The sequence below is a fragment of the Kitasatospora sp. NPDC048540 genome (assembly GCF_040651175.1).
Classification (GTDB): domain Bacteria; phylum Actinomycetota; class Actinomycetes; order Streptomycetales; family Streptomycetaceae; genus Kitasatospora.
The window spans coordinates 1-49,436 of sequence record NZ_JBEZIR010000059.1; the positions used below are offsets into that span (position 1 = coordinate 1).

At 74.7% G+C, this 49,436-nt stretch carries 48 protein-coding genes; 23 read left to right on the forward strand and 25 right to left on the reverse strand.

Annotated elements, in window-relative coordinates:
* Positions 1 to 77 precede the first annotated feature (77 nt).
* The 3 genes from AB0D08_RS22540 to AB0D08_RS22550 all read right to left on the reverse strand — a co-directional run bounded on the left by AB0D08_RS22540 (position 78) and on the right by AB0D08_RS22550 (position 2,055).
* Positions 78 to 752 (reverse strand): zf-HC2 domain-containing protein, encoded by a 675-nt coding sequence (locus tag AB0D08_RS22540; RefSeq protein WP_359891047.1) that lies wholly within the window; start codon positions 750 to 752, stop codon positions 78 to 80.
* On the reverse strand, positions 749 to 1,285 hold the full coding sequence (locus AB0D08_RS22545; protein ID WP_051814129.1) for a sigma-70 family RNA polymerase sigma factor: 537 nt from the start codon (positions 1,283 to 1,285) through the stop codon (positions 749 to 751). Before AB0D08_RS22545 ends, AB0D08_RS22540 begins: the two co-directional genes overlap by 4 nt.
* A 191-nt stretch (positions 1,286 to 1,476) precedes the next feature.
* Positions 1,477 to 2,055: a hypothetical protein gene (locus AB0D08_RS22550; protein ID WP_359891049.1), complete on the reverse strand. Its 579-nt coding sequence runs from the start codon at positions 2,053 to 2,055 to the stop codon at positions 1,477 to 1,479.
* A 202-nt stretch (positions 2,056 to 2,257) separates the two neighbouring features.
* Here AB0D08_RS22550 and trxA point away from each other — a divergent pair, with 202 nt between their 5' ends.
* A complete protein-coding gene (gene trxA / locus AB0D08_RS22555) occupies positions 2,258 to 2,647 on the forward strand; it encodes a thioredoxin (RefSeq protein WP_033825023.1) in 390 nt (129 codons plus the stop codon).
* Between the two features lie 98 nt (positions 2,648 to 2,745).
* Here the strand turns inward: trxA and AB0D08_RS22560 are convergent, their stop codons facing one another.
* Entirely contained in the window at positions 2,746 to 3,378 is a 633-nt protein-coding gene (locus AB0D08_RS22560; RefSeq protein ID WP_033825034.1) for a TetR/AcrR family transcriptional regulator C-terminal domain-containing protein, read from the reverse strand.
* Between the two features lie 137 nt (positions 3,379 to 3,515).
* On the opposite strand from AB0D08_RS22560, the gene AB0D08_RS22565 reads away from it, so the two are divergent.
* Positions 3,516 to 5,036 (forward strand): APC family permease, encoded by a 1,521-nt coding sequence (locus AB0D08_RS22565; RefSeq protein WP_359891053.1) that lies wholly within the window; start codon positions 3,516 to 3,518, stop codon positions 5,034 to 5,036.
* 74 nt (positions 5,037 to 5,110) lie between these two features.
* Positions 5,111 to 6,547, forward strand: coding sequence for an NAD(P)/FAD-dependent oxidoreductase (locus AB0D08_RS22570; RefSeq protein ID WP_359891056.1), 1,437 nt, complete (start codon positions 5,111 to 5,113; stop codon positions 6,545 to 6,547).
* 28 nt (positions 6,548 to 6,575) lie between these two features.
* On the opposite strand, the gene AB0D08_RS22575 is transcribed toward AB0D08_RS22570, so the two are convergent.
* Positions 6,576 to 7,337 carry a pirin family protein gene (locus AB0D08_RS22575; RefSeq protein ID WP_359891058.1) on the reverse strand — a complete coding sequence of 254 codons (762 nt, stop codon included), beginning with the start codon at positions 7,335 to 7,337 and terminating at the stop codon, positions 6,576 to 6,578.
* A gap of 237 nt (positions 7,338 to 7,574) precedes the next feature.
* Between AB0D08_RS22575 and AB0D08_RS22580 the strand changes: the two genes are divergently transcribed.
* Positions 7,575 to 7,994 (forward strand): TOBE domain-containing protein, encoded by a 420-nt coding sequence (locus AB0D08_RS22580; protein ID WP_033825027.1) that lies wholly within the window; start codon positions 7,575 to 7,577, stop codon positions 7,992 to 7,994.
* 62 nt (positions 7,995 to 8,056) lie between these two features.
* Here AB0D08_RS22580 and AB0D08_RS22585 read toward each other — a convergent pair whose 3' ends face one another.
* Together AB0D08_RS22585 and AB0D08_RS22590 are read right to left on the reverse strand one after the other, a co-directional pair.
* Complete coding sequence (locus tag AB0D08_RS22585) at positions 8,057 to 8,581, reverse strand: GNAT family protein (protein ID WP_359891060.1); 525 nt, start codon at positions 8,579 to 8,581, stop codon at positions 8,057 to 8,059.
* Between the two features lie 139 nt (positions 8,582 to 8,720).
* Positions 8,721 to 9,179 carry a molybdopterin-dependent oxidoreductase gene (locus AB0D08_RS22590; protein WP_359891063.1) on the reverse strand — a complete coding sequence of 153 codons (459 nt, stop codon included), beginning with the start codon at positions 9,177 to 9,179 and terminating at the stop codon, positions 8,721 to 8,723.
* Between the two features lie 393 nt (positions 9,180 to 9,572).
* Between AB0D08_RS22590 and AB0D08_RS22595 the strand changes: the two genes are divergently transcribed.
* Positions 9,573 to 11,114, forward strand: a complete 1,542-nt coding sequence (locus AB0D08_RS22595) for a PucR family transcriptional regulator (RefSeq protein WP_359891066.1) — start codon at positions 9,573 to 9,575, stop codon at positions 11,112 to 11,114.
* A 25-nt stretch (positions 11,115 to 11,139) separates the two neighbouring features.
* Here the strand turns inward: AB0D08_RS22595 and AB0D08_RS22600 are convergent, their stop codons facing one another.
* Positions 11,140 to 11,652: a protein phosphatase gene (locus AB0D08_RS22600; RefSeq protein ID WP_033823813.1), complete on the reverse strand. Its 513-nt coding sequence runs from the start codon at positions 11,650 to 11,652 to the stop codon at positions 11,140 to 11,142.
* A gap of 134 nt (positions 11,653 to 11,786) precedes the next feature.
* Entirely contained in the window at positions 11,787 to 12,251 is a 465-nt protein-coding gene (locus tag AB0D08_RS22605) for a MarR family transcriptional regulator (RefSeq protein ID WP_033823814.1), read from the reverse strand.
* A gap of 120 nt (positions 12,252 to 12,371) precedes the next feature.
* Between AB0D08_RS22605 and AB0D08_RS22610 the strand changes: the two genes are divergently transcribed.
* Together AB0D08_RS22610 and AB0D08_RS22615 are read left to right on the forward strand one after the other, a co-directional pair.
* Complete coding sequence (locus AB0D08_RS22610) at positions 12,372 to 13,157, forward strand: class III extradiol ring-cleavage dioxygenase (protein ID WP_359891070.1); 786 nt, start codon at positions 12,372 to 12,374, stop codon at positions 13,155 to 13,157.
* A gap of 113 nt (positions 13,158 to 13,270) precedes the next feature.
* On the forward strand, positions 13,271 to 14,803 hold the full coding sequence (locus AB0D08_RS22615; RefSeq protein WP_033823816.1) for an AMP-binding protein: 1,533 nt from the start codon (positions 13,271 to 13,273) through the stop codon (positions 14,801 to 14,803).
* 14 nt (positions 14,804 to 14,817) lie between these two features.
* Here AB0D08_RS22615 and AB0D08_RS22620 read toward each other — a convergent pair whose 3' ends face one another.
* Positions 14,818 to 15,552 (reverse strand): LuxR C-terminal-related transcriptional regulator, encoded by a 735-nt coding sequence (locus AB0D08_RS22620; RefSeq protein WP_149038497.1) that lies wholly within the window; start codon positions 15,550 to 15,552, stop codon positions 14,818 to 14,820.
* Positions 15,553 to 15,624: 72 nt separating this feature from the next.
* On the opposite strand from AB0D08_RS22620, the gene AB0D08_RS22625 reads away from it, so the two are divergent.
* The 4 genes from AB0D08_RS22625 (at position 15,625) to AB0D08_RS22640 (ending at position 19,183) form a co-directional block, all read left to right on the forward strand.
* Positions 15,625 to 16,407: a TIGR03084 family metal-binding protein gene (locus tag AB0D08_RS22625; RefSeq protein WP_033823817.1), complete on the forward strand. Its 783-nt coding sequence runs from the start codon at positions 15,625 to 15,627 to the stop codon at positions 16,405 to 16,407.
* A 116-nt stretch (positions 16,408 to 16,523) separates the two neighbouring features.
* Positions 16,524 to 17,789, forward strand: a complete 1,266-nt coding sequence (locus tag AB0D08_RS22630; RefSeq protein WP_359891075.1) for a 2-isopropylmalate synthase — start codon at positions 16,524 to 16,526, stop codon at positions 17,787 to 17,789.
* Complete coding sequence (locus AB0D08_RS22635) at positions 17,776 to 18,486, forward strand: hypothetical protein (protein WP_359891077.1); 711 nt, start codon at positions 17,776 to 17,778, stop codon at positions 18,484 to 18,486. Before AB0D08_RS22630 ends, AB0D08_RS22635 begins: the two co-directional genes overlap by 14 nt.
* 4 nt (positions 18,487 to 18,490) lie before the next feature.
* Positions 18,491 to 19,183, forward strand: a complete 693-nt coding sequence (locus tag AB0D08_RS22640; protein ID WP_359891080.1) for an aspartate/glutamate racemase family protein — start codon at positions 18,491 to 18,493, stop codon at positions 19,181 to 19,183.
* On the opposite strand, the gene AB0D08_RS22645 is transcribed toward AB0D08_RS22640, so the two are convergent.
* Positions 19,173 to 20,087, reverse strand: a complete 915-nt coding sequence (locus tag AB0D08_RS22645; RefSeq protein WP_359891082.1) for a LysR family transcriptional regulator — start codon at positions 20,085 to 20,087, stop codon at positions 19,173 to 19,175. The genes AB0D08_RS22640 and AB0D08_RS22645 overlap by 11 nt on opposite strands.
* Before the next feature lie 105 nt (positions 20,088 to 20,192).
* Here AB0D08_RS22645 and AB0D08_RS22650 point away from each other — a divergent pair, with 105 nt between their 5' ends.
* Complete coding sequence (locus tag AB0D08_RS22650; RefSeq protein WP_359891085.1) at positions 20,193 to 20,969, forward strand: SDR family oxidoreductase; 777 nt, start codon at positions 20,193 to 20,195, stop codon at positions 20,967 to 20,969.
* Between the two features lie 177 nt (positions 20,970 to 21,146).
* Positions 21,147 to 21,341 (forward strand): hypothetical protein, encoded by a 195-nt coding sequence (locus tag AB0D08_RS22655; RefSeq protein WP_033825683.1) that lies wholly within the window; start codon positions 21,147 to 21,149, stop codon positions 21,339 to 21,341.
* Here the strand turns inward: AB0D08_RS22655 and AB0D08_RS22660 are convergent.
* From AB0D08_RS22660 to AB0D08_RS22675, 4 genes are all read right to left on the reverse strand, one after another.
* Positions 21,304 to 21,669, reverse strand: a complete 366-nt coding sequence (locus AB0D08_RS22660; RefSeq protein ID WP_359891088.1) for a hypothetical protein — start codon at positions 21,667 to 21,669, stop codon at positions 21,304 to 21,306. The genes AB0D08_RS22655 and AB0D08_RS22660 overlap by 38 nt on opposite strands.
* A 63-nt stretch (positions 21,670 to 21,732) precedes the next feature.
* Positions 21,733 to 24,975 carry an error-prone DNA polymerase gene (locus tag AB0D08_RS22665; RefSeq protein ID WP_359891090.1) on the reverse strand — a complete coding sequence of 1,081 codons (3,243 nt, stop codon included), beginning with the start codon at positions 24,973 to 24,975 and terminating at the stop codon, positions 21,733 to 21,735.
* A gap of 68 nt (positions 24,976 to 25,043) precedes the next feature.
* Positions 25,044 to 26,843, reverse strand: coding sequence for a DNA polymerase Y family protein (locus tag AB0D08_RS22670; protein WP_359891093.1), 1,800 nt, complete (start codon positions 26,841 to 26,843; stop codon positions 25,044 to 25,046).
* Between the two features lies 1 nt (position 26,844).
* Complete coding sequence (locus AB0D08_RS22675; protein WP_359891096.1) at positions 26,845 to 27,600, reverse strand: hypothetical protein; 756 nt, start codon at positions 27,598 to 27,600, stop codon at positions 26,845 to 26,847.
* Positions 27,601 to 27,967: 367 nt separating this feature from the next.
* On the opposite strand from AB0D08_RS22675, the gene AB0D08_RS22680 reads away from it, so the two are divergent.
* Both AB0D08_RS22680 and AB0D08_RS22685 read left to right on the forward strand, forming a co-directional pair.
* Positions 27,968 to 28,537 (forward strand): precorrin-3B C(17)-methyltransferase, encoded by a 570-nt coding sequence (locus AB0D08_RS22680; protein ID WP_359891098.1) that lies wholly within the window; start codon positions 27,968 to 27,970, stop codon positions 28,535 to 28,537.
* A gap of 72 nt (positions 28,538 to 28,609) precedes the next feature.
* Positions 28,610 to 29,188, forward strand: coding sequence for a DinB family protein (locus AB0D08_RS22685; RefSeq protein WP_051814323.1), 579 nt, complete (start codon positions 28,610 to 28,612; stop codon positions 29,186 to 29,188).
* Positions 29,189 to 29,236: 48 nt separating this feature from the next.
* On the opposite strand, the gene AB0D08_RS22690 is transcribed toward AB0D08_RS22685, so the two are convergent.
* Positions 29,237 to 29,977: a helix-turn-helix domain-containing protein gene (locus AB0D08_RS22690; RefSeq protein ID WP_359891101.1), complete on the reverse strand. Its 741-nt coding sequence runs from the start codon at positions 29,975 to 29,977 to the stop codon at positions 29,237 to 29,239.
* A gap of 88 nt (positions 29,978 to 30,065) precedes the next feature.
* On the opposite strand from AB0D08_RS22690, the gene AB0D08_RS22695 reads away from it, so the two are divergent.
* The 4 genes from AB0D08_RS22695 (at position 30,066) to AB0D08_RS22710 (ending at position 35,374) form a co-directional block, all read left to right on the forward strand.
* The gene (locus AB0D08_RS22695; protein WP_033825687.1) at positions 30,066 to 31,565 is read left to right on the forward strand and encodes an MFS transporter; all 1,500 of its coding nucleotides are present in this window, start codon (positions 30,066 to 30,068) and stop codon (positions 31,563 to 31,565) included.
* Between the two features lie 188 nt (positions 31,566 to 31,753).
* Entirely contained in the window at positions 31,754 to 33,373 is a 1,620-nt protein-coding gene (locus AB0D08_RS22700; RefSeq protein ID WP_359891104.1) for an AMP-binding protein, read from the forward strand.
* Between the two features lie 279 nt (positions 33,374 to 33,652).
* Positions 33,653 to 34,678 carry a 2-oxoglutarate and iron-dependent oxygenase domain-containing protein gene (locus AB0D08_RS22705; RefSeq protein ID WP_033825689.1) on the forward strand — a complete coding sequence of 342 codons (1,026 nt, stop codon included), beginning with the start codon at positions 33,653 to 33,655 and terminating at the stop codon, positions 34,676 to 34,678.
* A gap of 276 nt (positions 34,679 to 34,954) precedes the next feature.
* Positions 34,955 to 35,374, forward strand: coding sequence for an SHOCT domain-containing protein (locus tag AB0D08_RS22710; protein ID WP_033825690.1), 420 nt, complete (start codon positions 34,955 to 34,957; stop codon positions 35,372 to 35,374).
* Positions 35,375 to 35,472: 98 nt separating this feature from the next.
* Here the strand turns inward: AB0D08_RS22710 and AB0D08_RS22715 are convergent, their stop codons facing one another.
* Entirely contained in the window at positions 35,473 to 35,874 is a 402-nt protein-coding gene (locus AB0D08_RS22715; RefSeq protein ID WP_359891108.1) for a hypothetical protein, read from the reverse strand.
* A 120-nt stretch (positions 35,875 to 35,994) separates the two neighbouring features.
* Between AB0D08_RS22715 and AB0D08_RS22720 the strand changes: the two genes are divergently transcribed.
* Entirely contained in the window at positions 35,995 to 36,750 is a 756-nt protein-coding gene (locus tag AB0D08_RS22720; protein WP_051814327.1) for a MerR family transcriptional regulator, read from the forward strand.
* Between the two features lie 170 nt (positions 36,751 to 36,920).
* On the opposite strand, the gene AB0D08_RS22725 is transcribed toward AB0D08_RS22720, so the two are convergent.
* The 4 genes from AB0D08_RS22725 to AB0D08_RS22740 form a co-directional block, all read right to left on the reverse strand.
* Positions 36,921 to 39,086 (reverse strand): 3-hydroxyacyl-CoA dehydrogenase NAD-binding domain-containing protein, encoded by a 2,166-nt coding sequence (locus tag AB0D08_RS22725; protein ID WP_359891111.1) that lies wholly within the window; start codon positions 39,084 to 39,086, stop codon positions 36,921 to 36,923.
* Positions 39,087 to 39,106: 20 nt separating this feature from the next.
* On the reverse strand, positions 39,107 to 40,321 hold the full coding sequence (locus tag AB0D08_RS22730; RefSeq protein WP_359891113.1) for an acetyl-CoA C-acetyltransferase: 1,215 nt from the start codon (positions 40,319 to 40,321) through the stop codon (positions 39,107 to 39,109).
* A 63-nt stretch (positions 40,322 to 40,384) separates the two neighbouring features.
* Positions 40,385 to 41,527, reverse strand: a complete 1,143-nt coding sequence (locus AB0D08_RS22735; RefSeq protein WP_033825694.1) for an acyl-CoA dehydrogenase family protein — start codon at positions 41,525 to 41,527, stop codon at positions 40,385 to 40,387.
* Positions 41,528 to 41,575: 48 nt separating this feature from the next.
* The gene (locus AB0D08_RS22740; RefSeq protein ID WP_359891115.1) at positions 41,576 to 42,727 is read right to left on the reverse strand and encodes a CaiB/BaiF CoA-transferase family protein; all 1,152 of its coding nucleotides are present in this window, start codon (positions 42,725 to 42,727) and stop codon (positions 41,576 to 41,578) included.
* 225 nt (positions 42,728 to 42,952) lie between these two features.
* On the opposite strand from AB0D08_RS22740, the gene AB0D08_RS22745 reads away from it, so the two are divergent.
* Positions 42,953 to 43,216 carry a dsRBD fold-containing protein gene (locus tag AB0D08_RS22745; RefSeq protein WP_359891118.1) on the forward strand — a complete coding sequence of 88 codons (264 nt, stop codon included), beginning with the start codon at positions 42,953 to 42,955 and terminating at the stop codon, positions 43,214 to 43,216.
* Positions 43,217 to 43,382: 166 nt separating this feature from the next.
* A complete protein-coding gene (locus AB0D08_RS22750) occupies positions 43,383 to 44,093 on the forward strand; it encodes a Pr6Pr family membrane protein (protein WP_199520440.1) in 711 nt (236 codons plus the stop codon).
* A gap of 126 nt (positions 44,094 to 44,219) precedes the next feature.
* Here AB0D08_RS22750 and aroA read toward each other — a convergent pair whose 3' ends face one another.
* Both aroA and AB0D08_RS22760 read right to left on the reverse strand, forming a co-directional pair.
* The gene (gene aroA / locus AB0D08_RS22755; protein ID WP_359891121.1) at positions 44,220 to 45,455 is read right to left on the reverse strand and encodes a 3-phosphoshikimate 1-carboxyvinyltransferase; all 1,236 of its coding nucleotides are present in this window, start codon (positions 45,453 to 45,455) and stop codon (positions 44,220 to 44,222) included.
* A gap of 193 nt (positions 45,456 to 45,648) precedes the next feature.
* Positions 45,649 to 46,173 (reverse strand): N-acetyltransferase, encoded by a 525-nt coding sequence (locus AB0D08_RS22760; protein WP_359891123.1) that lies wholly within the window; start codon positions 46,171 to 46,173, stop codon positions 45,649 to 45,651.
* 164 nt (positions 46,174 to 46,337) lie between these two features.
* On the opposite strand from AB0D08_RS22760, the gene AB0D08_RS22765 reads away from it, so the two are divergent.
* Positions 46,338 to 46,736 (forward strand): nuclear transport factor 2 family protein, encoded by a 399-nt coding sequence (locus tag AB0D08_RS22765; RefSeq protein ID WP_033823417.1) that lies wholly within the window; start codon positions 46,338 to 46,340, stop codon positions 46,734 to 46,736.
* Positions 46,737 to 46,744: 8 nt separating this feature from the next.
* Here the strand turns inward: AB0D08_RS22765 and AB0D08_RS22770 are convergent, their stop codons facing one another.
* Both AB0D08_RS22770 and AB0D08_RS22775 read right to left on the reverse strand, forming a co-directional pair.
* The gene (locus AB0D08_RS22770; protein WP_033823416.1) at positions 46,745 to 47,161 is read right to left on the reverse strand and encodes a hypothetical protein; all 417 of its coding nucleotides are present in this window, start codon (positions 47,159 to 47,161) and stop codon (positions 46,745 to 46,747) included.
* Positions 47,162 to 47,453: 292 nt separating this feature from the next.
* A complete protein-coding gene (locus AB0D08_RS22775; protein WP_359891126.1) occupies positions 47,454 to 49,061 on the reverse strand; it encodes an ATP-binding cassette domain-containing protein in 1,608 nt (535 codons plus the stop codon).
* Positions 49,062 to 49,436 lie beyond the last annotated feature (375 nt).

A 49,436-nucleotide genomic window follows, 5' to 3' on the forward strand; every position in this document is an offset into this window, starting at 1 on the left:
GCACCGAGGCGTCGACGCCGCCCGCCGACAGCAGCGGGGTGCGGTCGCCGGGGCCGGGGGCCGCGCCGTCCACGGCGTCACGCCCGGTGCAGCGGCACCGAGACCAGCAGTTGCTGCCCGTCCAGCGTCCGCACCTCGAAGTGGTCGATCTCGGAGGGCTGCAGCGCCGCGCCGCCCGAGGTCTGCAGCGCACTGTCGGCGCCGTAGCCGGTCGGCGGGACGGACCAGCTGGTGACGGTCTGCCGCTCGCCGCCGCGCGAGACCGCGATCAGGTCGCACTGCTTGGGCCCGGGCACGTTGGACAGTGCGAGGCTGACCTGGCTGCCCCACTTCTTCTGGCTGACGCCGACCGTGGCGGACACCCCCGTGGTGGGGTCGGTCGCGCTGAACTGCTGGACCGCGACGGCCGCAGGCTTGTCCTGCTGGGTCACCGCGAAGGTCACGGCCGGGCCGCCGACCACCAGCACGGCCGCCGCGGCGACCAGGACCAGGCGCCGGGTACGGCTGCGCCGCCGGGCCGCCGAGACCTCGTCCACCAGCCGGCCGAGCAGTTGGTCGCCCGGGCCTTCCAGGACCGGGCCGGCGTCCACCAGCTCGGCCAGCAGCGGCTCCAGGCCGCCGAGTTCGTCGATCTCCGCCGCGCAGCGCGGGCAGCCGGCCAGGTGCGCCTCGAACCGCAGCCGGTCGGCGGGGTCGAGGACGCCGAGGACGTACGCGCCGACGTCGAGGTGCTCATCCTGATGCGACGTCACGGTGTCACTCCTCGCTCCTCCAGCGCGATCTTCAGCGCACGCAGGGCGTAGAAGATCCGGGACCGCACTGTGCCTGCCGGGATGCCGAGTTCGGCGGCCGCCTCATTGACCGTACAGCCCTTCAGATAGGTGGCGACGATGACCTCGCGGTGCGCGTGGCTGAGGTCGTCGAGCGCGTCGGAGATGGTCATCAGTCGCAGCGCCTTTTCGAGTTCGTCCTCGGCGGGCAGCAGTTCGAGCGGTGACGGGTCGACCTCGCGCGGCCGGGCCAGACTGCTGCGATGACCGTCGATCACGATCCGGCGGGCCACCGTCACCAGCCAGGGCCGCACCGAGCCGTGGTCGACGTCCAGGCGGTGGATGTTGCGCCAGGCCCTGACCAGGGTCTCCTGCACCACGTCCTCCGCCCGCTGCCGATCGCCCGCGACCAGCCGCAGCACGAAGCCGAACAGCGGGCCGGCGTGGTCGCGGTAGAGCGTCCGCATCAGCTCCTCGTCCGGCCCCGGGCCAGTCGGCGGTCCGCCGCCGGACAGGGGTCCGGCGGCGCGGGGAAGGTCGGTCACGGTGCCATCCTTGCGCACCCGTTGCCTCCAGGTCGAGACGGGTCGGCCTTTATCGGCTTTTTCCCGTCGGTCGGTGCGGGCCACGGCCTCAAGTCACGGGCCGTTCCTGTCGATACCAGGAGTGGGTGCGGCGCGGGCGCCCGCGCCGCACCCGCCCCCGGTCAGTAGCCGTAGCCGGAGTCGCTCGCGCTGGGGCTGGGGGCGGCCGCGGCGGCCTTCCCGCCGGTCGCGGTGGAGGCGAACCAGGTGCCGCCGACGCCCTGGCCCTTGGTGTCGCCGGGCTTGGTGTCGGGCGCGTAGCGGTACAGCGGCCAGCCGTTCAGGGTCAGCTGCTTGCTGCCGTCGGCCCGGGTGACGGTGCCGACCAGCTTGGCGTCGATGCCCTTGAGCTGCGGGGTGTCGGTGGCGACGGCGGGCGGCCAGGTGGTCGCGCAGGCGCCGTTGCAGTTGGACATCGGCGGCTTGGCGGTGTCCTTGTCGAAGCGGTACAGGGTGAAGCCGGCGCCGTCGGTGACGATCGTGCCGAGGGTGGCCGAGGTGGCGGTCTGCAGCGCGCTCTTGCCGCCGTCCGCCGGGGCGGGGTTCTGCGCGCCGCCCGACGAGGCGGCGGGGGCGGGGGCCGAGGCGGACGAACCGTACGAGCTGCCCGACCCGGAGGTCTCCGGGTCGCAGGCGGTGACGAGCCCGACGACGGCGACCGAGGCGACGGCGAGAGCGGCGGTGCGGCTGAACTTGGGCATGGCAATTCCCCCACGTGGCGTTTCGGATTGAGGATTCGGGCGGCTGTGGTGCCCCCGGGGGCACCTGTCCCGGTGCCCGCTCATCCAGGGATACGAGCGATTCGGGGTCCGTGTTCAACGGGTCGGAAAGTTTTTTCGGAATAGACCGGGCAGGCTCTCCGTTGACGCCACCGAGTCACTACCGAAGGGCAGGGAGAAACCGATGAGCACGGTCGAACTGACCAAGGACAACTTCGACGAGCTGGTCCAAGGGCCCGAGGGCAAGGAGTTCGTCCTCATCGACTTCTGGGCGGGCTGGTGCGGCCCCTGCCGGATGTTCGCGCCGGTGTACGAGCGCGCGGCGGAGCGGCACAGCGACCTGACCTTCGCCAAGGTGGACACCGAGGCGCAGCAGGAGCTGGCGGCGGCCTTCGACATCCAGTCGATCCCGACCCTGGCGATCATCCGGGAGGGCGTGCTGGTCTTCGCCCAGGCCGGGGCGCTGCCGGAGCCCGCGCTGGAGGACCTGATCGCGCAGGCCCGCAAGCTGGACATGGCCGAGGTGCACGCCAACGTGGCGGAGCAGAAGGCGAAGGCCGAGGCCCAGGGCTGACCGGGCCCGGTACCCGGGGGTAGGACGGAGCGGCGGAGGCCGGGGCGAGAGCCGGCCTCCGCCGCTCGGCCGTTCGCGGGCCGAGAGCGGGGGAGGGTTCAGGGGCGGGAGGCGGCGGCGCGGGCCGCGAGGCCGTCCAGCAGCAGCCGCAGGGCCAGCTCGAACCCGCGGTCGTCGAGGCCGGGGCCGCGTTCGGCGGCGGCCTCGAGGGCGCCGGCCAGTGCCGGGTAGCGCGGGCGGTAGGCGGCGCCGTCGCGGGTGAAGCCCGCGCTGAAGGTCTCCAGCGCCGAGCCGAGCACCAGGTAGTCGAGGGCGGCGGCGGCCTCGGCCGCGTCGGCGGGGGTGAGGCCGGCCCGGGTGAGCGCGGCGAGCAGGGTGTCGTAGGTGAGCAGCTGGCGGCCGGCCTCGACCCGGCGGCGGGCGAGCAGCGCGATGGTGTTGGGGTGGCGCAGGAAGACCGCGCGGTAGCCGCGGGCGTACTCGGCCAGGCCCGCCGGCCAGTCGGCGCGGGCCAGCGGGGTGAGGTCGATCTCCTCGTTGACGAGTTCGGCGAGGGCGTCCAGGAGCTCGTCCTTGCCGGTGACGTGGTTGTAGAGCGAGGCCGCCTTCACGCCGAGGCGGTCGGCGAGGGCCCGCATGGTGAGGCCGTCGGCGCCGTGCTCGTCGGTCACCTCCAGGGCGGCCCTGGCGATGATCTCCCTGCTCAGCAGTGTCCTGCTCGGTCGCCCCACGCCCCGCCCGTCCTTCCGCCGTTCCGTCGACGCGGTCACGTTACATCCTGGTGTCGGCCTCTTCCCTCCCCCGCGTCGAGCCGCTACCGTCCCCGACTAACAAAGTTAGTTTTAGTCGACGGCAAGGTGGCCCGGACATGACCGAGAACCCTCCCAGCGCGCACGCCCCGGACCCGGCGGCCGACCGCGACCAGTTGGCCGCCCTCGGTTACCGGCAGGAGCTGCGCCGCAGCCTCGGTGTGCTCGGCAACATCTCGATGGGCTTCGCCGTCGTCTCCCCCGTGGTCGGCCTCTACGCGGTCGCCCAGGTCGGCATGGGCGTGTTCGGCGGCGCCTGGGTGTGGGCCCTGCCGATCTGCCTGCTCGGACAGCTGCTGGTGGTCTGCGTCTACTCCGAGCTGGCGTCCCAGTGGCCGCTGGCCGGCGGCGCGTACCAGTGGAGCCGCCGGCTGGCCCCGCCGTCGTTCGCCTGGATGACCGGCTGGATGTGGCAGTTCGCGGTGATGTTCGCCAACACCACGGTGGCGTACCTGGCCGCGCCCTGGTTCTTCGCGCTGTTCGGCGCCACCCCGACACCCGCCCGGCTGGTGCTGGTGTCCGCGGCCTTCCTGCTGGTCTGCACGCTGGTCAACGCGTACGGGATCAACCTGCTGCGGCGGATCGTCTCGCTCGGCATCGCCGCCGAGGCCGTCGCCTCGGTGCTGGTCGGCCTCGCGCTGGTGCTGTTCCACCGGGAGCACGGCCTCGGGCTGCTGACCGACACCCTGGACGCGCCCGCCGCCACCGGCACCGGCGGCCTGATGTCCTTCCTCGCCGTGGTCGCGGTCGGTGGCTGGGCCTTCATCGGCTTCGACGCCTGCGTGTCCACCGCCGAGGAGACCAAGGACGCCGCCCGCCAGGTGCCGCGCGCGATGCGCTGGGCCCTGCTGAGCGTCGGCGCGGCCGTGATCCTGAACGCCGTCTCGGTGGTGCTCGCCCACCCCGACCCCGCCGCCGTCGTCGCCGGGAGCGACCTCGACCCGGTGACCACCGCCGTCACCTCCGGCTTCGGCTCCTGGGCCGACAAGCCCTTCGTGGTGGTGGTGCTGGTCAGCTTCACCGCCTGTCTGATGGCCTCGCAGGGCGGCGCGGCCCGCGGCCTCTACTCGCTCGCCCGCGACGGCGTCTTCCCGTTCGCGTCCCGGGTCCGCAAGGTCAACCGGCACAAGGCGCCGATCGGCGGCCTGGTCGCCGCCACCCTGATCAGCGCCGCCGCCCTGCCGCTGGGCCTGGAGTCCACCGCGATCGGCAGCCTGATCACCTTCGGCACCGCCGCCACCTTCCTGCCGTTCTTCCTGCTCAGCCTGGCCGCCCTGATCGTCCGGCTGCGCGGCACCTGGCGCCCGGCCGGCGCCGTCTCGTACGGCCGCTGGGGCACCCCGCTGAACGCGCTCGCGGTGCTGTGGACCGGCCTCGAGGTGGTGAACATCTGCTGGCCGCGCGCCATCCTGGCGCCGCCCGGCGCCCCCTGGTACCAGATCTGGGCCGCGCTGCTGGGCACCGGCGTGGTGACCCTGATCGGGACCGGCTACCTGCTGGTGCGCCGCCCGCAGCGGCTGATGCGGGACGCCGCCCCGGAGCGTCCCGGCACCGACGAGTCCGCGCCCGCCGTGCTCTGACGCCCGCTCGCCCGCGGCGGCGCCCCGACGCAGGATGAAGGCGCAGGCCGAGGTCCGACGTCGAGGGAGTACACATGTCCGCACAGGCCGGGTCGGCGGTGGCACGGGCCGACGAGTACGACGTGGTGGTCCTCGGCGGCGGACCGGCCGGTGAGAACCTCGCCGACCGGACCGCCGCCGCCGGGCTGCGGACGGTCCTGGTGGAGAGCGAACTGGTCGGCGGCGAGTGCTCGTACTGGGCGTGCATGCCCAGCAAGGCGCTGCTGCGCCCGGGCAGCGCGCTGGCCCACGCCCGCGCGGTGGCCGGTGTCCCCGACCCGGGCCCGCTGGACGCGGCGGCCGTGCTCACCCGGCGGGACGACGCCGCCGACGAGTGGAAGGACGACGACCAGGTCGCCTGGCTCCGCTCGGCCGGGATCGAACTGGTCCGCGGCCACGGCCGGCTGGCCGGCGAGCGGGCGGTGCGGGTCGGCGACCGGCTGCTGACCGCCCGGCACGCCGTCGCGGTCTGCACCGGCACCCGCGCCGCCCTGCCCGAGGTCCCCGGCCTCGCCGACGCCCGGCCCTGGACCAGCCGGGACGCGACCAGCGCCGAGCGGGTACCCGGACGGCTCGCGGTGATCGGCGGCGGCGTGGTCGCGGTGGAGATGGCCACCGCCTGGAACTCGCTGGGCGCCCACGTCACCCTGCTGGTGCGCGGCGACGGGCTGCTGGGCCGGATGGAGCCGTTCGCCGGGGAACTGGTCGCGGACGGGCTGCGCGCCGCGGGGGTGGACGTCCGCACCGGGACCGAGGTCACCGGGGTCCGCCGGGTCGACGGGGCTGCCGAACTGCGGCTCGGCGACGGCGGATCGCTCACCGCCGACGAGGTGCTGTACGCCGTCGGGCGGACCCCCGGCACCGGCGACCTCGGACTGGAGACGGTCGGCCTCGAGCCCGGCGGCTGGCTGGCCGTGGACGACGGCTGCCTGGTCCGGGGGGTGCCCGGCGGCTGGCTGTACGCCGCCGGTGACGTCAACCGGCGGGCGCTGATGACCCACCAGGGCAAGTACCAGGCCCGGATCTGCGGCGCGGCGATCGTCGCCCGCGCCCGCGGCGAACGGACCGACACCGGGCGCTGGGGCGCGCACACCGCGACGGCCGACACGGCCGGCCCGCCGCAGGTGGTGTTCACCGAGCCGGAGGCCGCCGCGGTCGGGCTGACCGCGGCCGAGGCGGCCCGGCGCGGGATGGACGTCCGCACCGTCGACCACGACCTCGGCGCGGTGGCGGGCGCCTCGCTGTACGCGGACGGGTACACCGGCCGGGCCCGGATGGTGGTCGACCGGGCGCGCGGCGTGGTGGTCGGCATGACCTTCGTCGGCCCCGCGGTGGCCGAACTGCTGCACTCGGCGACCATCGCCGTGGTCGGCGAGGTGCCGCTCGAACGGCTCTGGCACGCGGTGCCGTCGTTCCCCACCGTCAGCGAGGTGTGGCTGCGCCTGCTGGAAGGCTACCGGGACCAGGGCTGAGGAGCAGCTCCGGTCCCGGTGCGCCGGGTCAGCCCATCTGCACCGCGGCGTCCATCTCCCACTGGAGCACCTCGGCGCCCTCGGGACCGGCGGTCACCCGCTGGCCCTCGGCGCCGGCGATCCGGACCGCGTCGCCCTCCCCCAGCAGGCCCGCGCCCTCGACGGACAGCTCCCCGCGCGCCACGTACAGGTGGACGAACGGCGCGGTGGCCAGTTCCAGCGTCTCGCCGGCCCGGACCCGGGCGACGTGCAGCGCGGCGTGCTTCTGCCGGATGCCGATCGCGCGCTGGGCGGAGTGCTTGGGCATACCGGACGCCAGCGTGGTCCAACCGCCCTGGTCCAGCTGGTCGTTGATGTCCAGCTGTTCGTAGCCGGGCACCGTGCCGGCCGCGTCCGGGATGGTCCACATCTGGACGAAGCGCACCGGGTTGCGGTGCTCGGGCGAGCCGTCGAGGGTCCAGGAGTCGTTCTTCTCGCTGTGCAGGATGCCGGTGCCGGCGCTCATCCGCTGGGCCAGGCCCGGGTAGACGATGCCGTTGTGGCCCTCGGAGTCCTGGTGCACCAGGGCGCCGTCCAGCACCCAGGTGACGATCTCCATGTCGCGGTGCGGGTGGGTGTCGAAGCCGGTGCCGGGCGCCACCACGTCGTCGTTGGAGACCAGCAGCAGCCCGAAGTGGGTGTTGGCCGGGTCCCAGTGCCGCGAGAAGGAGAACGAGTGGTGGGAGTCCAGCCACCCGGTCCTGGTGTGGAAGCGCTCGTCGGCGCGGCGCAGGTCGATCGTGGCTGCCATCTGGATCTCCTCCGGTGTTCCGTTGCTCTTGTTGAATCCTAAACTAAAGCGGCGGCCGAGTCATTCCCGGGGCCGCCCGGATGATCCGGCCTCGCATCCGCTCCCCCGGCGCGGGACGCGGACGGGCATCTGCGAACCGACGCCGAACTGCGGCTTCCTCCCTGCCTACAGTGGCGGTGGCACGTCCGGAAACACCGGTTCCCCCCGACTTTCCCAGCGACGAAATCGAGGCACGGCATGAGCCTGAGCATCCGCAACCAGATCCCCGGCACCGTCACCGCCATCTCCACCGGCGCCGTGATGGCCACCGTGAAGGTGGCCGTGGCCGGCGGGCAGGAGCTGACCGCCGCGATCACCGTGGACGCCGTCAAGGACCTCGACCTGCACACCGGGAGCGCGGTCCGGGCCCTGGTGAAGTCCACCGAGGTCGCCCTGGCGACCGCCCGGGTCAACGGCGTCAGCATCCGCAACCAGCTGGCCGGCACCGTCACCGAGGTGGCCAAGGGCGGGGCGATGGCCGGGGTGAAGATCTCGGTCGAAGGCGCCGAGCTGACCGCCGCGATCACCACCGACGCCGCCGACGAGCTCGGCCTGCGGGCGGGCTCCCCGGTGGTGGCGCTGATCAAGTCGACCGAGGTCTCGCTCGCCTCCGCCTGACACCCCGCTCCCCTCCCCGGTACCGCCGCCGCGCGGTCGCGGTACCGGGCAGGGACACCGCCTCAGCGCAGCTCGCCCTCCAGCAGGCCCATGGTGAACATGTCGTACCACTCGCCGTCCCGGCGGAAGACCTGGCGCAGCCGGCCCTCCTGCACGAAGCCCAGCGTCCGGTAGAGGTGCACCGCGGCGTGGTTCTCGGTGACCACGGTCAGCTGGATCCTGTGCAGCCGCATCTGCTGGAAGCCGTACCGGCACATGGTGCGCATCGCGTCCTTGGCGTACCCCTGCCCCCAGGCGTCCTTCTCGCCGAGGTAGACGTCGATCTCGGCGATCCCGGTCTCCGGTTCGGCGCCGTGCAGCCGCACCAGGCCGACCAGGCGGGCGTCGGCCCGGGCCTCGACGCCGTACAGGACGTCCTGGTAGCTGTTGCGGGCTCGCTCGGCCAGTGAGGCGGTGACGCGGGCGAGGGTCTGGCGGTAGCCGTCCTGCATCCAGCGCATCACCTCCGGGTCGCCGTTCCAGCGCCACAGCGCCTCGGCGTCCGACAGTTCCATCGGGCGCAGCCGCACCAGCTCTCCCGGTATCACGGGCTCTCCTCGGGTTCGGTCCGGCGGGGCCCGCGGGGCCGCGGGGGTGCCGGTCTCCCGGGTCACCCAACACCCGGCGGCCCCCGCGCTCAACCGGTTTGCCGACGACCCCGCGGGCCTCGGCCGGGTCGGCGGCGGCTCAGGCCAGCGGGCCGACCCAGACCTCGGTGATGCCGCTGATGTAGCGGGCGCCGCAGTGGTCCGAGGGGACGACCAGCTGCGGGCCGGTCCGGTCGAGCGGGGCGCCGTCGATGCTGGTGGCCAGCAGGATCTGCTGCCCGCCGAAGTCCGGGTCGATCTCCGCCCAGGACAGCACGGCCCGGTGCCCGTCCGCCCCGGTGACGGTGAGCAGGAGGCCGAGCCGCTGCTTGCGGCCGGTGAAGTCGATCTGCGGCCGGGCGGTGCGCAGCACGTCCCAGAGCTTGGGACCTTCGAAGCCGTGGCGCTGGACGCCGCTGCCGAGGCAGTCGAAGCTGACCTCGATCCGGTGGGAGGGCAGCTCGCGCAGCTCGGCGACGGTCAGCCGGAGCGGCTCGGCGAGGCTCCCGTGCAGGTGGACGGTGGCCGGGCGGTTCAGGGCTGCGGCAGGACTGCTCATCGGCGCGTTCCCTCCCGGGCCGCACCGCTGCGGCCCGGGAGGGGAGGTACCCGCGTGTGCACGCAGGTACCCGTGCGTGGGTGAACTTTCACTCGCAGATGCGATGAAGAACCACCTGGCAGCCTGGCAACCGCTGCCCGACCGGCCCCCGGGCGAACGGTCCGGTGAGGAGTCCGGACGTACCCCCGAGGGGCCGGTGCCCCGATTCAAGCACCGGCGCAACTGGCCGGACGACTGGTGCCGAGCACCAGGTCACAGGGGGTTCCCTGGATGATCGAACAAGGTGTCGCTGCACCTTGCTACCTTGCATTTACGATGCCTGTGCGCACCTGCCCCTTGCTTTCGCCATGGGAGGCGGTGGACGGGTCCGGCGCGGAGCACAAGGAGCGAGACATGATCGTCGGGGATCTGCTGGAGCTGGACAGCCTGCACATCGGTGTCGCCTGGGCCACCCCCGAGCTACTGGGCCGCCAGGTCACCGGGGTGACCTCCACCGACCTCCAGGACCCGGCCCGGTACCTGCAGCCCGGCGAGCTGGTGCTGACCGGCCTGGTGTGGTGGCGCCCCGGGGACGCCGCCGCGGCGGTCCGCTTCGCGACCTCGCTGCGCAGCGCCGAGGTGGCCGGACTGCTGGCCGGGGAGGGCACCCACGGCACCGTGCCCGAGGCGCTGGTGAGCGCCTGCCGCACGCACGGCATACCGCTGCTCTCGGTGCCGCCCGGCACCAGTTTCCGGGCCGTCACGGACCGGATCTACCTGCGACTCTGGGGTGATCTGCAGGCCCGCTCGCAGGGGGTGGCGGCGGTGCCGGACGCGGTCCGCCGGGAGCTGGTCGGGCTGATGCACTCCGACGCGCCGCTGACCGGCCTGCTCGGCCACGCGGTGGCCCGGCTCGGGCTGCCCGACTGCTCGATCCTCACCGGCGGCGGCCGGGTCCTGGCGGCCTCGGCGGAGGGCGGCGGGAGCCGGGGCAGCGTCCAGGTCGGCCCGCCCGGCGACTCGCCGTTCGACGGCTGGGTGCTGCAGCCGCACACCGAGCCGACGCCCGCCGCGGCGACCGTGCTGCACGGCCTGGCCGACCTGCTGGCGCCGCTCGCCACCCGGGCCCGGGCCACCGCCGCCGCCCAGCGGCAGACCGCCGCGCGGGTGCTGGACCTGCTGCAGCACGACGGCCCGGGCCTGGCCGACACGCTCGGCGCCTGCGGGCTGCCGGACGGTGCACCGCTGACCCCGGTCACGGTCCGGATCGAGGGCGGCTCGACGGTGTGGGCGGCGGCCGCGCTCGCGGACGCCCTGCACCGGCTGGGGGCGCCGTTCGCGGCGGCGCCGTACGGGCCGGGCGACCCGGAGGGCGCGGCCGGGCAGGTCCCGGTGGGCCAGGGCGGTCCGGCCGGGGCGCACGGGACGGTCGGCGCGGTCGGCCTGGTGGCCGCGCCCGCGGCCCGGGTGACCGCCGCGCTGCGCGAGGCCTGGCCGGCCATGCAGGCCAGACTGACGGCCCGGCAGCTGCTGCGGGCGGGCGTGGGGCCGTGCGTTCCGCCGGAGGCCGGCGCGCTGCGCGGGGCGCTGGTGCAGGCCGGGTACGCGCTGGACTCGCGGGTCGGCGGCGCGGTCGGCAGCAGTGGCGAACTCGGCTCGCTGGCGGCCCTGTTGCGGGGCATCCCGGCGGAGGTCACCGCCGCGTTCCACACCCGGCTGCTGGCCCCGCTGGCCGAGCACGACCGGCAGAACGGCGTGTCGCTGCTGGGCACCCTGGGCACCTTCCTCGACCACGACGGTTCCTGGTCGCGGACCGCCGAGGCGCTGCACATCCACGTCAACACGGTGCACTACCGGATCCGCCGGATCGAGGAGCTGACCGGGCGCAGCCTGGCGCGGCTGGAGGACCGGATGGACCTGCGGGCCGCGCTGCTGTGCGCGCCGCCGGCCCGCTGAACCGCCCGGGGGTGGGGGCGGGGGTTCAGACCGGCTCCTCCAGGCCGGTGAGCAGGGCGGCGATGTCCAGGCCGACCTCCAGGTACTGCACGAACACCTCGTTGTTCAGGGCCCAGGGCGAGCGGCCGCGCCGGACCAGGCCGACCGCCTCGGGGATGCCGTGGCCGAGCAGGCGCAGGGTCTCGGCGGCCACCAGGCCCGAGCGATTGTAGCCGGAGTGGCAGCGCACCAGGGTGGTGCGGCCGCCCCGGACGGCGTCGGCGGCGAGCGCCGCCAGCTCGCGCACCCGGGCCAGCTCGCGCGAGCCGAGCGGTGCGTCGGGCATCTCGCCGAGGTGGTGCTCGACCCCGGGGGCGGGCCCGTGGCCGGGCCGGGCGAACAGGCTGAGCACCAGGTCGAACTCGTCCTCGACCACGACCGGCCGCATCTCACCCGCCGGGTCGAACCAGTAGTGGCCGCCGATCCACAGGCCGGGCCGGATCTCGCTCCACGGCGCCCTGGGCGGTTGGATGTCGCGGTCTCGCTGCCGGGTCCTCATGGTCCGCCCTCTCGCCGCGGGTCGCCCGTCCTGACGGGCCGTCCGCCGGGGTCAACGCCGCGGTGACCACCCTGGTTCCCGGCGGGGCGCGCCGCAAGGCCCGTACGGTGCCGGGGAGATGCGGGCGGGCCGGGTCAGCGGTCGGTGGAGCGCAGCCGGTCGGTGACGGTGCCGAGGCTGTCGGCGAGGGCGGTCAGCTGGTCGGGGGTGAGGACGTCGATCAGCGCCTCGCGGACCGCGGCGACGTGGCCGGGGGCGGCCGCCCGCAGCGTCTCCCAGCCGGCGTCGGTGATCTCCGCGAAGACACCGCGGACGTCGCTGGCGCAGGACCGGCGGCCGACCAGCCCGGCCTTCTCCAGCTGGGTGACCTGGTAGGTCAGGCCGCTCTTGGAGGTGACCAGGCGGTCGGCGAGGTCGGTCATCCGCAGGGAGCCGCCGGGGGCGGCGGAGAGCTGGACCAGGATCTCGTACTGGGTGTGCGAGAGTCCGGCGTCCTCCTTGAGCTGGCGTTCGAGGTGGCGGGCGACCAGGTTGGTGGCCGCGACGAACCCGCGCCAGGCGGCCATCTCGCGCTCGTTCAGCCATCGGGGTTCGTCCATGACTGCATCGTACTCTGTTGTTCAAATTCGAACTCGGGTGTACCTTCGGAACCATAAGGTTCAAATTTGAACCATCGGACTCGGAACCACCGCCCGCCGCCCCGCCGGAGGAGAACCCCGATGAGCACCGCCACCCCCGGGCGCATGCCCGCGCTCTACCTCTCGCACGGCGCGCCGCCGCTCGCCGACGACCCCCTGTGGCCCGGCCAGCTGGCCGCCTGGTCGGCCGCCCTCCCCCGGCCGACGGCCGTACTGATGGTCTCCGCCCACTGGGAGGAGGCCCCGCTCGCGCTCGGCGCCACCACGGCCACCCCGCTGGTGTACGACTTCTGGGGCTTCCCCAAGCGGTACTACCGGGTGACCTACGCCGCCCCCGGCGCCCCCGCGCTCGCCGACAGCGTCCGCAAGCTGCTGCGCACCGCCGGCACCCCCGTGCACGACATCCCCGACCGGGGCCTGGACCACGGCGCGTACGTGCCGCTGGTGGAGATGTTCCCGGCGGCGGACGTCCCGGTGCTGCAGATCTCGCTGCCGACCCTCGACCCGCGCCGGCTGATGGAGATCGGCCGCCGGCTAGCCCCGCTGCGCGACGAGGGCGTACTGATCGTCGGCAGCGGCTTCTTCACCCACAACCTGCGGGCGCTCAGCACGGACGGCCGGGTCTCCTCGGTGATGGCGGAGTTCGACGACTGGGGCCGCCGCGCCCTCGACGCGCAGGACCTCGACGCGCTGCTCGACTTCGAGCACAAGGCCCCCGCCGGGCGCCTCGCCCACCCGCGCACCGAACACTTCGCCCCGCTCTTCGTCACCCTCGGCGCCGCCGAGGCCGACCTCGGCAGCCAGCGCAGCGTGATCGACGGCTTCTGGATGGGCCTCGCGAAGCGCTCGGTCCAACTCGGCGGCTGAGCGGCCCGTACGGACCACCCGGGCCGGGCGCAGCGGCCGGGCGAGTGGTCCCTTCGGGTCATACCCCCGATCGGGGGTGTCCGCGGCCCGGACCGGACGGGCAGAGTGACGGCATGCAGACTCCACTCTCCGTGCTGGACTTCCTCCACCGCGCCGAGCAGGTCTACGGCGACCGGGTCGGGATCGTCGACGAACCCGACCAGCCGGCCGCCTCCTGGGGCGAGGTCACCTACCGTCGGACGGCCGAACTGGCCCGCGCCCAGGCCGCCGGGCTGGACCGGCTCGGGGTGGGCCCGGGCGAGCGGGTCGCGATCGTGTCGCACAACTCGGCCCGCCTGATGACCTCGCTGTTCGGGGTGAGCGGCCACGGCCGGGTACTGGTACCGGTCAACTTCCGGCTGAAGGCGGAGGAGGTCGCGTACATCGTCGAGCAGAGCGGCGCCTCCGTGCTGCTGGTCGACCCGGAGCTGGACGAGGCGCTGGCCGGGATCGCGGTCCGGCACCGCTTCGTGCTGGGCGCGGAGAGCGACGCCCAGCTGTACGACTTCGACCGGGAACCGGTCCCGTACGAGGTCGCCGAGTCGGACACCGCGACGATCAACTACACCAGCGGGACGACCGCACGCCCCAAGGGCGTCCAGCTGACGCACCGCAACCTCTGGCTCAACGCCGTCCTGATGGGCCTGCACTTCGGCGCCAGCGACCGCGACGTCTACCTGCACACCCTGCCGATGTTCCACGCCAACGGCTGGGGACTGCCGTTCGCGCTGACCGGGCTCGGCGCCCGGCACGTGGTGCTGCGCAAGGTGGACGGCGCGGAGATCCTGCGACGGGTCGAGCGGCACGGGGTGACCTTCCTGTCCGGGGCGCCCGCGGTGGCCGCGATGGTGCTGGACGCGGCGGCGGAGTGGGACGGGCCGGTCCCCGGCCGGGACCGGGTGCGGATGATCGTGGCCGGCGCTCCCCCGCCCACCTCGATGGTGCAGCGCATCGAGAGCGAGCTGGGCTGGGAGTTCATGCAGATCTACGGGCTCACCGAGACCTCCCCGCTGGTGACGGCCAACCGCACCCGGGCCGAGTGGGACGCCCTGCCGCCCGCCGAACGGGCCGAGCGGCTGGTCCGGGCGGGCGCGCCCGCGCTCGGCAGCCAGGTGCGGGTGGACGGCCAGGGCGAGGTGCTGGTGCGCTCCAACGTCGTGCTGGAGGGCTACTGGCAGCAGCCGGACGCCACCCGCGAGGCGATCCGCGACGGCTGGTTCCACACCGGTGACGGCGGCACCCTGACCGACGGCTACCTGTCCATCTCGGACCGCAAGAAGGACGTCATCATCTCCGGCGGGGAGAACGTCTCCTCGATCGAGGTGGAGGACTGCCTCTACGGCCACCCGGCGGTCGCCGAGGCCGCGGTGATCGGGGTGCCCGACGAGAAGTGGGGCGAGACGGTCAAGGCCCTGGTGGTGCTCCGCGAAGGCTGCACCGCGGACGAGGCCGAACTGATCGCGCACTGCAAGCAGCGGCTGGCCGGCTACAAGGCGCCCACCTCGGTGGAGATCCGGGACTCGCTCGCCCGGACGGCCACCGGCAAGCTGCAGAAGTTCCGGCTGCGGGAGCCGTACTGGCAGGGGCGCGACCGCCAGGTCAACTGAGGCCGGGCCGGCGGTCAGCCGGCCAGGCCGACGTCGCGGGCGGCGAGGGCGAGTTCGACCCGGTTGCGGACGCCGAGCTTGTGCATGGCGCTCTTCAGGTAGCCGGTGACGGTGTTGCTGGTCAGGCCGAGGTGGCCGGCGATCTCCGGGTTGGTCCGGCCGGTCGCCGCCCACCGGATCACCTCCAGCTCGCGCGGCGTCAGCCGGACCGGCAGCGCCGCCGGATCCGGGGCCTCGCACCAGGCGGCGGCCCCGGCCAGCGCCCGGGTGGCGGCCGCCGCCAGCCGGGCGACCGCACCGATCCGCACGTCGCCGAGCGGGACCACCGCCCGCAGCGAGGCGTACACCACGCCGTGGACGGCCCGGCCGTGCACCAGCGGCACGGTGAGCATGGTGTACAGGTCCTCGGCGCAGACGGCGGCGTCGTACTGGTGCGAGATGGTGGTGGCGGCCCGGTAGTCGGGCACCCAGGTGGGTGTCAGCTCGGCCAGCGCCCGGCCGCCGAGCCCGGTGCCGACCGGCACGTCCAGGCCGTGCAGCAGCTCGGCCCTGGTCCCGGACCAGTGCCGCAGGACCATCCGGCCCGGCCGCTCGGGCCGGTCCGGGACGCCGACCAGGCCGACGTCGGCACCGCACTCGTCGACCACCCGCCGGGCCAGATCACCGAGCACGGCCTGCCGGACCAGTTCGGCGGCCCGGGCGTCGACCTCGCACGCCCGGGTAGGAATGGACTCCATCGCCGCGGTCACCGGGCGATTGTCACACGGGTCACGGGAGTTGGGGAGTCCCGCGGACCATCCACCCACCGAGGAGCACACGACATGACACAGCTGGACGCCCTGCTGGCCGACCTGCGGGCGGAGAGCGCCGAACTCGACGCACTGGTCGCCGGACTCGACGCGGACGGGCTGGCCACCCCGACCCCGGCCGTCGGCTGGACCATCGCGCACCAGCTGTCCCACCTCGCCTGGACGGACCGCTGGTCGCTGCTGGCGGCCACCGACCCGGAGGAGTTCGGGTCGGCCGTGCAGCGGGAGTTCACGGCCGGCTACGACGCCGTCGACCAGGGCGCCGCCGAAGGCGTCGGCGAGGACCCGGCGAAGCTGCTCGGCCGCTGGCGGGACGGCCGCGACCGGCTGGCCGCGGCCCTGGCGGCCGTGCCCGCCGACGTCAAGCTGCCGTGGTTCGGGCCGCCGATGAAGGCGCCGTCGATGGCCACCGCCCGGCTGATGGAGACCTGGGCGCACGGTCAGGACGTCGCGGACGCGCTCGGCGTCGTCCGGGAGCCGGGCGATCGGCTGCGCCACGTCGCCCACCTCGGGGTGCGCACCATGGGGTTCGCGCTCTCGCTGCACGGCCTGCCCGCGGACCGGCCGGTCCGGGTCGAGCTGGTCGCGCCCTCCGGCGAACCGTGGACCTGGGGGCCGCCGGACGCGGCGGACCGGATCAGCGGCCCGGCGCTGGACTTCTGCCTGCTGGTCACCCAGCGGCGCCACCCGGACGACCTGGCGCTCGTCGCCGCCGGCCCGACGGCCCGCGCCTGGCTGCCGGTCGCCCAGACCTTCGCCGGACCGCCCGGCGCGGGACGCGCACCGCAGGCCTGACGGACCGCCGGCGCCCACCCGCCGGTTCGCCGGTCCCGCCCCGGCTGCTCTACGCTCCGTCTCCGACTGATCACTCGGTGGCGCCCGCGGGCCCCGCCCTGCGGAAGGTGGCACGGATGTCGGGGATCGACGTGGTGCGGGAGTCGGCCCGGGCCGGCCGGGTGGTGCTGTTCGAGGAGTCGCCGCGCGACGGCGCGCAGGCCAAGACCCTGATGAGCGCGGAGTTCCGGGTGCGCCTGGCCCGCGCGCAGGGGGCGGTGTTCGGTGCGGACGGGCCCCGGCACGTGGTGTTCGCGGCCGGTTTCCCCTCGGTGTGCGTGCAGGAGTACGAGGCCACCCGGCGGGTCGCGCTGGAGGCCGAGGGGTCGGTGAGCCCGGCGGCGGTCTGCCGGGGCACCGAGCAGGACGTCCGGCTGGCGCTGTCCGCCGTTCAGGGCGCGGCGCACGCCCGGGTGATGGTGATCGTGGCCGCCTCGGAGGCGACCGCCCGGGCGCTGGTGCACCGCGGTGCGCGGGAGGCCCTGGCCGACGGGCTCGACCTGGTCAAGTCGGCCGTGGACCGGGCCGACGGGGTGGCCGTGGACGTCTGCCTGGTCGACGCGCCGCGGGCGGACCCTGGCCTGGTCGCCGAGTACGCGGGGTCGATGACCGCCGCGGGCGCCGGGACGGTGGTGCTGGCCGACACCGTCGGGGACCTGCTGCCCGGCCAGGCCCGCGCACTGTTCGCCCGGGTCGCGGCCGGGGCCGGCCCGGACCCGGTGCTGGTCTCCCACCTGCACAACGACCTCGGCCTCGGTCTCGCCAACACCCTGGCCGCGCTGGAGAGCGGGGTACGGGTCGCGGCCTGCTCCTGGCTCGGGATGGCCGAGCGCAGCGGGATGGTGGCGACCGAACAGCTGCTCTTCCTGCTCGCCCACGACCCCGCCAAGGCCGAAGCGGTCCTCGGCGCCGGCTGCCGGCCCTGGTGGAGCGAGCCCGACCTGACCCGGCTGCCGGGCATCGCGCGGATGGTCTCGGCCGAGACCGGTGTCCCCCTCACGGTCACCACCCCGATCGTGGGCACCGGCGTGGGCACCATCTCCACCGGCACGCCGTTCACCCACCCCGCGACCTTCCAGCCGTACGACCCGGAGCACCTGCTCGGCGTACGGCCGACCGTGGTCCTCACCCAGCTCGCCAGCGGCCGGGTGGTCCGCGCGGTGGCCGAACGACTCGGGCACCGGCTCGACCGGGAGGCGACGGCGGCCGCCCTGGCCTGGGTCAAGGACCGCGCCTACCGGGACAACCGGGCCGTCGTCCCGGATGCCGACTTCGCCGCCTACCTGGACGGCCTGACCGCCGCCCGCCGCCCGACCGGAGCCACCCCCGATGCCCGATCCTGACCTGCCCGGCGCCGCCGCCGCCCGCCGCGCCCTGGATGGCGGCCGCGCCGCCGTGCTGCCCAACCCCAGCCCGCTGACCTACGTCGTCGCGGCCACCACCCCGTACGCCGTGAACACCGCCAAGGGCCGGCCGGCCGGGCAGGAGGTCGCCGCCTGGGTGCACGCCGAGGCCGCCTGGGAAGGCCTCGCGCCGGCCCTGGACCTGACCCCCGCGGCGGTCGGGTCGGCCACCGTGCTGCTGCGCCGCCACCTGGTGACCCTGCTCGTCCCGCTGCGGGCGGGCGCCGCGGCGCCGGACTGGATCGCGCCGGCCGTCCGCGACGGCCACGCCCTGCTGTTCGGCGCCCGCTGGGCACCGCTGGCCGGGCTGCTCGCGGACCACCCGCGGCTGTACGTCAGCAGCGCCAACCGCACCGGTCTGCCCCCGGCCGCGACCGCCGCGGCGGCCGCGGCGATGTTCGGGGGGCACGCCCCGGTGCTCGACGGCGACGCACTGCGCGACCCCGGCCGCCCGCACGCCGCCACCACCATGCTGCGGATCGCCGCGGACGGGCGGCTGGAGCTCGTCCGGCGGGGCGCGCAGGACGCGGCGCACTGCCCCGACCCGGCCGCCTACCTGCGCCGGCTGGGCGACCCGGCGGCCGCCGGGAGCCCCGGGACCGGCCGCGGGCGGCCCCGGCCGGGTGTGCCAGAGTGAGGCGATGAGGACGATCGGGCTGCTCGGCGGCATGAGCTGGGAATCCACGGCGGAGTACTACCGCCTGCTGAACGTGCTGACGCGGGAGCGCCTGGGCGGCCTGCACTCGGCCAAGTGCGTGCTGTACTCGGTCGACTTCGCGGAGATCGAACGGCTGCAGGTGGCCGGGCGGTGGGCGGAGGCGGGCGAGGTGCTCGCCGCGGCCGCCAGGTCGCTGGAGGCGGCCGGCGCCGACCTGCTGCTGATCTGCACCAACACCATGCACAAGGTGGCCGACCAGGTCGCGGCCGCGGTCGATGTCCCCCTGCTGCACCTCGCGGACACCACCGCCGAGGCGGTGCTGGCGGCCGGGCTGCGGAAGGTCGGGCTGCTGGGCACGGCGTTCACCATGGAGCAGGACTTCTACCGGGACCGGCTGGCCGGCCACGGCCTCGAGGTGCTGGTCCCGGACGCGGCCGGGCGGGCCGAGGTGCACCGGGTGATCTACGAGGAGCTGTGCCGGGGTGTCGTCCGGGAGGAGTCCAGGGCCGCGTACCAACGGGTGATCGCGGACCTGGTCGCGGCCGGGGCGGAGGGCATCGTGCTGGGCTGCACCGAGATCGAGCTGCTGATCGGCCCCGAGCACAGCCCCGTCCCGGTGTTCGCCACCACCAGCCTGCACGCGCGGGCCGCCGTGGAGCGGGCGCTCAAGGACTGACCGCGACGGGCTTGCCCAGCCGCTCGGTGAGCTCCTCCACCAGGGCCTGGACCAGGGCTGGCCGGGCGCCGGGCCGGGTGGCGCAGTACCAGGTGCGGGACATCGCCTCCGCCCCGATCCGGACCAGGGCCAGGCCGTGCGAGGCGACGTACGGCGCGGCGACCCAGCCGGGCAGGACGCTCGCGCCCTGGCCGCCCGCCACCATCTCGATCACCAGGTCGGTGATCACCGGCATGGTGGTGATCCGGCCCGGCCGGGCGCCGTGCGGGATCGGGAGCGGGGTGGCGGGGATCCGGCTCTGGTCGTAGAGGTCGTAGAGCACCAGGTGGGCGTCGTCGAAGTCGCGCGCGGTGAGGTACGGCAGGGCCGCCCAGGGGTGGGCGGCGGGGACCACGGCGACCATCTCGTCCTCGAACAGCCGGAGCAGGTCGACCCGGTCCATCTGCGGGTCCGGCTTGGTGATCAGCGCGACGTCCAGCCGGTCCTCCAGCAGGGCGGTGATCAGGGCGTCGCCGGGGAGCGACTCGATCCGCACCTCGCTGTCCGGGCAGCGCTCCCGGAAGCCGCGGATCACCGGGGGCAGCCACTGGAAGGTGGTGCTGCACTGGACGGCGAGCCGCACCCGGCGGCTGCGGCCGTCCCGCATCTCCCGCAGGTCCCGGGTGGCCGCGTCAAGTTCGGCGAAGACCTGACGGGCGGCCAGCAGCATCCGCCGGCCGGCCGCGTTGGGCACCAGGCGGCGCCCCTGGCGGTCGAAGAGCTGGACGCCCAGCCGGTCCTCCATCCTGGTCAGCCGCTGGCTGAGGGCGGGCTGGCTGACGTAGAGGACCTCGGCGGCGGCGGTGAGCGAGCCGGCGTCGGCCACCGTGTCGAGCAGTTCCAGGTCGCGCAGATCGACATCCATAACTCCAGGTTATCTGATGCTCCAAAACATGTCGTGGAGTTATGTTCGGCGCGAACCTACGGTTTGAGACATCACACCGCGCACCGAATCGACGGAGGTTCCACCATGTCCACAGCCGTATCCACCACCACCGCCACCACCACCGGGGCCGGGGCCGTCACCGCCGTCGTCACCGGCTCGTCCAGCGGCATCGGCCTCGACGTCGCCCGCGGCTTCCTGGCCCAGGGCGCCAACGTGGTGCTCAACGGCCGCGACCCCGAGCGGCTCGCCAAGGCCGCGGCCCTGCTCGGGCAGCCGGACCGGGTCGCCGAGGTGGTGGGCGGCATCGGCTCCGCGGCGACCGGCGAGGCCTTGGTCCGCGCCGCCGTGGAGCGCTTCGGCCGGGTCGACGTCCTGGTCAACAACGCCGGCACGTTCGCCGCCAAGCCCTTCACCGAGGTCACCGAGGATGAGCTGGACGGCTTCCTGACCGGCAATCTCAAGGGCACCTACCTGACCACCCAGGCCGTGGTGCGGCAGCTGCGCCGTCAGGGCGGCGGCGGCAGCGTGGTGAACATCGGCACCGTCCTGGTGGAGCACGCGGTCGGCGGCTTCCCCGCCTCCGCGCCGCTGGTCAGCAAGGGCGGCGTGCACGCCCTGACGGTCAGTCTCGCCGCCGAGCTGGCGGCCGACCGGATCCGGGTCAACCTGGTGGCCCCGGGGATCATCCGGACCCCGCTGCACGAGGGCTCCGAGGTGGACGCCTACGGCGGCCTGGCCCTGCTCGACCGGGTCGGCGAGGTCTCCGAGATCACCGACGCGGTGCTGTACCTGGCGGGCGCGGCCTTCACCACCGGCCACGTGCTGCGGGTCGACGGCGGCTACGTCACCGGGCGGGCCTGAGGGGCCGCGCTCGCGCCCGGCGCGGGCCGGGGCCGGCGCGCCGCCCCGGCCCGGCCGCGCGCCGGGCGCGGGGGCGGTGGGACTGGTCCACCGGAGTGGTGCGCGGGCCGTCGGGGTGTGACACGGCGTGCGCCGGTGAGAAACCCGGGGACCGACCGTACCAAGGAAGGACCGCCCATGATCGTCTCGATCTCCGCCGTCGTCTTCTTCGGTGTCCTGCTCGTCTTCCTGCTCCGCGCCCAGCGCTCCACCGTCCCCACCGCGCTGGTCGCCGTCGCGTTCGGCTTCCTGCTGGCCTCCACCGGGGTGGCCCCGACCGTCAACGGCATGCTGGTCAGCCTCGCCCAGGCGGCGCACTGGAACGCCCGCTGAGCGCCGGGAGCTCCCAGCCGGGGAGCCGCAGCGTGCGCAACTCGAAGGGGCCGCCCCGGGCGAGCGGCTGCCAGCCCTCGGCCAGGGCGAGTTCGACGACCGTCCGCACCTCGCGCGGCGTCGGGTACGAACCGTCGGTGGCCGCTCCCCAGGGGAGCGGAGGTGACGGCACGGAGACCAGGGCGACGGCCAGCAGGCTGCCCTGCCTGCCGCTGCGCACCCGCAGGTGCACGCAGCGCCGCACGCCGGCCGCGTCACGCAGGTGGCCGATCCGCCCCGTCCAGTGGAATTCGTGCCCGTCGAAGGCCAGCCTGCGCAGTCTGCGCACCGTTCTCCCCTTCCGGTCGGCGACCCGCCCGACCCTACCCACCGCCGCGGGCCGGCCCGTCGCTCACGCCCCGATCCGCAGCGGGACCAGCCGGGTGGCCACCAGGTTGGTGGCGCCGTGGTCGCGTTCGACCTGGCCGTGCACCAGCAGCCCGGCGCGGTCGAGGGCGGTGCGGCGCTGGGACTCCCAGACCGGGCGGCTGCAGATCACGTTGATCAGGCCGGTCTCGTCCTCCAGGCTGAGGAAGAGCACTCCGCCCGCCGTGGGCGGCCGCTGGCGGTGCGTCACCAGGCCGCCCACCATCACCTGGGTGTGCGGCGCGGTGGCGTGCAGTTCGGCAGCGGTGAGCGCGCCGGCCCGGCGCAGGGTGGCCCGCAGGTGCTGCATCGGATGGCTGGTGGCGGACGAACCGGTGGCCCACAGGTCGGCGATGGTCTCCTCGACCGGGGTCATCGCGGGCAGTGCGGGCGCGGTGCCGCCGGGCGTGGTGCCGGGGATGGTGCCCGGGTCGGCGGTGGCGTACACCCCGGCCAGCCACAGGGCCTGACGCCGGCCCAGTCCGAAGCAGCCGAAGGCTCCCGCGGTGGCCAGCGCCTCCAGCAGCGGCGCGGACAGCCCGCTGCGGCGGGCGAAGTCCTCCAGGTCCGCGTACGGCTGCCCGGCGGCGACCGCCTCGGCCTGCGGCAGGCCGAGCCCCCGGACGGTGGCCAGGCCGAGCCGGATCGCGGGCTGCGGCTTGCCCGCGGTGAGCGGCGGCGGGGCGGAGGGCTCCGGCTCGGGTTCCAGGGTCGGCCCGGCCGCACTGGCGTTGACGTCGACCCCGCGCACCCGCACGCCGTGCCGCCGGACGTCGGCGATCAGGCTGAGCGGCGAGTAGAAGCCCATCGGCTGGTTGGCCAGCAGGGCGCAGGTGAACGCGGCCGGGTAGTGGTACTTGAGCCAGGCGCTGATGTAGACCAGGTGGGCGAAGCTGATCGCGTGCGACTCCGGGAAGCCGTAGTTGGAGAAGGCCTCGATCTTGGTGTAGACGTCCTCGGCGACCTCCGGCGGGATGCCGCGCCCGGCCATCCCCGCCAGCAGCCGGGTGCGCAGTTCGGCGACCCGCTGGTGGGAGCGTTTGGCGCCCATCGCCTGGCGCAGCCGGTCGGCCTCGGCGGGGCTGAACCCGGCGCAGTCGATGGCGAGTTGCATCATCTGCTCCTGGAACAGCGGCACCCCGAGGGTCTTGCCGAGGGACTTCTCCATCAGCGGGTGCGGGCAGTCGGCGGCCTCGACGCCGTCCCGGCGGCGCAGGTACGGGTGGACCGAGCCGCCCTGGATCGGGCCGGGGCGGATCAGCGCGACCTCGACCACGAGGTCGTAGAACTCGCGCGGGCGCAGCCGGGGCAGGGTCGCCATCTGGGCGCGTGACTCGACCTGGAACAGGCCGACCGTGTCGGCCCGGCAGAGCATCTCGTACACCTGCGGGTCGTCGGGCGGGACGCCGGCCAGGTCGTAGCGGTCGCCGTGGTGTTCGGCGATCAGGTCGCAGGCGTCGTGCAGGGCGGCGAGCATGCCGAGGCCGAGCAGGTCGATCTTGACCAGGCCGGCGCCGGCGGTGGACTCCTTGTCCCACTGGAGCACCGAGCGGCCCGGCATCCGGGCCCACTCGACCGGGCAGACCTCGCCGATCGGCTCGCGGGTGAGCACCATCCCGCCGGAGTGGATGCCCAGGTGCCTGGGCAGGCCGTGCAGTTGCTGCCCGAGGTCGAGCACGTCGGCGGGGATGACGGCGTCCGGGGCGGGGGTGGAGTGGAAGTCGACCTGCCGGGTGAAGGCCTCGACCTGGCCCATCGGGTAGCCGAGCACCCGGGCCGCGTCGCGCAGGGCCAGCCGGGGGCGGTAGGTGATCACGTTGGCGACCTGGGCGGCGTGCTCGCGTCCGTAGCGGCGGTAGACGTACTGGATGACCTCCTCGCGGCGGCGGTTCTCGATGTCCAGGTCGATGTCGGGCGGGCCGTCGCGTTCCAGGCTGAGGAAGCGTTCGAACAGCAGGCCGTAGTGGACCGGGTCGACGGCGGTGATCCCGAGGGCGTAGCAGACGGCGGAGTTGGCGGCCGAGCCGCGGCCCTGGCACCAGATGTCCTGCTCCCGGCAGAACTCGACGATGTCGTGGACGATCAGGAAGTACCCGGCCAGGTCGAGCTCTTCGATCACGTCGAGTTCGCGGGCCAGTTGCTGGAGGGCGGGCCGGTTGCCCGCGCCGAAGCGGGCCGGTCCGGCGGCGGCCACCAGGTCGCGCAGGTGGCCCGCCTCGGTGCCGCCGTCGGGGACGGGGAAGCCGGGGAGTTCGGGTTTCAGGCCGCCGAAGTCGAACGCGCAGGTCCGGCCGAGTTCGGCGGTGGTCTCCCGCACGCCCGGGAAGCGGGCCAGCCGGGCGGCCATCTCGCGGCCGGAGCGCAGGTGGGCGGTGCCGGCGGCGAAGGTCCAGCCGGCCGCGTCCTGGAGGGTGCGGCGGTCGTGCAGGGCGGCCAGGCTCTGGGCCAGCCGGGCCTGTGCGGGGGCGGCGTGGTGGACGTTGTTGGAGGCGACGGCCGGCAGTCCGGTCCGGGCGGCGAGGGCGGCCAGCCGGTCGTTGCGCGGGTCGTCGCCGGGCAGCCGCTGGTCGGTCAGCTCGACGAAGACGTTGCCCCGGCCGAAGGTCTCGGCCAGCGCGCGCAGTTCGCGTTCGGCCGCGTCCTCGCCGGTCTCGGCCAGCGCGCGGCGGACCCGGCCCTTGCGGCAGCCGCTGAGGACCGCCCAGTGTCCGCCGTGCGCCTCGGCGAGCTCGTCGGCCCGGTACGCGGGGCGGTTCTTGGCGCCGCCCCTGAGCTGGGCGGCGCTGATCACGGCGGAGAGCCGGCGGTACCCCTCGGGGTCGCGGGCGAGCACCAGCAGGTGCTCGTCCGGGCCCAGCGAGAGTTCGGCCCCGAAGACCGTGGCCAGGCCGGTCCCCTTCGCGGCGGCGGCCAGCCGGACCACCCCGTACAGACCGTCGTGGTCGGTCAGGCCGAGGGTCTCGATCCCGAGCCGGACCGCCTCCTCGGCCAGCGCCTCGGGGTCGCTGGCGCCGTCCAGGAAGCTGAAGGCGGAGTGGGTGTGCAGTTCGGCCCACGGGACGGTGCCCCCGGGACGGCGTCCCGGCTGCGGCGGCGGGGCGGCCGGGACGGCGGGTGGCTGCGGGCCCGGTGCCGGGCGGCGCAGCGGCAGGACGTTGCCGTCGGCCGCGCCGGTCATCCGGCGCTGCAGTTCGCTCCAGGGGAGCGTGGGGTGACTGGTGAATCCCATCGCGGGTGGTGCTCCGTCGTCGTCTCGGGGTGGTCCGGTGCCGCTCGCCCCCCGGCAGCCGGCGGATGTCAGTCGTAGGTGCCCTCCAGGTACCAGCGCCCGCCCTCCACGGTGAGCAGCAGCGCCCGGCCGTCCCCGACCTCGATCTGGAACCGGGCCCGGCGCCGCGCCCGGGCCTGGTCCCACCAGTACTCGACGGCCGGCCAGGGGCCGGTCCAGGCGGTCACCGGGAGCGGGCGGCCGGCCAGGCGCAGCCGGGCCGGTGCGGCGGACACCTCGGCCCGGCCGCTGACCGTGACCGGCCGTCCGGCCGCGTCCAGCACCTCCACCGGTACGGGGGTGCGCGGCACCACGGTGGGCGAGGGGTCCTCCAGCCGGCCCGGCCAGGGTGCGGGCGCGCCGGGGCCGGTGGTGCTGGTGGTGCCGGGGCCGGCGGTGCCGGTCGGGCGGGCAGCGGATGGGGAGGCACCGTGCGGGGAGGCGCCGGGTGGGGGTGCCTCGCCCCAGGGGGTACGGGCCACCTGGTCGGCCGGGCCCCGGCCGCCGGCCGGGTCGACCCGGCGCAGCCCCGCGTACCCGAGCAGCGACTGCACCCGGGCGACGGCCCGTTCCACCCGGTCCTCGGCGACGGCCTGGCCCCACAGCGCCAACTGCCGGCCCCGGTCGGGCACCAGTTCGTCGGGGACCAGCCGCAGCGCGGTGAACCCGGACGTCACGGCGTCGTCCCCGAAGGTCCCCGCCGACTGCCAGGCCTGCAGCTGCCAGCGGACCCGTTCGGCGAGGGCGGCCGCGGACAGCCGGCCCTCGTGCCGCCAGAGCCGGGCCGCCGACGTGCCGTCGGCGCAGCTCACCTCGACCGAGACCCGGCGGCAGGCCAGGCCGGCCGCGCCGAGCCGGGCGTGCAACTGCTCGGCCAGTCCCCTGGCGACGAACACCAGCGGCTCCGCCAGCCGCTCCGGCGGGTCGAACAGCTGCTCGGCGGTGAGGTCGAGCCCCTCGGGCCGGGGTGCCAGCGGGCGGGCCTCCAGCCCCCGGGCCAGCCGGTGCGCGGCCGTCCCGGTCGGGCCGAAGCGGTCGGCCACGGCGGCGGCGGGCAGCGCGGCGAAGGCTCCGGCGGTCCCGATCCCGAGCCGGGTCAGCAGCTCGGCCAGGGCCGCGTCGCCGAGCGCCGCCACCGGGTACGGGGCCAGGAACTCGGCGGTCCGCCCGTCCGGGACCAGCACCCCGGCCCGGGCGGCGAGCGCGGCCGCGAACAGGCCGTCGGCGACCCCGACATGGCTGCGCGGCGGCGGGCCGGCGGGCCGCACCGGCCCGGGGTCCGGATCGGGGTCCGGTTCGGGGTCGGGCTCCGGTCCGGGGTCCGGCTCCGGTTCGGGGCCGGGTGTTCGAACAGGGGTCGGGGGCTCCGGGCCGCGGGCGGGTTCCTCCCAGCCGCGGGCCAGGGTGGCCGCCACCGCCGCGTGCACCTGGGCCGCCAGGGACTCCTCCCCGCCGAAGTAGCGGCCCGGGCCCTTCACCGGGATCGCGCACATGCCCGGGCGCAGCACCTCGACCCGGGGCGTGAAGGCCGCCACCGCGGCGATCACCGGTTCGAAGCGGCGGGTCTCGGCCTGGGGGTCCCGGTCCCGCAGCCGGAGCCCGGGGCAGAGCCGCTGGGCCAGCCTGAGCCGCTGTCCGCGCCGTACCCCGGCGGTCCGGGCCTCGTCCGAGCACGCCAGCACCTTGCCCGCCTCGACCACCGCCACCGGGCCGTCGTCACCGGCGTCCGGGGCGGTGGCGACCACCGGCCAGTCCGGGCACCACACCACCAGGACCCGGGGCGCTCCCGGTTCCCGCCCCCCGGTCGTGACCTGCTGCGTACCGGTCATGTCACACCGCCGCCAGGTCGACCCGGGTCACGGCCGGGGCAGCGACAGCGGTACCAGCACCGGCGATGGCAGCAGCAGCGGTTGCGGCCGGGGCGAGGGGCACCACCGGGGCCGGGGTCCGGGCCGGGGCCGTCGTGGGCAGTTCGGCGGCCTCGACCGGCCGGGCGGCACCGTGCTCGTCCGGCAGCCAGAGCCTGGCGGTACGGGTCCGGTCGGCCGCGCCTCGGCCCTCCGCCGCCACCTCGACCTGCCGGCCGCGCAGCTGGCCGTACCCCTCCCCCAGGCCGAACCAGCGGCCCGAGCGGACGCTCAGCCGCAGCCCCGCGCCGGGCCAGACCCCGGCCACCAGCAGGGCGCAGCCGCCCCGCCGCAGGACGGCGGTCAGCCGGGCCGCCAGCTGCGGGGCGACCGGGCCGGTGGGGCGCAGCAGGATCAGTCCGACCGCGCCGGCCAGCGCGGAGATCACCTCGGGCCAGTGCGGTCCCGGGTCGTCGACGAGCAGCAGCCGGCCCAGGTCCAGCCCGTACCCGGCAGCGGCGGCCAGGCCCAGGTCGGGCAGGCCGACGGTGGCCGCCCAGGCGCCGTCCGAGGCCGCACCGGCGGCCAGGGCCAGCAGCAGGCCGGTGTCGCCGCCGTCGACCGAGACCGCCGCGCCGCGCCGCAGCCCGCCACCGGGCAGCAGCGGGGCCAGGGCCGGCAGGGCGGGCAGCAGGTCCCCGCCGGCCGTGGCCGGTCCCCGCCATACTGAATCGAACATGTGCACGGATTAAGCATCGAACATATATTCGTAGATGTACAAGTCCGTAAATCTGATCGAGCCGCAGATCCACCCCACCCCCGCACACCGCGTGACATTCACCCCGACGGCTTGCGGCGGCCACGGCGGCACCCGTACGGCCCGTACGGCCGGATCGTCCGCCGCGCGGTTCCCGGCCTGGCACACGCCCGGCACCCGCCCGGGATTCCCCCGGGTGGAATTCCGACGATCAGTCAATTCATCTACATGGTGGGAATTTTCGCGCATCCGCCCCCGCCGGACCGGGCGGGGGATGTCCGCGCAACGGTCCGGTCACGATCGGCGCCGCCGCACCCGCCGAAGCCGTTCGCTCACGCAGGATGGCGGAATGAGGATCTTCGGGGGTGTCCGCCCGGCCGCCGCTGGCGCGCTGTTGCTGGTGCTGGTGGCGGGCTGCGGCAGTACGGTGACCGACCAGCGGGCCGGGACCAGGACCGGTGGCGCCGACCGGAGCGCGATCCCGAGCCCGCGCGCCACCGGCGGCGGGGCCCCCGTCGCTTTCTGCCCGGCCCCCGAGGCCGGGCCGGCGCCGTCGCCCTGCATCTCGTACAGCGAGGAGCAGCGGTACGCCGACAACCACGCGTACAAGCAGGAGATGCCGCTGTCCGAGTCCGCCCGGGCCGACAACCAGCCCCGTGTCCAGGCCCTGCAGGCGGCTCTGACCAAGCTGGCGGGCGGCCCGCTGGACGAGGACGGCCTGCGCCGCGCGACCGCCGAGGCGACCGGCACCGAGCCGGCGACCGTCCACGTCGAGCTGTGGCGTGACCGCAGCTACGCCCAGGTCGTGGTGGAGGCGGGCAGCGGCTGCCTGAAGGGGACGATCAACGAGGGCAGGGTCACCGCCGAGACCACCGGTTTCATCGCCGACGGCGGCTGCGTCCCGGCCGTCGGCCACTGACCCGGCCGGGATGGCGGACCTCGGCCGGCGGGGTTCCCCGCGGCTGTCGGTGGCCGGTGACAGGCTGGCGGGATGAGTGAGCTCCCACCACAGGACATCCCGCCGCAGGACATCCCGCCGCAGAACTACGCCCAGGGCTGGGCCGAGGCCGACGACCGCCGGACGCCGCCGCTGGTGGGCGACGAACGCGAGATCCTGACGTCCTTCCTGGACTTCCACCGCGAGACCTTCGCGCTCAAGTGCGCCGGGGTGTCGGCCGACCGGCTGTCGGAGCGCGGGCTGCCGCCGTCCGGGCTGAGTCTGCACGGGCTGCTGCGGCACCTGACGGGGGTGGAGCGGTGGTGGTTCCGGATCCAGTTCGCGGGAGCCGACGTGCCGATGCTGTACTACACCGACGAGGACCCGGACCAGGACTTCGAGCGCCTCGACGGTGATCCGGACGCGGCGTTCGCGCTGTGGCGCGAGGAGTGCGAGCGCTCCCGCGCGATCGTCGCCGCCGCGGCCTCGCTGGACGAGACGGGGGTGCACCGGGCGACCGGCGGCCCGGTCTCACTGCGCCGGATCCTGGTGCACCTGATCGCCGAGTACGCCCGGCACAACGGCCACGCCGACCTGCTGCGCGAGCGGATCGACGGCGCGACCGGCTACTGACCGCCCCGGACCGACCGGCCCCGACCGGCCCCGGTCGGTCCCGAGCGATCAGTCGCGGGCAGCGGCCACGAGCAGCGGCGAGTCCGCGTAGCCGGCCGCGAGCCGGGTGAAGCCGGAGGCGAGGACGGCGCGGACGGCGGCGCCGATCCCGGGCAGCGGGTCACCGGCGGCCAGCCGGATGCGCATCTCCTCGGAGGCGGCCGCCCCGGCGGCGCCGGCCGACCAGGCGAACAGTGCCAGTTCGGCCCGCACCGCCGGGTCGCGGCCGGCTTCGCCGGCCCGCTCGACCAGCAGGTCGAGCAGCATCGCCCGGCGCTCGTCGACGACCGCGAGGTGGAAGCGGTGCAGCGCGGGACTGGCCAGCAGGATCCGGGCGAAGGTCCGGGATGCCTCCTCCTCCTCGGGGGCGAGGACCAGCGCCACGTTGGCGGCGTAGTAGCCGCGCAGCCCCTCGACCAGTTCCGCCCCGGTGCGGGCCGTCACCACGGCCCCCGGGAGGGCTTCGGCGAACTCCTGACGCCGGCTGAAGAAGATGTCGTCCTTGGACGCGTAGTGGGTGAAGACGGTCGCGGGGGCGACCTCGGCCTCGGCGGCGATCTGGACCAGGGTGACGCCGTCGAACCCCCGCTCGGCGAACAGCCGGAACGCCGCGTCGGCGATCGACCGGCGGGTCCGTTCCCGTTTCCGCCCGCGCAGCCCCGGCCGAACGCCGGCCCCGGCCCCGCCCCCGGCTGCGGGGTCGGACGCGGGAGCGGCGGAGGCGGAAGCGGAGGCAGCGGTCGCGGTCATGGGCTCAGAATAATCCACGGCGCCAGAAAAGTAGAGATGCTACATTTTTGGAGACTCTCCAGAAATCACCCTTCCCAAAGGAGCCCACGTGGGCACCAGCCCGTCCGCCGTCCGGCCCCCGGCCGGCACCGGCCGCACCCCGTCCCCAGCCCCGCCGGCCGCACGCCGGCTGTCCACCACCGCCGTCCTGGTGATCGCCTGCGCCGCCCAGTTCATGGTGGTGCTGGACGTCTCGATCGTGAACGTGGCCCTGCCCGCGATGCGCGCCGACCTGCACCTCACCCCGGCCGGCCAGCAGTGGATCGTCAACGCCTACACCCTCGGTTTCGCCGGGCTGCTGCTGCTCGGCGGCCGGCTGGCCGACCTGATCGGGCCGCGGCGTGCGTTCCTGACCGGGCTCGGCGTGTTCACCCTGGCCTCGCTGGCGGGCGGGCTGGCCGACGGGGCCGGGCCGCTGATCGCCGCCCGGGCCGCCCAGGGCATCGGCGGTGCCGTGCTGGCGCCGGCCACCCTCACCCTGATCATGACCACCTTCACCGAGCCGCGGGCGAGGACCCGGGCGATGGGCGCCTGGAGCGCCGTGATGGCGGCCGGCGGCGCGGCGGGCGCGGTGGTCGGCGGACTGCTGACCGAGTACGCGGGCTGGCGCTGGGTGCTGTTCGTCAACGTCCCGGTGGGCGTCGCCCTGTTCCTGGCCGCACTGGCGTACGTCCCGGCCGGGGCCGCCCGTCGCGGCGGGCTGCGGCGGATGGACCTGCCGGGCGCGGCCACCGTCACCGCCGGGCTGACCGCCCTGGTCTACGGGATCATCTCCACCGAGTCGCACGGCTGGGGCTCGCCGGTGGTCTGGGGTCCGCTGGCCGCCGCCGTCCTGCTGCTGGCCGCGTTCACCGCGATCGAGTCCCGGGTCGCCCATCCGCTGGTGCCGCTGGGGATCCTGCGCCGGCGCACCCTGGTGACCGCCAACCTGGTCACCATGCTGGCCGGCGCGGCGATGTTCGCGATGTGGTTCGTGCTCTCGCTCTACTTCCAGCAGGTGCTGGGCTACAGCGCGGTTCGGGCGGGGCTGGCCTTCGTCGCCGGGTCCGCGGCGATCATCGCCGGCTCGCAGATCGCCACCCGGACCATCACCCGGACCGGTCCGCGCCCGCTGCTGGTGGCCGGGACCCTGACCAGCACCGTCGGGTTCGTCTGGCTGTCGCGCTTCACCCCGGACGGCGGCTACCTGACGGACGTGCTCGGCCCGTTCGTGCTGTGCACGCTCGGCATGGGCCTGTCGATGATGCCGGCCACCGTCGCCGCCACTGGCGGCGTCCCGCGCGAGGAGGCCGGGCTGGCGTCCGGGCTGGCCAACACCTTCCGCCAGGTCGGCGGCGCGGTCGGCCTGGCCGTGCTGGCCACCGTCGCCTCGCACACCACCGCCACGCGCCTCGCGGAGGGCGGCGTGGACGTCCCGCAGGCGCTGACCGCGGGCTTCGGGCGCGCCCTGCTGGTGGGCGCCCTGTTCACCGCCTGCGCGCTGCTCGGGGCGCTGACCCTCCCCACCCGGCGCGCCGCCGCCGCGAAGGCGGCGGACGCCCCCGCCTGAGCCCGGACCGACCCCGGCCCGAGCGGGGCCGGACCCCGGCCCGGCCCCCGCCCGACCCGCGCCCCACCCGTCCGACAGCACGGCCGCTCACCGTGTTGACGTGCGCACCGGCCCGTCCTGCGCGCTGTCTTGACGAACCGTCACCGTTGACCAAGCCTGGTCAAGTACCCTCAGCCAGGAGGTCAACGGTGACCGAGCAGCCGTCCCACGCCCGCGGCGGTACCGAGGTCCCGCTGCTCTCCGAGACCATCGGCGAGCGGCTGGACCACGCCGCCGCGGTGTTCCCCGACCGCGAGGCCCTGGTCGACGTGCCCACCGGCCGGCGCTGGACGTACGCCGCGCTGGCCCGGGACGTCGACCGCCTCGCCCGCGGCCTGCGGGCCCGGGGGGTGGCCAAGGGCGACCGGGTCGGCATCTGGGCCGCCAACTGCCCGGAGTGGGTCCTGGTCCAGTACGCCACCGCCCGGCTCGGCGCCGTCCTGGTCACCGTCAACCCGGCCTACCGGACCCACGAGCTCGCCTACGCGCTGAACCGCTCCGGGGTCTCACTGCTGGTCGCCCTGGCCGACGACCGCGGCCCAGGACGGGGCACCGGCCGCGGCGGCGACCAGCACGGGATGGTCGCCGAGATCCGCGAGCGCTGTCCGCAGCTGCGCGAGACCCTGTGGATCGGCGAGGACCCCTGGCACCGGCCGGACGACCCCGACGGCGCCTTCCCCCGGCTGCACCCCGACGAGCCGATCAACATCCAGTACACCTCGGGCACCACCGGCTTCCCCAAGGGCGCCACCCTCTCGCACCGCAACATCCTCAACAACGGCCACTGCGTCGGCGCCCTGCTCGGCTACACCGAACAGGACCGGATCTGCGTCCCGGTGCCGTTCTACCACTGCTTCGGCATGGTCCTGGGCAACCTGGCGGCGCTCTCCCACGGCGCCTGCGTGGTGATCCCCGCCCGCTCCTTCGACCCCGCCGCCACCCTGCGCGCCGTCGCCGCCGAGCGGGCCACCGCGCTGTACGGCGTGCCGACCATGTTCATCGCCGAACTCGCCCTGCCGGACTTCGCCGAGCACGACCTCTCCTCGCTGCGCACCGGCCTGATGGGCGGCTCGCCCTGCCCGGTCGAGGTGATGAAGCGGGTGCAGGGCGACCTCGGCATGACCGAGGTCGCCATCGCGTACGGGATGACCGAGACCTCGCCCGTCTCCACCCTGACCCGGCGCGACGACGACCTGGAGCACCGCACCGGAACGGTCGGCCGGGTGCTGCCGCACGTCGAGGTCAAGGTGGCCGACCCCGCCGACGGCCGGGTGCTGCCCCGCGGCGCGGTCGGCGAGCTGTGCACCCGCGGTTACTCGGTGATGCTCGGCTACTGGGACGAACCGGAACGGACGGCCGAGGTGGTCGACCGGGACGGCTGGATGCACACCGGCGACCTGGCCGTGATGCGGCCGGACGGCTACCTGTCCGTGGTGGGCCGGATCAAGGACATGATCATCCGGGGCGGGGAGAACATCTACCCCCGCGAGATCGAGGAGTACCTGCACACCCACCCCGCCGTCGCGGACGCCCAGGTGGTCGGGGTGCCGGACGAGCACTACGGCGAGGAGGTCTTCGCCTTCGTGGTGCTGCGCGACCCGGCCGGCGGGACCGGTCCCGCGGAACTGACGGAGTTCTGCCGGGCCGGCATCGCCCGGTTCAAGGCGCCCCGGCACATCCGGGTGGTGGACGCGTTCCCGATGACGGTGAGCGGCAAGGTCAGGAAGACCGAGCTGCGCGAACTGGCGGCCCGGGAACTCGGTCGGTGAGGGCCGCCCGGCCGCGGGCACCGCACCGTGTTCGACCGCCGCCCCGACGGTCATCTAACCTGGTGACGTGCTCATACTCGTCAGCCGTCGCCACGTGGACCTGCTCCGCGTCACGAGCATGTCCTGTCGACGCTCCGGCTGATCTCTCCCTCCTTCCCTGCCCTCGGGGCACACCACCCTCCCCCGGCCCCGCCGCACCCGCCCCATCCGGCGCTCGGCGGCCGCGTTCCCGGACACCTCCGGGCACCGCCGGGGCATCGACCACAGCGGATGTCACCCATGACACAGCAGTCCCAGACCACCGGTCTCCCCGTGATCGACCTGTCCCTCGCCGACGGGACCGACCACGACCGCACCCGCCTGCACGACGCACTCCGCTCGGCCGCCACGGACGTCGGTTTCTTCCAGCTGACCGGTCACGGCATATCCCCGGACGAGACCAAGGCCCTGACCACCGCGATGCGGGCCTTCTTCGACCTCCCCGAGGCCGACCGGCTGGCCGTGAGCAACCTCAACTCCCCGCACTTCCGCGGCTACACCCGCACCGGCGACGAACGCACCGGCGGCAGCCAGGACTGGCGCGACCAGCTGGACATCGGCGCCGAACTCCCGCCGCACGTCCCCGGCCCCGGCGACCAGCCGTACTGGTGGCTGGAGGGCCCCAACCAGTGGCCCGAGGCCCTGCCCGAGCTGCGCACCGCCGCCCTCAGCTGGATCGACCGGCTCGGCGCCGTGGCCCACCGGCTGCTGCACGAGCTGCTCACCTCGATCGGCGCCCGGCCCGACTTCTACGACGACGCCTTCGCCGGGCACCCGCACCTGCGGCTGAAGCTGGTCCGCTACCCGGGCACCGCACCGGACGGCGCCGGGCAGGGCGTCGGCACGCACAAGGACTACGGCTTCATCACCCTGCTGCTGCAGGACACCGTGGGCGGGCTGCAGGTCGAGCGGCCGGACGGCTCCTTCCTGGAAGTGCCGCCGATGGAGGGCGCCTTCGTGGTCAACCTCGGCGAGCTGCTGGAGGTCGCCACCGACGGCTACCTCAAGGCCACCAGCCACCGCGTGGTCAGCCCGGCCGGGGCCCGCGAACGGTTCTCGGTGCCGTTCTTCTACAACCCCCGGCTGGACGCCCACATCGAACCGCTGGACTTCCCGCACGCCCACCACGCGCCCGGGGCCACCCAGGACCCGTCCAACCCGCTGTTCGCCGAGTTCGGCCGCAACGAGCTCAAGGGCTACCTGCGCGCCCACCCCGAGGTGACCAGGCGGCACCACACCGAGCTGCTCCCGCTCGCCGGCGCCTGAGCCCGGGAGCGCGCCCTCCGCTCCACCACCGCGTCCCGGTCCCCGCGAGGGGGGCCGGGGCGCGTCCGCATGCCCGGAGCCCGGCCGGACGGGGACGGGACGGACGGGCCGGACGGGCCGGACGGGCCGGACGGGCCGGTGCCGGGGTGCCGGTCGCCGTGGGCGGTGTTATCAGTGGGAGTGGCCCGCAGCGCACCGCCGGCGCCCGTCCGGCGGCCCGCCGGGCCGCTCGCGGGGACGACCGCCGTCCCGGCGCACGAGGATCGGTGAGACGGCATGGACGACTACCCGCTGCTGAACCTGTTCTGGACGATGCTGTGGTTCTTCCTCTGGATCATGTGGTTCTTCCTGCTCTTCAAGATCATCACGGACATCTTCCGCAGCCACGACCTGGGCGGCTGGGGCAAGGCCGGCTGGCTGATCCTGGTGCTGATCCTGCCGTTCCTCGGCGTCTTCGTTTACCTGATCGCCCGCGGCCAGAAGATGGGCGAACGCGACCTCCAGGACGCGCAGAAGCGCGAGGCCGCCCTCCAGGACTACATCCGCCAGACCGCCGGGACCACCGACGGCGGGAAGGGCGGCGGTACGGGCGGCGGCGGCAAGGCCGACGAACTCGCCAAACTCGCCGAACTCAAGCGCAGCGGCGACCTCAGCCCGGAGGAGTTCGAGCAGGCCAAGGCCCGGCTGCTGGCCTGACACCGGAACACCTGCCGCTTCACCCGAACGGCCCTACGGGCGGCCGGGGAATGTGCCACCGCACATCCCCCGGCCGCCCTTCGCGTACCCGGCGGGGCTCACCACTCGCGCCAGCGGTCCGTGATCTCGTACCGGCCGAGCCCGTGCCGCCCGGCCAGCGCCCCGACGTCCACACCGGCCCCGGCGAGCGACGCGTCGATGTAGTCGCAGAGCCGCTCGCGCTCGTCGGTCTCGTACCCGCCGCCGCCGTGCTCGTCGTTGACCGCGTTGAGCGCGAGCACCACGCGTTCGACCGCGCCGAGCACCTGCCCGTCGGAGGGACCGGCCCACCCTCCCAGCTCGGCCTCGAAGGCGGCGAGCACCTCGTCGGTGCGGGACAGCAGGGAGTCGGGGAAGAGCTGCGACACGTACGCCTCGGCGGGGTCGAGCGTCCCCGCGGCAAGGGCGCGGGCCTCCCGCGCGAGGCCTTCGCGCCAGTGAACGGTGGGTCTGTCAGCCATGCCCGGAATGTAGCGGCGGGCACCGACAGCGGCGCTGCGCGGCTGCTGGACCGGCGGCGACGCGCGGTGTCACACTGCTGCTGTCACAGCGCCGCTGCATCACCCTCCCTAGGACCGACCATGACGGCCACACCGGCCACACCCCCGGCCTCGCCCCCGGCCTCGCCGCCGCACCTGACCGTGGACGAACTCGCCGCCCGGGCCGGGGTGACCGTCCGGACGCTGCGGTTCTACAGTGCGAAGGGGCTGCTGCCGCCGCCGGAGCTCGGGCCCCGCCGGGTCGGGCACTACGGGCCGGAGCACCTCGGGCGGCTGGAACTGATCGAGGAACTCCAGCGGCAGGGGCTGACCCTGGCGGCGATCGAACGCTACCTGGCCCAGCTGCCCGAGGACATCAGCTCGCTCGACCTCGCCATCCACCGGGCCCTGGTGGCCTCCTGGACACCGGAGGCCGCCGAGGAGGCCACCCGGGCGCAGGTCGAACGGCGGGCCGGGCGGGCGCTGACCGACGCCGACCTCGACCGGCTGACCGCGATGGGGGCGCTGCACCGCACCGGGCAGCCGGAGGTCTTCAAGGTCGACCCCGGGCTGCTGCCGCTCGGGGTGCGGGTGCTGGACGTGCCGATTCCGCTGGAGACGCTGGTGGCGGCGCGGGCGGTGGTGCGGCTGCACAGCCGGGCGACCGCGCACGACCTGCAGCGGCTGTTCCGCGAGACGGTGTGGAAGCCGTACCGGGAGAGCGGTCCGCCGGCGGCGGAGCTGGAGCGGATGAAGACGCTCACCGACCAGATCCAGCCGATGGTGGTGCAGGCCCTGGTGACGGCCTTCCAGCGCTCGCTCGCGGAGGAGCTGGCGGCCCAGCGCACAACGGACTGAGGCGGCAAACCCCAGGGGCGCGAGGAACTGCGCGAGGCGGGAGGCCACCCACCTGCCACCCCGACACCGACCCCGGCCGCGGCACGGCGAGGGTTGACGTTCGCGCAGTTCCCCGCGCCCCCAAGAAACAGGACGCGCCCCCGCGCCCTCAAAGATGGGCGGGGTGGGGCTCAGTCGGTGAAGGTGCGGCCCTCGGTGGACATCTGGTCGAGGAGGGCGGGGGGCTGGAAGCGGTCGCCGTAGGTGGCGGCGAGTTCGCGGGCGCGGGCGGTGAAGCCGGGGAGGCCGCCGCGGTAGCCGTTGATGTACTGGAGGACGCCGCCGGTCCAGGCGGGGAAGCCGATGCCCAGGATGGAGCCGATGTTGGCGTCGGCGACCGAGGTGAGGACGGACTCCTCCAGGCAGCGGACCGAGTCGAGGGCCTCGGCGAAGAGCATCCGCTCCTTCATGTCCTCGAACGGGATCTCGGTGCCGGGCCGGGTGAAGTGTTCCCGCAGTCCGGGCCAGAGGCGGGTGCGGCGTCCGTCCTGGTAGTCGTAGAAGCCGGCGCCGCCGCTGCGGCCGGGGCGGTCGAACTCGTCGAGCATCCGGTCCATGACGGTGTCGGCGGGGTGCGGGGCCCAGCTGCCGCCGGCGTCCTCGACGGCGCGGCGGGCCTCGTTGCGGATCTTGCGGGGCAGGGTGAGGGTGAGCTCGTCCAGCAGCGAGAGCACCTTGGCCGGGTAGCCGGCCTGGGCGGCGGCCTGTTCGACCGAGACCGGGTCGAGGCCCTCGGCGACCATCGCCACGCCCTCGTTGATGAACTGGCCGATCACCCGGGAGGTGAAGAAGCCGCGGGAGTCGTTGACCACGATGGGGGTCTTGTTGATCTGGCGGACCAGGTCGAAGGCGCGGGCCAGCGCCTCGTCGCCGGTCTGCGGACCGCGGATGATCTCCACCAGCGGCATCTTGTCGACCGGCGAGAAGAAGTGCAGGCCGATGAAGTCGGCGGTGCGGGTGACCCCTTCGGCGAGCAGGCCGATCGGGAGGGTGGAGGTGTTGGAGCAGAGCAGGGCGTCCGGGGCGACGACGTCCTGGACCTCCTGGAAGACCTTGTGCTTGAGCTCGGGGTTCTCGAAGACCGCCTCGATCACGGTGTCGCAGCCGGCCAGGTCGGCGGCGTCGGCGGTCGGGGTGATCCGGGCGAGCAGTTCCTCGCGCTGCGCGGGGGTCGTGCGGCCGCGGGCCACGGCCTTGTCCAGCAGCCCGGCCGAGTAGGCCTTGCCGCGCTCGGCGGCCTCCAGGGTGACGTCCTTGAGCAGGACCTGGATCCCGGCCCTGGCGCAGGAGTACGCGATGCCGGCGCCCATCATGCCGGCGCCCAGGACGGCGACCTTCGCGGCGGTCCGGGGTTCGACGCCCTTGGGCCGGCCCGCGCCGGAGTTGACGGCCTGCAGGTCGAAGAAGAAGGCCTGGATCATGTTCTTGGAGATCTGGCCGCAGGCCAGCTCGGTGAAGTAGCGGGCCTCGATCACCATCGCGGTGTCGACGTCGACCTGGGCGCTCTCGACGGCGGCGGCCAGGATGTTGCGGGGGGCCGGGTAGTCGGCGCCGGCCAGCTGCTTGCGCAGGTTGGCCGGGAAGGCCGGGAGGTTGGCGGCGAAGGCGGGGGTGCTGGGGGTGCCGCCGGGGATCTTGTAGCCCTTGGCGTCCCAGGGCTGGGCGGACTCCGGGTTGGCGTCGACGAAGGCGCGCGCCTTGGCGAGCATCTCCTCGGTGGTGGCGGCGAGTTCGTGCACCAGGCCGTTCTCCAGCGCCTGGGCCGGGCGGTACTGGCGGCCCTGCAGCAGGACCTTGAGCAGCGCGTCGGTGATGCCCATCATCCGGACCGTGCGGACCACTCCGCCGCCGCCGGGGAGCAGGCCGAGGGTGACCTCGGGCAGGCCGATCTTGCTGCCGGGGGCCTCCAGGGCGACCCGGTGGTGGCAGGCGAGGGCGATCTCCAGGCCGCCGCCGAGGGCGGCGCCGTTGATCGCGGCGACCACGGGCCGGCCGAGGGTCTCCAGGCGGCGAAGGGCGCGCTTGATCCGCATCGAGTTGGCGAACACCTGCTCGGCGTCCTCGGGCCGGGCGGCGGAGATCAGCCGCAGGTCGCCGCCGGCGAAGAAGGTCTTCTTGGCCGAGGTGATGATGACGCCGCGCAGGTCCTCGGTGGCCGCCAGCCGTTCGACCGTGGCCTCCAGGGCGTCGGTGAAGGCGGCGTTCATGGTGTTGGCGGACTGGGCGGGGTCGTCGAGGACGAGGGTGACCACACCGTCCTGGTCCTGCTCCCAGCGGATGGCAGTCGTGTTGCTCATGGAAACGTGTCTCCCGGGAGTCAGATGCGCTCGATGACGGTGGCGACGCCCATGCCGCCGCCGACGCAGAGGGTGGCCAGGCCGTAGCGCAGGTCGCGGCGCTCCAGCTCGTCGATCAGGGTGCCGATCAGCATGGCGCCGGTGGCGCCCAGCGGGTGGCCGAGGGCGATGGCGCCGCCGTTGACGTTCACCTGGTCGTGGCGGAAGCCGAGTTCGCGGATGAAGCGCAGGGCGACGGCGGCGAAGGCCTCGTTGATCTCGACCAGGTCGATGTCGTCGGCGGTCAGACCGGCCTTGGCCAGGGCCTTGCGGGTGGCGGGGGCCGGGCCGGTGAGCATGATGGTGGGCTCGGAGCCGGAGACGGCGGCGGAGACGATCCGGGCGCGCGGGCGCAGCCCGTACCGTTCGCCGATCTCGCGGGAGCCGATCGCGACCAGGGCGGCGCCGTCGACGATGCCGGAGGAGTTGCCGGCGTGGTGGACGTGGTCGATGGACTCGACCCAGTGGTACTTCTGCAGGGCGACCGCGTCGAAGCCGCCGGCCTCGCCGATGCCGGCGAAGGAGGGCTTGAGGCCGGCCAGGGTCTCCACCGTGGTGCCGGGGCGGATGAACTCGTCGCGCTCCAGGACGACCAGGCCGTTGCGGTCCTTGACCGGCACCACCGAGCGGTCGAAGTGGCCGTCGGCCTGGGCCTTGGCGGCGCGGGCCTGGGACTCGGCGGCGAAGGCGTCCACATCGGTGCGGGACAGTCCTTCGAGGGTGGCGATCAGGTCGGCGCCGATGCCCTGCGGGACGAAGCCGGTCTCGAAGCTGGTCATCGGGTCCATCGCCCAGGCGCCGCCGTCGGAGCCCATCTTGACCCGGGACATCGACTCGACGCCGCCGGCCAGGATGAGGTCCTCCCAGCCGGAGCGGACCTTGGCGGCGGCCAGGTTGACGGCCTCCAGGCCGGAGGCGCAGAACCGGTTCTCCTGGACGCCGGCGACGGTGTCCGGCAGGCCGGCCGCGATGGCGGCGATCCGGGCGATGTCGGAGCCCTGGTCGCCGATCGGGCTGACCACGCCGAGCACGATGTCGTCGATCGCGGCCGGGTCCAACGTCGGGAACCGGGCCTGGAGTTCGTGGATCAGACCGACCACCAGGTCGATCGGCTTGGTGCCGTGCAGCGAGCCGTTGGCCTTGCCTCGGCCGCGTGGGGTGCGGATAGCGTCGTAGACGTACGCTTCGGTGGTCACGGTGGGTGCCTTTCCGGGAAGTGGCCGGTCGGAGGGGTCCGGTGCGAGGGGTCTGGTGCCGTGTCAGGCGAGGAGGGAGCGGCCGATGATCTCCTTCATGATCTCGGTGGTGCCCCCGTAGATGGTCTGGATCCGGCCGTCGGTGAACGCCCGGGCGACCGGGAACTCGCTCATGTAGCCGTAGCCGCCGTGCAGTTGCAGGCAGCGGTCGGCGGTGCGCTTGTGCAGTTCGGTGGCCCACCACTTGGCCATCGAGGCGTCCACCGGGGTGAGGGCGTAGCGGTTGTGCTCGGTGATGCAGCGGTCGACGAAGGTCCGGGTGACGGCGCACTCGGTGGCCAGTTCGGCGATCTCGAAGCGGATGTGCTGGAGCTTGGCCAGCGGCCGGCCGAAGGCGGTGCGCTGCTTGACGTACTCGGTGGTGAGCTCGACCAGGTGCTCGGCGCCGGCGATGGCGGCGACCGCGATGGCGAGGCGTTCCTGGGCGAGGTTGCGCATCAGGTACAGGAAGCCCTGGTTCTCCTCTCCGAGCAGGTTCTCCTTGGGGACGCGGACGTCGGTGAAGAACAGCTCGGCGGTGTCCTGGGACTTCTGGCCGATCTTGTCGAGGTTGCGGCCGCGCTCGAAGCCCGCCGTGCCGCGCTCGACCACCAGCAGGCTCAGCCCGTGCGCGCCGCCCTCCGGGGTGGTCCGGGCGACCACCACGACCAGGTCGGACAGGATGCCGTTGGAGATGAAGGTCTTGCTGCCGTTGAGCAGGTAGTGGTCGCCCCGGTCGACCGCCGAGGTCCGGATGGACTGCAGGTCCGAGCCGGTGCCGGGTTCGGTCATCGCGATGGCGGTGATCAGCTCGCCGCTGCAGAACCCGGGCAGCCAGCGCCGCTTCTGCTCGTCGGTGGCCAGCGAGGTCAGGTACGGGCCGATGATGTCGTTGTGCAGGCCGATCGCCAGTCCGCTCACCCCGGCGCGGGTGAACTCCTCGGCCAGCACCGCCGCGTGGCGGAAGTCGGGGGTGCCGCCGCCGCCGTACTCGGCGGGGACGGCCATGCCGAGCAGGCCCTGCCGGCCGGCCGCGAGCCAGGCGCCGCGGTCGACGATGCCGTCCTTCTCCCAGCGCTCGTAGTGCGGCAGCACCTCCTTGGCCAGGAAGGCCTTGACGGTCTCCCGGAACGCCTCGTGCTCCTCGGTGTAGAGCTCTCGTTGCACCTGGGTCGGTCCTCTCGGGGATGCTGCCGGGTCAGGGGTGGGGCCGGGTCAGGGGGTGGCGGCCTGGCCGGGGGCGCTGTCGGGGGCGAGGGCGGCGACGCCCCAGTCCGCGGCGACCTCAGCGGTGTGCTGCCCGGGCCGGGTGGGCGGACGGCGCAGCGCGCCGGGGGTGACGGAGAAGCGGGGCGCGGGGGCGGGCTGGGTGATGCCCTCGTGGGTGGTGTAGGTGGCGCGGGCGGCGAGGTGCGGGTGCTCGGCGGCCTGGCCGAGGGTCAGCACCGGGGCGACGCAGGCGTCGGTGCCTTCGAACCGGGCGGTCCACTCGGCCTGGGTGCGGGTGGCGAAGCGGTCGGCGATCAGCGTGCGCAGTTCGGGCCAGCGGGCGGGGTCGTACTGGGCGGGCGCGTCCGCGCCGAGCTCCAGCAGGGCGGCGAACTCGGCGTAGAACTGCGGTTCCAGCGCGCCGACGGCCATGTAGCGGTCGTCGGCGGTGCGGTAGGTGTCGTACCAGGGTGCGCCGCCGTCGAGCAGGTTGACGCCGCGGCGGTCGTGCCACTGGCCGGCCGCCAGCAGGCCCCAGAGGATCGAGGTGAGGTGGGCGGTGCCGTCGACGATGGCGGCGTCCACCACCTGGCCCCGGCCGGTGCGTTCGGCGTGGCGCAGTGCGGCGAGCAGCCCGATGACCAGGTAGAGCGAGCCGCCGGCGTAGTCGCCGAGCAGGTTGGCGGGGATGCCCGGGGGGCCGTCGGCGGGCCCGATCAGGCCGAGGGCGCCGGCGGTGGCGGTGTAGCCGATGTCGTGGCCGGCCCGGGCGGCGAGCGGGCCGTTCTGGCCCCAGCCGGTCATCCGCCCGTAGACCAGGGCGGGGTTGCGGGCGAGGCACGCCTCGGGGCCGACGCCGAGGCGTTCGGCGACGCCGGGGCGGTAGCCCTCGATCAGCAGGTCGGCGCGGGCGGCCAGGTCGAGGACGAGGCCGGGGCCGCCGGGGCTCTTGAGGTCGACCAGGACCGAGCGCTTGTTGCGGTTGGTGAGGTCGAAGGCCGGGTCGGGGCCGATCGGGGGCGGGCCGGGGCGGTCCACCCGGACCACGTCGGCGCCGAGGTCGCCGAGCAGCATGGCGGCGAACGGGCCGGGGCCGATCCCGGCCAGCTCCAGTACCCGCAGTCCGGCCAGCGGGCCGGGGGCGGTCGTCTCAGCCACTGATCGGCCTCCTGGCACTGCTCGGTGTCCCGGGTCCGGGCCGGTCCGCCCGGCCGGGGCGGCGGCGTACGGCCATGTTTGACAGTGAAGCTGTCACAGTCGTGATGATAGGCAGTTGACCCGCCGGTAACAAGGGTCGCACCCGGGCCCGCCCGCCCTCGTTGCGAACCGCCCCGGGCAGGCGGATTCTGGGGCTGAGGCTCCACCCACCGGAAGGTGACCGCCATGCACAACCACTGGACCGTCGACCTGGACTTCGACGAGGACGATGACCGCACCACCTGCACCGCAAAGCTCAGCGGTTTCAGCGCCCCCGGCGCCGTCGGCACCGGCTCGGCCCGCCGCAGCCCCGACGACACCCCCGACATGGCGGTCGGCGAGGAACTGGCCGCGGCCCGGGCCTGTTCGGACCTCGCGCACGCGCTGATCGACAAGGCCGCCTCCGGGATCGAGGCGCACACCCACGAACCGGCCCGGCTGGTCTTCTGACCGCCGGGCACCGACCCGGCCCGGCCCCACCGCCGCCCGCCGCCCCGCACCGCCGGGCGGCGGGCGAGCAGCGGGCGGGCGCTTCCCCGGCCGCGCTACCGGCGGGTAGAGTCGCCTCGATCCGCCCCAACGCCCGGTGAATCCCCCCGAACGAACTGGTGAACGCATGTCGGTCCGCACCCGCCCCGCGCTCTGGTGGCGCCTGGGCATCGTGCTCTCCGCCGGGCTCGGGCTGATCCTCGGCAACAGCTCCCTGGTGTACTTCACCACCGAGAGCAACGTCATCGTGCTCGGCTACTTCGCCGCCGCGGTCCACTGGATGGTCCGGCGCGGCACCGTCGACGCCCCCGCGCCCCGCCTGCGCGGCGCGGTCACCCTCTACATCACCATCACCGGCCTGGTCGCCCACATCCTGCTCAACCACGGCGCGAACCCGCTGCCCGGCCTCGGCCCCGGACCGGACCGGCTGCAGAACTGGTCCAGCTTCCTGCTGCACTACACCACGCCGCTGATGGTCCTGGCCGACTGGCTCTGCCTGAAGCCGCGCAACGCCTCGCGCTGGCGCGACCTGCCGCTGTGGCTGTCCTTCCCGCTCGGCTACGCCGTGGTCACCGAGGTCCGGGCCGCCCTGTTCCCGTCCTTCCCGCTGAAGTACCCGTACTTCTTCCTCGACCCGACCACCAACGGCCACGCCTGGGTGGCGGGCCAGATCGCGCAGCTGACCGTCGAGTTCGTACTGCTCGGTGCCGCCGTGGTGGGCCTCGACCGCCTCGGCACCCTCATCAACCGCCGGCTCCGCCCGGCCACCGCCCCCACCGCCGCCCCGACGGCCCGGAGCGAGGCGCCGGCTCCCGGAGTCACCCGGGCGGCGGGGTGACCCGGTAGACCGCCACGAGCTCGATGCGGGGGACGACGCAGTACGCGAAGAGGCCCCCGGGCGCCGGGGCGGGGTAGGGCGCCGGGGCGGGGTAGGGGGCGCGCCGAGTGGTCGGGCGGCGGGTGGTCAGGCGGCTGCGGACCAGGCGGCGAAGGTGCGGTGGAAGTCCGGGAAGGTCTTGCGGACGCAGCCGGGGTCGTCGAAGGTGACGGGCCCCTCGGTGCGCAGGCCCGCCACCGCGAAGGACATCACGATCCGGTGGTCGCCATGGGTCTCGATCTCGGCGCCCCGCGGGGTGCCGGGCCGGATCTCGATCCAGTCCCGGCCGGTGGCGACGTCGACGCCGAGCCGGTGGAGGTTGTCCGCGCACGCCTGGAGCCGGTCGCACTCCTTGACCCGGGTGTTGTGGACGTCCTCGATCCGCACCGGGCCGTCCGCGAACGGGGCGATGGCCGCCAACGTCGGCATGGTGTCCGAGATGTCGCGCATGTTCACGGTCAGGCCCGACAGCCGGCCGCCCGGCGCACCCGCCACCGTGACCCGGTCGCCCCGCAGCCCGACCCGGGCGCCCATCCGCTCCAGCACCTCGACGAACCGCAGATCGCCCTGGAGCGCCCCCGCACCGAGCCCGGGGACGGTCACCTCACGGCCGGTCAGCGCGGCGGCGGCGAAGAAGTAGCTCGCCGTGGACGCGTCCGGTTCGACCCGGTACTCGGTCGCCCGGTAGCCGCCCGGCGGTACCGAGAAGACATCGCCCTCCCGCTCCACCCGGACGCCGAAGCTGCGCATCATCGCCAGCGTGATCTCCACGTACGGCGCGGAGACCAGGTCGGTGACGGTGATCCGCAGGCCTTCCCGGGTCAGCGGGCCGAGCAGCAGCAACGCGGTCAGGTACTGCGAGGACAGCCCGGCGTCCAGCGTCACCTCGCCGCCCCGGACGCCGCGGGCGGCGATCCGCAGCGGGTGGTGCCCCTCCCGCTCCTCGTGCTGCAGCTCGACGCCGAGCGCACGCAGCGCCTCGGTGAGCGGGGCGAGCGGACGGCGGCGCATCTGCGCGGAGGCGTCGAAGCGGAAGGAGCCGTGGCCCGCCGCGGCGAGGGTGGGCAGGAAGCGGGCGGTGGTGGCGCCGTCCCGGCAGTACACCTCGGCGTCCCTGGCCGGGCCCTGCGGACGGCCCTCGATCCGCCAGACGCCGTCCGTCCGTTCGACCCGGTAGCCGAGCGCGGCCAGGCCCTCGGCGAAGCCCTCGGTGTCGTCGGAGGCCAGCGGGCGCAGCAGGGTGGTGGTGCCCTCGGCCGCGGCGGCCAGGAACAGGGCCCGGGCCGTCACCGACTTGGAACCGGGGATCTCGACGGTGGTCACACGCTCTCCTGGGGTCTGCGGCGCTCGTCTGCCGCCACCGGCGCGGGCGGCCTCGGCCGCCATCCTGCCCGCCGGCTCCGCGACCGCGCCCGGGCGTGTCAGCTGGTGGACGCGGCCCGGCTGCGGCCGGCCGAAAGCCCGGCCGGCCCGGCGGCGGCGGGGTGGTGAAGGCGTCCACCGCCGGGTGCCGCCGTCAGCGGTAGGCGACCCGTTGGAACGGCCAGTCGGCGGCGAGCCAGTCGGCCACCGCCCGGTGCAGCGGTCCGTCCAGCTCTGCGCGGTCCGCCCGGACCCAGGAACTGACCCGGGCCGTACCCGGCTCGGTGCGGGACGGGTAGACGTACACGCAGCCGACCACGTCGGCCTCGGTCGGGCCGTCGAGGACGCTGAAGGTGAAGCCGGTGCGGCGGGCGAAGTCCTCGGCGTGCCGCTCCAGGTCCCGCAGGTTGTCCGCCGGGGTCATCCCCTGCGCGGGCGGCCAGTTGCCCTCCGCGAAGCCGGGGGTGGCGCGGATGTGTTCGATGCTGGTGGTCCAGGCGGTGTGGTCGGCCGCGTTGTGCTGCGGGCCGAGCGGCTCCAGGCGCAGCGGCCCGGCGGTCAGCATCCGCGGCGGCGTGAAGCCGTCCGGGACGAACGGGGCGGGCGGCCGCGCCTCGGTCGGTACGGAGGCGTCCGGGGTCGGAGTGTCGGGGGTCGGCTCGGTGGTGGGGTTCGGCATGCCGCGACGGTACCCGGCACCCGGCCCCGCACACCGCCGGTTTTCGTGCCGCCGACGCCCGGCCCGCCGGCGGCACGGCGTCGGGCGGACCGCGCCGGCCGGCTGACGGCATCGATCCCGGTGACCGCCTCCTGTCCGGGCCCGGGCGCTGCTACTGTCGCGCCATGGACAGGACCGAGATCGACGCGGTGACCGCCGAGTTCTTCGGCGCCTTCGACAACCGGGCGGGCGGGCCCGCCGATGTCGCCCGGATCCGCCGGCTGATGATCCCGGGCGGCGTGATCGTCAACTCCGGCCCGCCGCTCACCGTCCACACGGTCGAGGAGTTCGTCGAGCCGCGCGAGAAGCTGCTGGCCGAGGGCCGGCTCACCGGGTTCCACGAGTGGGAGACCTCGGAGCGGACCGAGATCGCCGGCGGGGTGGCCTCGCGGATCGGCGAGTACCGCAAGTCCGGGACGCTGGACGGCGAACCGTTCGAGGGCGGCGGGACCAAGGTGTTCCAGTTCGTCCGTACCCCGCAGGGCTGGCGGATCGCGGCCTTCTCCTGGTCCGACCACGCCTGACCGGCGAGTCAGCGGGCGGGCCGCACCCGGCCCAGGGCGTGGAGCAGCAGTTCCATCGGGTCGGCGGCGCAGCCCACCATGATCAGGGCGTTCTCGTCCCGGCACTCGGCGACCCGCCAGAACGGCCGGATGGTGCTCGGGTCGGACCTCAGCCGGTCGCGGACCAGCACCACGTCCAGCCGGTGCAGCGGCACCGGCCGTCCGTCCGTGCCGGCTCCGGCCGCGGGGACGGCGAGCAGCCCGGCGCGGGACAGGTGCAGGACGCCGACGGCGGGCAGGCAGTAGGGCTGGGCGCCGAGCACGCTGGCCTCGAAGCTCACCACCCGACCCGCCTCGAAGGCCCGGCGGCGGCGCCGCCCGGGGCGTCCGGTGCCCCGCAGCGGGAACAGCGCGCCCAGCAGTCCGCCGAACTGGTCCAGGATCACCGACGCCCCTTCAGATCCGCCGGGCGCGGGGTGCGCCGGCCGCCGCGAACACAGGCGTACAGGTTGCTGCGCACCGGAAGCGGTTCCGGCAGGGCGATCGTATGCACCGGTACGGCCGCGCACCAATCGGGCCGGTCGGCATCGCGCCATTTCGGTTCGCGGGAGGCGACGGTGACGTCGCGTCACCGACGGGGCGGTCCCCGCCCGCGGCCCACGGTACCGGAGCCGGACCGCGGGCGGGACCCCTCCGGCGAGGCCCACCGGAGGGGTCGGTGCCGCGGGCGGCGGACCGTCAGAGCGCTTCGACGCTGCGCACCTCGCCGTCCGCGACCTCCAGCCAGCGGGTGATGCCGAGCCCGCGCAGGAACGGCACGTCGTGGCTGGCCACGATCAGTGCGCCGCGGTAGCCGGACAGCGCCTGGGTGAGCTGGCGGACGCTGGCGAGGTCCAGGTTGTTGGTCGGTTCGTCCAGCAGCAGGAGCTGCGGCGGCGGTTCGGCCAGCAGCAGCGCCGCCAGCGTCGCCCGGAACCGCTCGCCGCCGGAGAGCGTGCCGGCGAGCCGGTCGGCCCGGGCGCCGCGGAACAGGAACCTGGCCAGCCGGGCCCGCACGGCGTTCTCCCCCGCCCGTGGCGCGAACGCCCGGACGTTGCCGACCACGGTGAGCCCGTCGTCCAGCAGGTCGAGCCGCTGCGGGAGGTGGCGCAGCGGCACCGGGGTGTCCACCTCGCCCCGGACCGGCGCGAGTTCGCCCGCGATGGTGCGCAGCAGGGTGGACTTGCCGGTGCCGTTGCCGCCGACCAGGGCGATCCGTTCGGGTCCGCGCAGTTCCAGGTCCACCCGGGTGCCGTGGGCGAGCCGGACCTTGTCCAGGGTGAGGACGGTGCGGCCGGCGGGGACCGCGGTGTGCGGCAGGTCGATCCGGATCTCGGCGTCGTCGCGGATCGCCTCCTCGGCCTCGGCCAGCCGTTCCTTGGCGTCGGCGAGGCGGTCGGCGTGCATGCCGCGCAGCCGGCCCGCGGTCTCCTCGCCCTGCCGTTTGAAGGCGCCCGCGAAGATCTTCGGGTCGTTGCGGGTGACCGAGCGCTTCTTGCCGTAGGCGGCGCTGCGCTCCAGCCTGATCCGGGCGTCGGCGAGGTCCCGCTGCTGGCGCCGGACGTCGGCCCCGGCGTTGCGGACCAGCCGTTCGGCGGCCTCCTGCTCCGCCTCGAGGGCCGCCTGGTAGTCGTCGAAGTTCCCGCCGTACCAGGTGACTTCGCCGTCGCGCAGGTCGGCGATCCGGTCCACGTGGGCGAGCAGCCCGCGGTCGTGGCTGACGATCACCATGACGCCCTGCCAGCCGGCCACCGCCTCGTACAGCCGGGCGCGGGCCGCCCGGTCGAGGTTGTTGGTGGGCTCGTCGAGCAGCAGGATGTCGGGGCGGCGCAGCAGCAGCGCGGCGAGGTGGAGCAGGACCGCCTGGCCGCCGGAGAGCTCGCCGACGGTGCGGTCGAGGTCGAGGTGCAGTCCGAGCCGGTCGAGGGTGGCGCGGGCGCGTTCCTCGACGTCCCAGTCGTCGCCGACGGCGGCGAAGTGCGCCTCGTCGGCGTCGCCGGACTCGATGGCGTGCAGCGCCTCACGGGCGGCCCGGATCCCGAGCGCCTCGTCCACCCGCTGGTCGGTGCGGGCGGTGACGTCCTGCGGCAGGTAGCCGAGTTCGCCGGCGATCCGGACGGTGCCGCCAGCCGGGGTGAGTTCCCCGGCGATCAGCTTCAGCAGGGTGGACTTGCCGGCCCCGTTGAGGCCGATCAGGCCGGTGCGGCCGGGACCGACGGCGAGCTGGAAGCCGTCGAGGACGGTGGTGCCGTCGGGCCACTCGAAGGAGAGGTCGGTGCACAGGACGGACGTGACGGGATGGGACATGCAGGTCTCCTGGACGGTTGCCGTGGATGGTCGGAGCAACACGGGAGACACCGCTGGTGCGGTACGACGGCACTGCTGGGGAGGGGCCCGCGGATCGGGGGCGCCTGCTCGCTGCCGAGGTCGCACGCGCACGCCGCACGCCGGGTACTCAGGCGGGCGGGGCGGTGTCCCGTGACCTCAGACGAGCAAGGGCCTTCTCCAGTCTTGCGGGGTGGCGGCCGGGGCGTTCCACCGGACGTTCCCCACCGTAGGCAGCGGCCGGACGGGGCCGCAACGCAATTTCCGGCGCCCGGCCCCGTCCCGCCCGGGCCGCCCGGGGCGGGACGGGGCCGGACCGGGCGGGGCCGGGCGGGACGGGGCCGGGCGGGACGGGGC

Excerpts from the sequence above, each read along its gene's own strand:
- AB0D08_RS22650 (WP_359891085.1), top strand. The coding sequence starts at position 20,193 with ATGTCCACAGCCGTATCCACCACCACCGCCACCACCACCGGGGCCGGG.
- AB0D08_RS22680 (WP_359891098.1), top strand. The coding sequence starts at position 27,968 with ATGAGGATCTTCGGGGGTGTCCGCCCGGCCGCCGCTGGCGCGCTGTTG.
- AB0D08_RS22640 (WP_359891080.1), top strand. The coding sequence starts at position 18,491 with ATGAGGACGATCGGGCTGCTCGGCGGCATGAGCTGGGAATCCACGGCG.
- AB0D08_RS22615 (WP_033823816.1), top strand. The coding sequence starts at position 13,271 with ATGCAGACTCCACTCTCCGTGCTGGACTTCCTCCACCGCGCCGAGCAG.
- AB0D08_RS22715 (WP_359891108.1), bottom strand. The coding sequence starts at position 35,874 with ATGGCTGACAGACCCACCGTTCACTGGCGCGAAGGCCTCGCGCGGGAG.
- AB0D08_RS22590 (WP_359891063.1), bottom strand. The coding sequence starts at position 9,179 with ATGAGCAGTCCTGCCGCAGCCCTGAACCGCCCGGCCACCGTCCACCTG.
- AB0D08_RS22550 (WP_359891049.1), bottom strand. The coding sequence starts at position 2,055 with ATGCCCAAGTTCAGCCGCACCGCCGCTCTCGCCGTCGCCTCGGTCGCC.
- AB0D08_RS22690 (WP_359891101.1), bottom strand. The coding sequence starts at position 29,977 with ATGACCGCGACCGCTGCCTCCGCTTCCGCCTCCGCCGCTCCCGCGTCC.
- AB0D08_RS22760 (WP_359891123.1), bottom strand. The coding sequence starts at position 46,173 with ATGCCGAACCCCACCACCGAGCCGACCCCCGACACTCCGACCCCGGAC.
- AB0D08_RS22655 (WP_033825683.1), top strand. The coding sequence starts at position 21,147 with ATGATCGTCTCGATCTCCGCCGTCGTCTTCTTCGGTGTCCTGCTCGTC.
- AB0D08_RS22665 (WP_359891090.1), bottom strand. The coding sequence starts at position 24,975 with ATGGGATTCACCAGTCACCCCACGCTCCCCTGGAGCGAACTGCAGCGC.
- AB0D08_RS22720 (WP_051814327.1), top strand. The coding sequence starts at position 35,995 with ATGACGGCCACACCGGCCACACCCCCGGCCTCGCCCCCGGCCTCGCCG.
- AB0D08_RS22605 (WP_033823814.1), bottom strand. The coding sequence starts at position 12,251 with ATGGACGAACCCCGATGGCTGAACGAGCGCGAGATGGCCGCCTGGCGC.
- AB0D08_RS22765 (WP_033823417.1), top strand. The coding sequence starts at position 46,338 with ATGGACAGGACCGAGATCGACGCGGTGACCGCCGAGTTCTTCGGCGCC.
- AB0D08_RS22775 (WP_359891126.1), bottom strand. The coding sequence starts at position 49,061 with ATGTCCCATCCCGTCACGTCCGTCCTGTGCACCGACCTCTCCTTCGAG.
- AB0D08_RS22600 (WP_033823813.1), bottom strand. The coding sequence starts at position 11,652 with ATGAGGACCCGGCAGCGAGACCGCGACATCCAACCGCCCAGGGCGCCG.
- AB0D08_RS22630 (WP_359891075.1), top strand. The coding sequence starts at position 16,524 with ATGTCGGGGATCGACGTGGTGCGGGAGTCGGCCCGGGCCGGCCGGGTG.
- AB0D08_RS22745 (WP_359891118.1), top strand. The coding sequence starts at position 42,953 with ATGCACAACCACTGGACCGTCGACCTGGACTTCGACGAGGACGATGAC.
- AB0D08_RS22750 (WP_199520440.1), top strand. The coding sequence starts at position 43,383 with ATGTCGGTCCGCACCCGCCCCGCGCTCTGGTGGCGCCTGGGCATCGTG.
- AB0D08_RS22710 (WP_033825690.1), top strand. The coding sequence starts at position 34,955 with ATGGACGACTACCCGCTGCTGAACCTGTTCTGGACGATGCTGTGGTTC.
- AB0D08_RS22645 (WP_359891082.1), bottom strand. The coding sequence starts at position 20,087 with ATGGATGTCGATCTGCGCGACCTGGAACTGCTCGACACGGTGGCCGAC.
- AB0D08_RS22580 (WP_033825027.1), top strand. The coding sequence starts at position 7,575 with ATGAGCCTGAGCATCCGCAACCAGATCCCCGGCACCGTCACCGCCATC.
- AB0D08_RS22705 (WP_033825689.1), top strand. The coding sequence starts at position 33,653 with ATGACACAGCAGTCCCAGACCACCGGTCTCCCCGTGATCGACCTGTCC.
- AB0D08_RS22610 (WP_359891070.1), top strand. The coding sequence starts at position 12,372 with ATGAGCACCGCCACCCCCGGGCGCATGCCCGCGCTCTACCTCTCGCAC.
- AB0D08_RS22575 (WP_359891058.1), bottom strand. The coding sequence starts at position 7,337 with ATGGCAGCCACGATCGACCTGCGCCGCGCCGACGAGCGCTTCCACACC.
- AB0D08_RS22565 (WP_359891053.1), top strand. The coding sequence starts at position 3,516 with ATGACCGAGAACCCTCCCAGCGCGCACGCCCCGGACCCGGCGGCCGAC.
- AB0D08_RS22675 (WP_359891096.1), bottom strand. The coding sequence starts at position 27,600 with ATGTTCGATTCAGTATGGCGGGGACCGGCCACGGCCGGCGGGGACCTG.
- trxA (WP_033825023.1), top strand. The coding sequence starts at position 2,258 with ATGAGCACGGTCGAACTGACCAAGGACAACTTCGACGAGCTGGTCCAA.
- AB0D08_RS22725 (WP_359891111.1), bottom strand. The coding sequence starts at position 39,086 with ATGAGCAACACGACTGCCATCCGCTGGGAGCAGGACCAGGACGGTGTG.
- AB0D08_RS22670 (WP_359891093.1), bottom strand. The coding sequence starts at position 26,843 with ATGACCGGTACGCAGCAGGTCACGACCGGGGGGCGGGAACCGGGAGCG.
- AB0D08_RS22570 (WP_359891056.1), top strand. The coding sequence starts at position 5,111 with ATGTCCGCACAGGCCGGGTCGGCGGTGGCACGGGCCGACGAGTACGAC.
- AB0D08_RS22625 (WP_033823817.1), top strand. The coding sequence starts at position 15,625 with ATGACACAGCTGGACGCCCTGCTGGCCGACCTGCGGGCGGAGAGCGCC.
- AB0D08_RS22685 (WP_051814323.1), top strand. The coding sequence starts at position 28,610 with ATGAGTGAGCTCCCACCACAGGACATCCCGCCGCAGGACATCCCGCCG.
- AB0D08_RS22635 (WP_359891077.1), top strand. The coding sequence starts at position 17,776 with ATGCCCGATCCTGACCTGCCCGGCGCCGCCGCCGCCCGCCGCGCCCTG.
- AB0D08_RS22595 (WP_359891066.1), top strand. The coding sequence starts at position 9,573 with ATGATCGTCGGGGATCTGCTGGAGCTGGACAGCCTGCACATCGGTGTC.